The following is a 51,079-nucleotide window of genomic DNA, read 5'->3' as shown; positions in this document are numbered from 1 at the left end:
CGATCCTCAACCGGATCGTGTCCAACGCCGAACTGGTCCAACTCGCCGGCCCGAACATGCGTCGCCACACCAAACTCGACGCCGCCGACTGAACACCACCGCGGGCGGGATCGCCGCTACCCGGTCGTCCCGCCCGCGCTACCGGTTCGCCACACACACGCTACCGAAAGACGCTGCTAAACAATGCAGGAAGAATCTACTGGACTCTAGGAGGCGGGTGAACTCCGCCGCCTTCTCGAAACGGCGAGTTTCCCCGGGCAGCGCCGCCCTCCATGGAAGGACTCCGTCATGACACCCGATATCGCCGGTCACCACGGCAGCTCGAGCATCTACGCTGAGCGCACCATCCACGCCACCCCGCAGGAGGTCTTCGCTCTCCTCGCCGACCCCGCCCGCCACCACCTGACCGAGCCCCGCGATTGGGTGCGCGGCAGCTTGGAGGAGCAGCCCGCACCGATCACCGAGGTGGGCCAGGTGTTCGGGATGGAGATGTTCAACACCCACCGGGGCGGCCGCTACGAGATGCACAACCGCGTCACCGTCCTCGAACCCGACCGCGCCATCGCATGGGCGCCCGGCCAGCGCACGGCCGACGGCGAGATCGCCGCCGGCGGCTGGTTCTGGCGCTACGACCTCGAGCCGGCGACGGACGGGACCCGCGTGCGCCTCACCTACGACTGGGCCGAGACCCCGCAGGAGACGATCGAGAAGATCGGCGGCATGCCCGCCGTCAGCGAGCGGTACCTCGGCAAGTCCCTCGCAGCCCTTGCCGCTGCCGTGGAGCCCGGCGAGAGCTGATCGCGGTCCCGGACGGGCCGCCAACCGAAGTCGGCACTCACTCCTTCGGGCGGGGCCCCTTCACCCATTCGACCCCGTCGAAGTGCGCCAGCCCCATGTCCTCGAAGGTGCGCAGCCAGCCGTGCATGGGCCAGAACGCCCAGCGGCGGTAGAAGGTGTGGGCGTTGACGAGGATCGCGTCGAGGTGCTCGATCGGCGGGGTGGAGACCGGGTGCCACTGGTGGTAGGCGTGCGCCCCGCCGACCCACACGAGCGGCACGTCGCAGGCCCGTAGATTCATCCCGAAGTCGGTGTCCTCGCCGCCGTAGTCGACGTAGTCCTCGCAGAACCCGCCGAACCGCTGCCGCAGCGCCCGCCACGTCCTCGCGGTGACGGCGAAGGATAGCGACCAGAACAGCTCGTACTCCTCGTCCGTCGCCCGCTGCAGCTCATCCTCCGGCGGGTTGGGCCGCGCGCCGTGCGGGCGCGTCCACTTCGCCAGCCGGTCGAGGTCGTAGGGCCGGTCGTCCGCCGCGAGGTAGGTCACCGGCCCGGCGAGCACGGCCTCCGGCAGCTGCTCCGCCGCCCGCGCGTATCCCGAGCATAATTCCGCCCCGGGCATGCAGTCCGCGTCGAGGAACACGACGAGCTCCGCCCCGTCGGCAACAGCGGCGTCGCCGGCGACGTTCCGGGCGCGCGCCAGGTTCACCGGGCCCGGCCCGGTGCGATCGATGACTTGGGAGCCGGGCACGGTGAACGGCTCTTCGCCGATGAGCACCGTATGGTGCGCGGCGCCGGGCATCCAGCGTCCCACCGCCTCGAGCTGGCGCAGCACGTGCCCCCGCCGCCCGGCCGAGGCCAGGGTCACCACATGGATCGCGTTCATCGTCCGACCTCCTCGATGATCCGGGCCGCACGCTGCGCCGCACCCGTACTGCCCCACTGCTCCCAGCGCGGCTCCAGCTCCCGCGCGCGCTCGATGAGTCCGGCCCACTCCTCGACGGCGGGCACCGACTCCGGCACCACCGCCAGGCCGGCTTCGCACAGCACCCGGGCGGTGGCCTCCTGCTCCCCGAACGGCCGGTCCTGGGGCACGACCACGGCGCGCGCGCCGAGCACGGCGAGGTCCGCGATCGAGTTCTGACCGGCGGCGGTGACGACCACCTCGGCGGCGGACAGCAGAGCGAAGGGGTCGTCGACCCACGCACCCGGCCCGATCACCGTGACCGGCACCGGGAGCGATTCCGCCACGGCATCCCAATACGCGGCCGGCTGATCCATCCCGCCGCCGCCGTGGACGATGACGACGCCGGTGCGCTCTCTATCCCCGGCGGGAGCGGGCACCCGGCCGGCGAACCGACTGATGCCGCCCACGGCGTGCACGCGCTCGGTCACCGGCTCCAGGTGCTCGGGCAGCTCCACCCAGTCGGGCCAGGCGGCGATGATCGCATCGGCTGCCCGGTACCCCACAGCGTGCGGGGCGTCGTCACGGATGCCGGGCATCGCCTGCACCGTCACCGGCACACCCATGGCGCGCACGAGCACCGCGACCTCGACGGAGACGTCGACGTGGAACCCCCGGGGCCGGTTATCCGCCACCCATCCGGCGATCATCGCCATCCGCTCGGCGAGCCCCGCGTGATGCGCCGGCGCCCAGTGGAAGGTCCCATGGGCGTTCAGCGCGGCGCCGCTCACCCCGGGGGCCGGGGCGTCCATCGGCAGCACGAGATCCGCACCCGGCGCCGAGGACAGGATCGTCGTGTCGTCGTCGAGCGCCGCGGCGATCTCCCGGCACCGTGTCAGGTGCCCGGTGCCGTGGTGGTGGGCGTAGAAGCCGATCATCGGACGGACTTCCGCGCGGAGCGCTGCTGAGCGGTGATGCGATCGATGCGGGAGCGGTGCGCGAGCCGCGGGTACTCGACGGCCGGGCGCGGTCCGGAAAGCGCCGGCCCGCCGTCGGCCAGGCGCGCAAACACCTCGAGGTAGCGCTCGATCATGATCCGCAGGTCGAACCGCTCGACGGCGATCTGCCGAGCCTCCGCACGCGACTGCCGGAGCGCTGCCCGCACCGCGCGGGCGAGGTCGTCCGGGTCGGACGGGCGGGAGATGTGGTCGGGGGTGTCGGCGAGCACCTCGGGCACTCCGCCGCGGCCGAATGCCGCCACCGGGGTGCCGCACGCCAGCGCCTCGATCGTCACCAGGCCGAACGGCTCGTCCCACTCCGGGGTGACGAGCGCGACGTCCGCCTGGCCCACCTCGCGGGCGAGCTCGTCCGGCGACAGGGTGCCGAGCCAGCGGATGTCGTCGCCGAGGCGCGGCCGGATCTCCTCCTCGACATAGGACGGCTGGGCGGCGCGGCCGATGAGGGTGAGCGGCAGGCCCAGGCGCCGGCACGTGTCGATCGCGTGGTGCGGGCCCTTCTCCCGGGTCAGCCGCCCGAACCAGACCGCGCCGCGCCCACCGGGGCCGAGCGGCCACCGGCCGGTGTCGACGCCGTTGTGGATCACCGGGGCCGGGGCGGGAAGCCGCCACTGGCCGGCGGTGAACGCGCTCACCGCGCTGAACGCCCCGGCATCCGGGCCCACCCGGTCGATCGCGGACTGGATGGACCGCTGCGGGGGCACGTGGAGGGTGGTGAGCATCGGCGCGCGCCGGCCGGGGTCGGCGAAGAGCAGCGCCGGGTGCGTGCTGTTGTTGTGGATGACGTCGTAGTCCGCGGTCTCCAGGTGAGCTCTCAGCTGGGCGAACGCATGCGCCTCGGACTCCCGGGCGCCCGGCGGGTACTCGTCGTCGCGCGCGTGCTGCTCGAACCCGGTCCAATCGACGCCGGGGAACTCGAGGGCAGTGCTGTGCCCGTTCGAGCCGCGTGCGGCGAACAGATCGACCTCGACCCCGGCGGCCGCCAGGCCTACGACGAGCCGGTCGACGAACACCTCGAGACCACCCCCGAACGGCGGGGCGATCGGCAGGCGCGACGGCCCCACGACCGCGACCCTCACGGCGTCGCCGTCCGGGGAGCGGGCACGCGCGCTGCCGCGGTCGCTGCAGTGCCGGGCGCCGGGGATCCCGGGCCGGCGGTCGGCACGGGCGCGGGCGTCGCTGCGCTGTCGGCAGGTTCCGAGGGTGCTGCGCCGGCGGGCACCTCGGCGGCGGGACGGCCGGTGTAGATCCGGTGGTGCGCGCGGACGATCTCCACGTACTCGCGCTCGCGGTCCCCGCCGTAGGGCAGCAGGCCGCCGGCGAGCGTGGTGAGAGCCGCCGCCGCCGCCGAGGCGCCCGCCCCGGTGGCATAGGACACGACCCCGCCCGGCCGGTCGGCCTGGTCCGCGTAGTAGCCGCAGTCGGGGGCGACGACGGTGACGGCGAGGTCGCGGCACATCTCGAGCCAGCCGGAGTGGGAGCCGCGGATGTAGGGCAGGACGACGGCGTCGTACTCCGCGACCGCGGCGAAGAGCGCGGCGTCGTCCATGCGTGGGTGGACGTGCAGGCCTTCGCCCCACGTCGTCGCGAGCGCGGTGACGAGCGGGTGCTGCGCGGCGTCCTCGTGGACGTGGACGTGGAGCTCGGCCCCGCCCGCCGCGAGGCCGCCGGCCAGCGCGCGGTGGTACTCCGGATCCGTGGCGGTGTTGTGGCGCATGCTCTTGAGGAACAGGCCCACCCGGTTCCCGGTCCGGCGCGCTGCGGCGGCCGCGACGACCCGGCGGGCGGTGCCCGGGTCGACGATGAACGGGTGGGGGATCACCTCGGCGGCGACACCCAGCCGGGCGGCGATGCGGGCGGCGGCAGCAGGAGTGAGCGTGATGACCGATTCCGCGGCGCGGATGAGGTCGGTGAGCCGCGCGTGGTGGTCGGCCTGCTCGGTGAGGTGCGGATTGTCGAGGTCGTGGACGGTGACGACGAGCCGGGTCGCGGTGGCCGCGCACTCGTCGACGAACTCGCGGATCCGCTCCGGCGAGCAGTGCTCGAAGCCGAAGTGGATGTGGACGAGGTCGACCGCCTCCGCATGCGCCCGCAACCACCCGGGTTCGAGCGCGGGGTGCGGGAACCAGGCCCCGGCGCGGGTGCCGGGAGGAGGTTCCGGGGCGAAGGCCGCGACGTCGGACCAGCGGGAGGCGGGGAGGACCGCGGCGACGTACGGGTGATCGGCGGGGATCGCCGCGACGGTGACGCGAGCCGCGCCGGCCTGCAGGGCGGGTGCAGCGGGTGACGTGCGCATGGTCCTCTCCTTCCGGTGAATCGGTGGTTCAAGGTCGCTCGATGATGCGCCCACTCCCTCGTTTCAAGGTCGATTGTCGCACCTCGGCCGCCCGGCGAACTCGGGACGACGAAGCGGCGCGGATAGGATGCAGGCGTGAGCATTTCCGGACGCACCCGCCACTACGCCGACTTCTACAGCCTCAACGCCGCTCTGACCAGGAGCGATGATCGACCGTTCGGCATCGTGGTGGGCAACTGCCAGGCGGAGTCGATCCGCGTGCTCCTGACAAGCACCCTTGCTATTGACACCATACGCGTTCCCCCGGCCTTCGAGTGGACCGCGGACGATATCCGACACGTCACGGAACTCCTGCCGCGCCTCGACGTGCTCGTCGTCCAGCCCATCCGCGACGACTACCGCGGTCTGCCCGCCGGCACCCGACAGCTCGAGGCGCAGCTCGCTCGCTCCGCGGTGAGCGTGCGGGTGCCCGCCCTGCGCTATGCCGGCCTGCACCCGTACCAGGTCATCGCCCGCGACCCGGTCGACCCCTCGCTCGACCCGCCCCTCGTGCCCTACCACGACCTCCGCACCATCGTCGCCGCCGCACAGGGGCTCGAGGTGCCCGTCGACCATGCCCTCACCGAGCAGGCGCTGCGCGACTCCGAGGAGGAGTCGCTCGACCAGCTGCGCCACCGCGAGGACCACCACGACACCATCCGGATGTCGGACGTGCTCGCCGCCCACCCGCACTGGCACACGATCAACCACCCCGACAACGCCACCCTCACCGCGCTCGCCGCCCGGGTGTGCGAGCGGCTGGGGATCGATTCCCCGGTGGGGGATCCGGGCCGTGAGCTGCTCGGCGCGGTCGAGGCGCCGGTCGACCCGGAGCACGCGCGGGTGCTCGACGCGGTCCTGCGCCCGGATGCCTCCGCCGGTGAGTGGCGGCTGTCCGGCACCCCGCCGACCACGCTCACCGAGGCCGAGGTGGCCCGCGCCCACCTCGAGTTCTACGCCTCCCGGCCCGGCCTCGTGGACAACGCGCTCGTCCGCCACCGCGACCGGCTCGAGCTCCTCGGGTTCCGGCTGTGAGCACGGGTTCGGGCGAGGGCCCGGGTAGAGGCGCGAGCGGATCCACCGGGGGCGCGGCAGTCTCCGCGCGGCCCATCGTGTGCCATGTGATCGTCGGCCCGCCCCACCACGGGGTCACGCGGTACGGGCTCGCGCTCGTCGACGCCTGCACATCCTCGCCCGGCGGTTTCACCCACCGGCTCGTGCACCTCGGCGACCGGGAGGACCTGACGCCGCCTTCGTCGGTCGAGGCGGACATCATCCACGTGACCTTCACCGACCACCTGTTCGGGTCCGACCCCGAGGCCGCGGCGCGAGCCGTCGCCAGACTCGTCGCCGAGGCGCGGCGTCCGGGCCCTGTCGCAGGGCTGCTCTACGATCCGGCCGACGGCGGCGCCCCGGCAGGTGAGGCCGCGCAGGCTGTGAGCGGGACGGGTGAGGAGAGCCGCCGGGCCGGCGAGACCGAGGGGCGGATCGGTGAGGCGGGGGACCGGCCGCGGCTCACGGTCTCAGTCCACGACGTGCCCCAGCCCGCCGAGGGCGAGGAGCGGTACGCCCGCCGGGCACGCGGGTACGCCGCGCTCGCCGAGCAGGCCGATGCGGTCGTGGTGAACTCCGCGCACGAGGCCGCGTTCTTCGACAGCGACGCCTCCGTCATCCCCCTGCCGATCGAGGATCCGCGCCCGCAGCCGCCGGCCACGGCAGGCCGCGAGGACGGCACCAGGCAGGTCGATGGGGCGGGAGATTCGGCGGGAGACGCGGCGGTTCCGATGGTCGGGCTCCTCGGCTTCGTCTACCCGGGTAAGGGGTACGAGCGCGTCATCGAGGCGGCGCCCGCGGGCGTCCTCGTGCGGGCACTCGGCGCGGTCGCCACCGGGCACGACGACTACGCCGCGCAGCTGAGCGCGCTCGCTGCTGAGCGCGGGGTCGACTTCGAGGTCACCGGATATGTCCCGGACAGCGCCCTCGCGGCAGAGCTCGATGCGGTCACGGTGCCCGTGTGCCCACACCGGCACGTGTCCGCCTCGGGTTCGCTCAACACGTGGATCGCCCACAACCGGCGGGTCGTCGTCGCCGACGGCCCCTACATGCGCGAGGTCGCCGAGCGCTGGTCGGAGCGCGTGGTGCTCGCGGGAGAGCGTGGCCCCGGGCAGGGTGCTGCGGTTGTCCATGACGCCCCGGGGGGCGCCTCGGGTGGGGATGTTCCGGACCTTGCCACGGCGATCGAGTCCATGCTCGCCGATCCCGCAAGCGCTTGGTGCGCCGAGCCACCGCCGGCCTGGGGGTGGCCCGAACTCGCCGCCGCGTACACGCGGCTATGGAGCGAGCTGACATGAACGAGGATCTGCTGTGAGCGAGGCTCCGCTGTGAGCAAGGACCAGCCCCTGGTCTCGGTGGTCATCCCCTACTACGAGAACCCGAGTGGGCTCGCCCAGGTGCTCGACGGCATCGCCGCCCAGACCTATTCCGGGGAGATCGAGGTCATCGTCGCCGACGACGGATCTCAGACCCCGCCCGAGGTGCCCGCCCACGTCCGCGTGGTCCGTCAGGAAGACCGCGGATTCCGAGCGGCGGCGGCGCGGAACCTCGGGGCGGCCGAGGCCTCGGGAGTGGTGCTCGCCTTCCTCGACGGCGACACCATCCCCGAACCCGGCTACCTCGACGCCGTCGTCGCACGGCTCCGGGCCGAACCCAGGGTGCTCGTCGTCGGCAGCCGCCGGCACCTCGTCACCGGGGAGGACGGTGCGGTGCGCGACCTCGGGGAGCCCGCGTGGCTGCGGGACGCGTGGGGGTACACCGATGACCTGCGGGCGGTCGACGACACCGGGTTCCGGTTCGTCATCTCCGCCGTGCTGTCGTGCACCCGCGCGGTGTTCGAGCAGGTGGGCGGCTTCGACGGCTCGCTCGTGGGCTACGGCGGCGAGGACTGGGAATTCGGCTGGCAGGCGTGGCTGGCCGGGATCGACCTGAGGCACGAACCGGCGGCGCAGGCGGTGCACCTCGGCGCGGACTGGGGTGGCCGCGGCGAGGACCGAGCGGCGGCCATCGCGGAGAAGAACCGGGAGAGCATGGCACTCGCCTCCCGGATCACTCACCCGATCATGCGCCCGCCCGGGGTCGTCAACGCGGTGCCCGACATCCGGGTGCGCTGGGCGGGGGAGACCGACCCCGGTGTCGTCGTGCCCGTGGTGGCAGGGCTGCTGGCCGCGGGTGATGTCCACGTCGAGCTCGACGCGGTGCCCGCGGTGTTCGCCGCGGACCCGCGGGTGCGTCAGGCGGATGACCTGAACTCGGCCGGGAGCGGCAGGGTCCGGCCCCGGTTCGATGTCGAGCTGCTCCGCGCATGCCGGATCCCCGCCGACGGACTCCAGACGGTGTGCGAGGAGGTGTCGGACCTCGGCGGGTGCGCCGAGGTGCTCGGTACCGAGGGAGAAGCGCTGCTCCGCATCACTCCTCGGCGAGCACTCGCCCGAGGCGAGCATCAGGTGACGAGGCTCGACCGGGAATGGCCGGTGCTCACTACTCCGCTCCGCCTCGAGGACGAGTTCCGGGAGGCGGGTACTCGGTTCGCGGAGTGACGTGACTGTTGTCGGTGAACTCGATCAGACGTACAATTATCTGTACAGGGGGTTGCGATGAAGACGATGAGCTACACAGATTCACGGGCCAATTATGCGAAAGTGCTCGACGATGTCACCAATGATCGGGAGGCGGTCGTCATCACGCGCGCCGGCCATGAGCCGGTCGTCATTGTTTCCTTGGCGGATTACGAATCGCTTCGCGAAACCGCCTATCTCATGCGATCGCCGGCCAACGCCCGTCGACTGCTGGATGCAATGGAACGACTTGAAGCCGATCGCGGGCAGGCGCACGAACTCATCGAGACCGACTGAAGCATGCTTCTGGTGTGGGATGAAGGTGCATGGGAGGACTACCTGTGGTGGCAGGCACAGGACCGAAAGGTACTCAAACGCATCAATCGCCTGATCAAGGAGATCGAGCGCAACGGCAACGAGGGGATCGGTAAACCGGAACCCCTCAAACACGATTTCGCAGGATACTGGTCCCGGCGCATCACCGATGAGCATCGACTCGTCTACAAACTCGCTCGCGATGAGATCCGCATCGCAGCCTGTCGATATCACTACGGATAAGCGCGACGAACGCAATCGACCTGGCTGCCGCCGCTATCAACCGCAACGCGCCCGGCCGAACCCTACCGATTGATCGGCGGGCGCGGTGCCCAGCTGAAGTCGCGGTCGAACAGGTAGCGCGCCTCGGTGTCGGATTCGATGACGATGTCCACCCGGTCGCCGGTGAGCGCGATCCGGCCGTCGGGCCGCTCCTCCCACGTGAGGTCGAAACCCGCGACGTAGTCGTTGCGGCCCAGTGGCTGGCTGCCCTCGCGGATCCGGTCGAGCGAGAGCGTCACTGTGTCGCCGTCGAGGCGATACGTCCCGCCCTGGAAGTCGCCGTTCGCATAGCGGATGCCCACCCGGCCGCGGCCGTCGTGGTAGTCCCACTGGCCGAACGCCACCTGCTGCCAGCGGTCGTCCTCGGCGAGCTGCGCGGCCGGTTCCCGTGCGTCCTCGACCACCCGATACACCCCGGGCAGCGGGCCGTCGACCCGGGAGATCCCCTGCGCCGACCACACGAGCACCGCACCGGACCCAGCGACCGCGACGACGGCGACGATCGCGCCGAGCCAGCGGGTGAAACGGGCGAGGCGCGGCCACGGGATGGGCGTGGGGAGCAGCGCCGGCCCGGTCGCGCGCCCAGCGACGAAGCGCAGCAGCCGGGGCAGGAACGGCAGCAGGATGATGATCCCGACCACGCCCAAGACCCCGGCGAGCTGCTTGACCGGGACGTCGTAGGCCATGTTGAGGAGGAACACGACGGCCATGTCCGCGACCGCGAGCAGCGCCCCCAGCCACACGGTCCGCCGGAACAGGAGGAGGGCGGCGGCGAGCACCTCGGCGACCCCGGCCAGGCACTGGACCACCGGCGAGTACGCCATGAACCGCCACAGCAGGCCCATCGGGCTCATCTCGCCGAACTGGGTCAGCGCGTCCCCGTGGTCGGGGAGCCCCATCTGCATGAGCACGACCTTCGACCAGCCGTAGACCAGGAGCATCGCGGCGAGCCCCATGCGCAGCACCCAGTGGAGCATCCACGCGAGGGTGACGAGGATGTTCTGCCGGCGGGTCCGGCGCTGCGCGTCGAGCTTCTCGATCGGGTCGCGCAGCTCGGCGGTCGGTGGTTCGGACGCGGGGCCGTCCGTGCTCATCTCAGCTCCAGATGTCGTCGCCGCGGCTCACCGCGTCGAAGCCGCTGTCGACGAACACGACCTGGCCGGTCATGCGGGCGTTGCCGGGGGAGACGAGGAACGCGTGCACCTCGGCGATGTCCACGGCCTCGGCCGGACCGCCGTAGGGGCTGGGCATCGCGGCCTCGACCATCTTCCGACCCTCCTCGGTGGAGAGCAGCTCCGCGGTCATCGCGGTGCGGACCTGGCCGGGGCCCACGGCGTTGATCCCGATCCCGGCGCCGGCGTAGTCCGCCGTCGGGGCGACGCGGCGCACCCAGCGGGAGATCGCGCGCTTCGAGCTCGAGTAGTTCGCATAGCCCGCCTGGCTCTGCGCGGCGAGCGCCTTCCCGCGCTCCACCGCCGCATCACGGTCGCCGGCGAGCAGGAGGTCGACGAGCTCGGGGTCGTTGCCCTGCAGGGTCGCCGCCGAGCTCGTCACGGAGATCCGCGGGGCCTCGGACTTCGCGAGCAGCGGGCGCAGGCCCTCGATGAGCGCAACGGTGCCGAAGTAGTTGACGAGCAGCGAGAGCTCGTTGTTCGCCGACACCCCGGCGTTGGCGACGAGCCCGTCGAGGGTGCCGCCGGTGCGCTCGGTGATCTGCTCGACGACCTGCGCGATCGCGGCGTCGTCGGTGAGATCGGCGGTGATGTCCGCATCCCGGAGGTCGACGGTGATGACGGTGTCACCGCGGGAGGCGAGGAGTTCGGCGGTGGCCTTGCCGATGCCCGAGGCGGCTCCGGTGACGACGATGTTGCGGGACATGGGTCCTCCTGGTGAGCGTGGGAAGCGGCGGATCCGGGCGGGCCGACCGAGGGCCGGCCCGGGGTCGCCGGGCTGTCGGATCCACCGTAACCCTCCGGCCCGCTACGACCCGATAGGTGAATATCGTGATGTCGCTAGATGCGCGGATACTCCGGTGAGAAGGTGCCCGGGCCGCGCCCACCTCGCGGCCGGCCCCGGGTCAACCCGCCATCGGCCCGCGCCCACCTCGCCATCGGCCCGGGGTCAACCCGCCGCGGAGCCGGGCCGAGCCGCCCCGTCCCCTATAATGAGAACCGCACGTGCCGGTCCTCGCCGCTCACCGGCGAGGACGGCGACCGCGACGGAAGGCGAGACGATGAAGAGCCCGATCTCCGACTACCTCACCGAGATCATCACCGATGCCCGCTCCGCGACCGGCGGGGAGGTCGCCGACTACATCCCCGTGCTCTCCGAGGTCGACCGGGAGCTGCTCGGCGCAGCACTCTGCACGGCGTCCGGCGACCTCTACAGCGTGGGCGATGACGAGCACGCGTTCTCGATCCAGTCGATCTCCAAGCCCTTCGCCTACGCCGTCGCCCTCGAGGAGCGCGGGCCCGAGGTCGTCGACGCCCGGGTGGGGATGGAGCCCTCGGGCGAGGCGTTCAACGACATCTCGCTCGACGAGGAGACCGGCCGGCCGGACAACCCGATGATCAACGTCGGCGCGATCGCCGTCACCCAGCTCATCGGTGGACGGTCCGCGAGCGTCGACTCGCGGGTGGGCCTGCTCCTCGACCGGTTCTCCGCGCTCGCCGGGCGGCAGCTGAGCATCGACGAGCGGGTCGCGGAGTCCGAGCTCGCCCACTCCGATTACAGCATGGCGATGGCCTACATGCTCCGCGACACCGGCGTGGTGACCGACACCGCCGAGCACGCGGTGACGAGCTACATCCGCCAGTGCGCGGTGCTCGTCACCGTCCGTGATCTGGCCGTCATGGCCGCGACCCTGGCCAACGGCGGCATCCAGCCGATCACCGGACAGCGGGTGTTCTCACAGGCGGTGTGCCGGCAGGTGCAGGCGGTGATGGCCTCGGCGGGGATGTACAACGCCGCGGGCCGCTGGATGACGACCGTCGGGATCCCTGCCAAATCCGGTGTCGCCGGCGGCCTGCTCGGCACCCTGCCCGGCCGGCTGGGCCTGGCGACCTTCTCCCCGCCGCTCGACCCGCAGGGCAACAGCGTGCGCGGGGTGAAGATCTTCCAGCGCCTGTCCGAGGACATGGGGATGCACCTCATGGGCGCGGAGCCGACGGGCGACACCGCCGTGCGCGAGGTCGAGGTCACCGATGCCGCGACGACCATCGCCCTCCAGGGACCCCTCGATTTCAACGGCGGGGAGGCCTTCCTCCGCGCGGCGGTCGACTGCGCCGTGCCCTCCGGCACCGTCGTCGTCGACCTGGCACGGGTGGGGCGGGTGCACGATGTGGGCCGACGCATGATCCTCGAGGGGATGCGCCGGCTGCGCGGCGACGGGCACCGGGTGATGCTCCGCGATCCGGAGGGCCGGTTGCCGGGCCCCGACCTCGGCGACGGGACCCGGCCGGAGACCCCCGACCCGGTGGCCTGACCCGGCCGCGTGACCCGGCTGGGTGACCCGGTGGGCGCCTCGGGATCGGCCGGCTCGCGCGGTGCCCGGCCGGCTCGGTCACCGGCCCCTTCCGGGCAAGCCCCGTCGACCCGGCGGGCACCTCGGGAGCGCCCGCGTCCCACGATGTGCCCGGCTTTCCGCGTGACCCGCATCACTGCATACGATGGGGACGAATGCACTCGACGAGGAGGAACCCCGTGAAACAGATCAATGAAGTCGTCACGCTGAGCATCGAGGACGGGATCGCCGTCCTCACCCTGGATTCGCCCCCGGTCAACGCCCTGTCCGCCGCCGTGCGCGCCGGACTGCAGCAGGGATTCACCGCGGCCATCGACGACGACGCCGTGCAGGCGATCGTCCTCATCTGCGCCGGCCGGACATTCATCGCCGGCGCCGACATCTCCGAGTTCGGCGGCGACAAGACCGAGCAGACCGGTCCCGACGAGCGCGAGATCATGGACAACTCGCCCAAGCCGATCGTCGCCGCGATCCACGGCACCGCACTCGGCGGCGGCCTCGAGACCGCGCTCTGCGCCCACTACCGGGTCGCCGCGCAGTCCGCGAAGGTCGGCCTGCCCGAGGTGCACCTCGGCCTGCTGCCCGGAGCCGGCGGCACCCAGCGCCTGCCGCGCCTCACCGGCGCCGAGGTGGCTCTCGACTGGATGATCACCGGGCGTCACGTGCCCGTGGCCGAGGCCGCGGAGTACGGGGTCGTCGACGAGGTCGTCCCGGACGAGTCCCTGCGCGAGGACGCGATCGCGTTCGCCCGCCGGGTGGTGGCCGAGGGCGGCGAGCTGCGCCGCGTGCGCGACCGCGACGACAAGGTCGCCGCCGACCGCGACAAGCCGGAGCTGTTCGCCGACTTCCGGAAGAAGCACGCCCGGAAGTTCCGCGGCTTCAAGGCGCCCGAGGCGATCGTGCAGTGCGTCGAGGCGGCGGTGAACCTCCCCTACGACGAAGGCCGCGAGGTCGAGAAGAGGCTGTTCGCCGAACTCGTCAGCAGCCCGGAGTCCGCCGCCCAGCGCTACTACTTCTTCGCCGAGCGCGCCGCGGCCAAGGTGCCCGACGTCCCGCGCGACACCCCGCGCATCCCCGTCGAGTCCGTCGGCATCATCGGTGCGGGCACGATGGGCGGCGGCATCGCGATGAACTTCGCCAACGCCGGCATCCCGGTGACCATCGTCGAGCAGCAGCCCGAGGCGCTCGAGCGCGGGCTCGGTGTGATCCGCAAGAACTACGAGCGCACCGCCTCGAAGGGCCGCATCACCTCAGCCCAGGTCGAGGAGCGGATGGGACTCATCACCGGGTCGCTCACCAAGGACGACCTCGCCTCCGTCGACCTCGTCATCGAGGCGGTGTTCGAGCTCATGGACGTGAAGAAGAGCATCTTCACCGAGCTCGACGAGATCTGCAAGCCCGGCGCGATCCTGGCGACGAACACCTCCGGCCTCGACATCGACGAGATCGCCGCGGTGACCGAGCGCCCCGAGGCCGTCATCGGCATGCACTTCTTCTCCCCGGCCAACGTCATGAAGCTCCTCGAGGTCGTCCGCGCCGACCACACCTCGAAGGAGGTCATCGCCACGGTGATGGCGCTGGCGAAGAAGATCGGCAAGATCCCGGCACTCGTCGGCGTGTGCCCCGGGTTCGTCGGCAACCGGATCCTCTACGCGCGCCGCCGCGAGTCCGAGCGCCTGCTCATGGAGGGCGCGATGCCCTGGGACATCGACACCGCGGTCACGAACTTCGGACTGCCGATGGGGCCCTACCAGATGAGCGACCTCGCCGGCCTGGATATCGGCTGGCGCAAGGAAGAATCCGCCGGGCGCACCGTCCGCGAGGTGCTCTGCGAGATGGACCGGCGCGGGCAGAAGACCGGTGCCGGGTACTACGACTACGACGAGAACCGGAAGGCCACACCGTCCCCGGTGGCGGCGAAGATCATCGAGGACTTCCGGGCCAAGGAGGGTGTGGCGCCGCGCGAGATCTCCGAGGAGGAGATCTTCGAGCGCTGCACCCTGCCGATGATCAACGAGGGCCTGCACATCCTCGAGGAGGGCAAGGCGGTGCGCGCCTCCGACATCGACGTCATCTACGTCAACGGCTACGGCTGGCCGGTCTACCGGGGCGGCCCGATGTTCTACGCCGACCAGCTCGGTGCCGAGCACGTGCTCGAGCGGCTGCGCTTCTACGAGGAGAAGTACGGTTCCGACTTCACCCCCTCGCCGCTGCTCGAGAAGGTCGTCGCCGAGGGCGGACGCATCTCCGAGCTGTGAGGACCTCCGCGCGGTGAGCCGCATGCCGAGGAGCCGGCCGGCTCCGTCGTGAGCACCGGCCGGTTCCGCGGTGAGGTGCCGGTGATGTGCGAGGGCCCGGGGAAGGATCTCCTTCCCCGGGCCCTCGGCTATCCCTCGCTACCGGACTATCGGGTGGAGGCTAGATTCGTCGATATTGTCCTGAGCTCGGTTCCGGGCAGTGCAGTCGAGCCGGAGCCGGGACGTCGCGCGCTCTGTCATGGACCGAAGCGGTCGTCAGTGGTCGTGCCCCTCGTGGTCACCGTGGTCATGGTCGTCCTCGCTGTGCTCGTGGCCGTGGTCATGACCTTCGTGTCCGTGCCCCTCCTCGCCATGATCGTGCCCCTCGTGATCGCCGTGGTCATGAGCGTGGTCGGCAGCGGGGGCCTTCCCGGAGGCGCTGCCCACCTCATTGGGCACCTCGGGCAGCTCACTGCTCCGCGTCACCTCGCCGGCGCCGATGTCGACGACATGGAGCGTCTGCGTGCCGGGTTCGGTGACGAGCACCTCGTCACCGGCGACGTGGACGGTGGGGCGCGGCTCCTGCCACTCGACCGGCTCCTCCCACGGCTCGGTCACCTCGATCTCCCGGGTCACCTCGGCGGATGCGGGGTCGATGACCCGGAGCGTGCCGTCGGTGCCGAGGACGAGCGCCTCGCCCTCCGGTCCGCGGGCCAGCGAGCGGAAGGAGTACGAGGCGGGGAGATCGACGAGGCGCAGCTCGCCGGATCCGGTGTCGGTGAGGGTGACGCGGGTGGGTCGCTCGAGCTCGGCGTCCTCGTCGACCTTGTAGTCGCCGAGCACCACGGGGGAGCGCTCGCTGCCGAACTGGTTGCCGATCCGGCCGTAGTCGTCGGGGGAATCGACTTTGCGGATCTTCTCGCCGTCGATGATGAGGAGGCCGTCCTCGCACCCGACGGTGATGACCCCGCCCTCTGCGACCGCCTCCCCGTGGACGCCCGGGCAGCCGGTGCTCTCCGCGACCGTCTCGCCCGCCTCGTCGACGATCTTCACACCCGAACGGGACTCCTCGTTCCCGATCGTGACGACGGTGGAGTCGTCGGCGCGGGGCACGGCGACACCGTGGTGCGCCTCGTCCGTGGTGGTGACCGTGGTGTCGATCAGGGAGTCGGCGGAGAGGTTCGCGGGGTCGAACAGGTGCATCTCCCCCGTGCCGTCGAAGAACGCGAGGCTCCGCCCGTCGTGGTTCACGAGGTGGCCCGGGTGGCTGCCGGTGATGCGCTGCTCGGTGAGGAGCGGGTCGGTGGTGTAGGCGTGGGCGTGGTCGCCGTGCGGCTCGGACCATGTGCCGAGGTCGAGGAGCCGGAAGGAGTCGCCTCGGTGAGGAACAGGTGCCGGTTGTCGCCGGCCGGGTTGAGGCGGGTGAAGCCCTCGGCGGGGAAGGTGTCGAGGACCTCGAGGGACTCGCCGTCGAGCACCATGACCCCGCCGTCATAGGTCACGGCGAGGCGAGGCGCGGCGCCTGCGGCCTCGGTCGTCTCCCGGGAGGAGGGCTCCGCCGAGGCGCCCGCGGAGCTCTCATCACCGGCCGGACCGCCGGCCTGGCCGGGAGCGCCGCAGCCGGCGACGACGGTGAGTGCGAGGAGCGAGGCGGGCGCGGCGGCCCACCGGGACATGTGGTTGAACTTGATCTTCATGCCCGGAAGATTCGCACCGATACGAACCTATTGTCATAGCACTATATAAACGCATAGAAGCCGCGATCGATGCTCGTCGTATGAGAAGCTGACAGGAGCGACCATCCAGAGTCGGATGGGTCGACGTGGCGCCGGGCTGTGCGCTCGCCGCCTCTCCACCCGCCGCCTGGAACCCATGACGCCAAGGAGGGCGAGAGATGCAGTTCGCAGAAGAAGGCACGAAGGACCACGTCGAGGTCGGCACCACCGATCCCCAGGACGCGCTGAATGACCTGCGCATGTCCGAGGAGGCGCTGCCCCTGCTCAACCACGTCAAGCGGTTCATCAAGGACACCGTCGACCCGATGTACGAGGAGTTCGTCACGCTCGGCGAGGGCCACGCCGACCGCTGGAGCTTCGCTCCCGGACAGCTCGAGGTGCTGCAGAAGGCCAAGGACAAGGCGAAGGAGGAGGGCTTGTGGAACTTCTTCCTGCCCGACGCGGAGACCGGTGACGGCCTGTCGAACCTCGACTACGCCTACATCGCGATCGAGCTCGGCAAGAGCCCGCTGGCCTCGGAGACGATGAATTGCTCCGCACCGGACACCGGCAACATGGAGGTCCTCGAGCGGGTCGGCACGCCGGAGCAGAAGGAGCAGTGGTTGCAGCCACTGCTCGACGGCGAGATCCGGTCGGCCTACGCCATGACGGAGCCGGACGTCGCCACCTCGGACGCCAAGAACGTCGCGACCCGGGCGGTGCTGGAGAACGGCGAGTGGGTGATCAACGGCGAGAAGCACTACATCTCCGGTGCCGGAGACCCACGGTGCAAGATCATGATCGTCATGGTCAGGACCAACGACGACGGCCCGCGCGGTCAGAACCACTCGCAGATCCTCGTGCCGATGGACACCCCGGGGGTCGAGATCGTCGGCCCGATGCACGTCTTCGGAGAGGACCACGCCCCCCGCGGACACATGCACATCCGGTTCACCGACGTGCGCGTCCCGGAGTCCAACATGCTCCTCGGCGAGGGCCGCGGCTTCGAGATCTCCCAGCTCCGCCTGGGCCCCGGCCGCATCCACCACTGCATGCGCACCATCGGCAAGGCCGAGGTCGCGCTGGACTACATGGTCAAGCGCGGCAACTCGCGGACCGCATTCGGCCAGCCGCTGTCCAAGCTCGGCGGGAACATCGAGAAGATCTCCCGTGCGCGCATCGACATCGAATCGATGCGCCTGCTGGTGCTCAAGGCGGCGAAGGCCATGGACGTGCTGGGCAACAAGGAAGCCCGCGTCTGGGTCTCGATGGCCAAGGCGCACGTCCCGGAGAAGGCCTGCCAGATCATCGACCAGGCGATCCAGATCCACGGCGCCTACGGCATGTCGCAGTTCACGCCGCTGCCCGAGCTGTACGCGGACGTGCGGCACCTGCGCTTCGCCGACGGCCCGGACGAGGTGCACCACATGGTGGTCGGCCGCCACGAGCTGACGCAGCACTGATCTCCAGCACCTCTGCAGTCGACTTCGAGAGCGTGCGGGCAGCCACGGCGAACGCCCGTTGCCCGCGCGCTCGTCGTGTGCGCGGCCGGATGCACAGTCGATGGGGCGGGGGGTTCGGCTCTCTGGGCATCTATTGTGATGACGCTATAGATGTGTAGATCGACCGATCGATGGCGGGCCGAGCGAGTCTGCGCGCAGGTCACCCGGCCGTCGGTTCGGGCATAATCGAGGGAGCAGACCGAGAATCGGACCACCGGAAGGCCCGCCATGACCGTGCAGATCCCCCGTGTCGGACCGAGGCTCGCCGCCGCCGCCGGGGCGTTTCTCGTGCTCGTGCTGGTCGCCGGATGCTCCGGAGGAGCGGAGAGCGGGACGGCCCCGGCCCCCGAGGAATCGGCCTCCCCATCGCCGGAGCCGCCCGCGCTGTCCGAGCCGATCGATCCCGACTACAGCGGTCACGTCCTCACCGACGATGGGCGCGATCGTGCGCTGCTCGTCGACTGGTCGAACGGGCAGCTCCGCGCGATCGACAATCAGGGCACCGAGCTGTGGGCCGAGCGGGTGCAGCTCGACGACGAGATGATGTCCGCGCCCGTCGCCTACTCCTCCGGCGACATCGTCATCATCGACGACCTGTCCGGTGAGCTCGTCGCCCGCCAGTGGACCGACGGTGCGGAGGCGTGGCGATTCGCGCCCGCCGAGGCCGGAGCAGGGTGCCATGAGGACTGGGGCTTCGGCCCGTCGACCACCGCGACCGGCACGGTGCTGGAGGAAGGCGACGTCATCCTCCTCGAGTACTTCATGGCGATGAAGAAAGACAGCTGCACGACCGGCGCCGACGGCGATCCGCTCGTCATCGCACTCGACCCCGCGACCGGCGAGGAGGCGTGGCCGGCCCTCACCGTCGGTGCGGGCGGCCTGCCGTTCGGCGGGTCCACCTTGAGCATCTCCCCGGACCGCTCGTACGGGCTGCTTCCATGGGCTGACGACGGCAGCTCGATGCTCACCCGCGTCGACCTCGCGACCGGGGAGCACACGACGCTCGACCTCACCGAGCTCCGCACGGCCGACGACACCGGCGTCGAATGGTTCTCGGTGGTGCCCACGGGAGACCCGAGCACCGCGGTCTACGTGTACGGCGCGCAGGATCCGGATGATCCGTACAGCGGGCTCGTGCAGAGACAGGCGTTCCTGACAGTGCCGGAGGGTCTCCCGATGAGCGACGCCGGTGCGCTCACTCCACTCGATCCGGAGGAGCACGCCGAGGCGTACGCGGCCCTCGATCTCGAGGACACCTTCGATCCGGTGTGCACGGCACAGCCGGTCTTCACCCCGACCGGTGAGGGGGCATGCATCATGGTGCAGCTGTTCTCCTCGACCGTGGCGTACTGGGGCTCCGACCTCGCGGCGATCGCCTGGCAATCGGAGGAGCAGGCACCGGAGAGCGTCCTCGAGTACGCGACGCCCGAATCCGACATCGGGGGATCCCAGTACGCCGCGGTCGACGGGCCCGAGGGTCCGCTCGTCGTCGTCCCGACCGTCGACAGCTCCGTCACCGCGTTCGATGCCGCGAGCGGCGAGGTCGTGTGGGCCTCCGAGGCGCAGGGCGGATCCGACCCGTGGGGCGGGCAGGGCTACCTGCCGGACCTCGACTTCGTGCCGGTCGTCGACGACGGAGAGCTGACCTTCTACGATGCGGCCACGGGCGAGGCGCACGACTCCTTCGACGTCGCCGACTTCGCCTCCCTGAGCTCGACCACCCGCTTCCTTCTCGTCACCGAGGACCGGACCTCGCGGCTCTGGACCGTCACCGGAGGCTGACATGACCTTCCGCAGCGAGACCACCACGACCCGCCCGACTCTCGAAGGCACCTTCGGGATGACCGCGTCGACGCACTGGCTGGCGACCGGCTCCGCCCAGGCGGTGCTCGAGCTCGGCGGCGATGCCTTCGACGCGGCCGTCGTCGGGGCCTTCGTCCTCCACGTCGTCGAGCCGCACCTCAACGGGCCCGGCGGCGACATGACCGGGGTGTTCGTCACTGCTCAGGAGCCGGACCGTCCAGTCGTCCTCATGGGCCAGGGGCCCGCTCCGGCCGGGGCGACGATCGAGCACTTCCGGGCCGAAGGGCTCGACGCGGTGCCCGGTGCCGGGGCGCTGGCCGCCGCCGTGCCCGGTGCGGTCGACGCCTGGCTCCTGCTCCTCCAGGAGCACGGCACGTGGGAGCTCGCCGAGGTCCTCGCCTTCGCGATCGACTACGCCGAGCGGGGACATCCCGTGCTCGCCCGCGTCGCTGAGACGATCGACAGCGCGAGCGCGCTGTTCCGGACCGACTGGCCGAGCTCCGCGGACCTGTGGCTGGAGAACGGGCAGGCCCCCGAGCCCGGATCGCTCATCCGCAACCCGGAGTACGCGCAGGTGCTCCGAGAGCTCGTCGCGACCGGGGACGGAGAACCCACCCGAGAGGAGCGGATCGCCGCCGCCCGGCGGGAATGGCGCACCGGTCGGGTCGCGCGCAGCATCGCCGATTTCATCCGCACCCCGCATCGCCATTCCGACGGCGGCCTGCACGCCGGGGTCCTCACCGCGGCCGATATGGCCGACTGGACCGCCGGCTTCGAGGACGCGCTCACCCTGGATTTCCGCGGATACACGATCGCCAAGACCGGGCCGTGGGGCCAGGGTCCGGTGCTCCTCCAGGCGCTCGCGATCCTCGACGGCTTCGACGAAGCGCACCTCGATCCTGGCACCGAGCTCGGTGCGCACACCGTGCTCGAGGCGCTCAAGCTCGCCCTCGCCGACCGCGACACCTACTACGGGGACAGCGGGTCCGCGACCGCACTGACCCCGGAGGCGCTCGCCGTGCTGCTGCGCCCGGAGTACGCCGCCGAGCGCCGCGCGCTCATCGGCGAGAACGCCTCCCACGAGTTCCGGCCCGGCACCATCCCCGGTGTCGACCCCGTGTCGCCGCCCCTGCGAACCGAGGCGGAGTTCGGTGCCGCAGGAGGCCTCGGGATCGGGGAGCCGACGGTGCCGAAGCCCGCGGACCCCACGCCCGAGGAGCGCGCAGCTGTCCGCGGCGACACGTGCCACATCGACGTCGTCGACCGGTGGGGGAACATGGTGAGCGCGACGCCCTCGGGCGGGTGGCTCCAGTCCTCGCCCGCCGTGCCCGGCCTGGGGTTCTGCCTCGGCACGCGGCTGCAGATGATGTGGCTCGACCAGAACTCGCCGTCCCGCCTGGAACCGGGAACGCGGCCGCGCACCACGCTCTCGCCGACCCTCGTGCTCCGCGACGGGGAACCGGTGATGGCGCTCGGCACCCCGGGTGGTGACCAGCAGGACCAGTGGCAGCTGCTCCTGCTCCTCCGGCTGCTCGTCGGCGAGCTCGACCCGCAGGCCGCGATCGACGCCCCGGCGCTCCACACCACCGCGATGCCCGGCTCGTTCTACCCGCGCACCTGGGAGCCGGCGGGCGCGGTGGTCGAGGACCGGCTGGGCGAGGACGTCATCGCCGGGCTCGAGCGGCGCGGCCACCGCGTGACCCGGGCCGGCGACTGGGCGCTCGGCCGCCTGTCGTGCGTGATCCGCGATCCGGTCACCGGTGTGCTCCGGGCGGCTGCGAACCCGCGCGGCATGCAGGGGTACGCCGCCGGGAGGTGAGTCGGCGCGACCGAAGCCGGATGATCAGACTGTTGTCGGCGTGACCGGTGTCGTGTTCCTGCAGTCAGTGGTTCGCTGTCTGACGTCTGCTGCCGGCCGGCCGTCCGCTCAGACCCTCGAGCCGCCCGTCCGCTCAGCCGCGGCGCGGGTGAGGATCGCGTGGACGAGCCGGGCTGCGGTGCGGGCGGTGCGGCCGTCGACGTCGTAGCGCGGGTTGAGCTCGACGACGTCGAAGTGCCGCAGCTTCCCGCTCGCCGCCGCGGCACCGCACGCCGCGAGGATCACCGCAGTCGGCACCCCGAACCCGGCCGGCGCGCTCACGCCCGGCGCCACCGCCGCCGGCAGGACGTCGAGATCGATCGTGAGATAGAGGTCATCGACCCCGGCTGTGAACTCCTCGACCCAGCGGACCGCCCGCGCGACGTCCTGGGATTCGACGTCGCTCAGCCAGGTGACGCCGAGCTCCCGCGCGGTGTCGAACAGCGTGGTGGTGTTGTTCGCCTCGCTGATCCCGATCACCGTGTAGTCGAAGTCCGCCCCGCGCGCGGCGCGGTCCGCCGCGATCTGCCGGAACGGCGTGCCCGAGGTGGGCCTCTCCGCCTGCCGCAGGTCGAAGTGGGCATCGAGGTTGAGGATGCCCAGGCGCCGGTCCGCGCACTCCTCGGCGAGCCCCAGATAGCTTCCCCACGCGGTCTCGTGCCCGCCGCCGAGCACCCCGGTCAGCGCTCCGGACAGCTCGGGGGAGCGCCGCAGCTCGGCGATCTGCCGCGCGAGGTCCGCCTGCCCGGACTCGAGGTCCTCACCCGCGACGACGGCGTCCCCGGCATCGAGCACGCGCAGCGGGGAGTGGACGGCGAGGGAGCCGAGCGCCGCGCGGATCGCCTCGGGCCCGGCGGCGGCACCCTGGCGGCCATGGTTGCGGCGCACCCCCTCATCGCTCGCGAACCCGAGAATCACGGCATCGGCGGCGGGCGCATCGGCGGCGGGCCCACCGGGCCGGGTGGGATCGGTGCCGGCCCGGTTCCCCGGGGCGGCGGGCGCCTCGGCGGGTTCGACGATCTGCCAGAAGCGGCGATGCTCGTCTCCCGGACCGTCCGCGCGGCCGGTCCACGTGTGCGTGCGATTCATGCTCTGCTCCTCGGGGTTCTGCGGGGTCCCAACCAGGCTAGGAGAGCGAGCGCGTGCGCGGCACACCTCGGCGACGGCGTGCGTCCGAGATCTCGGACGGATTGGGAGGTTCGGGCCTGGTCGCGGGCCTCGCGCGCGCCAAGAATGGGGAGCATCAGCCGGTCCCGAGGACGCGCCGGCCCGGCCCCGCCCGTGGTGCCACTCCGGCGTCCACCTGACCACCCGCCCGATCCGGCCCGCCCCGAGGAGACGCCATGACGATCACCCCCAGCAGCCCCGACCAGAAGCCGGGCTTCACCCGCCACGACCCCAGCCGCACCATCCGCGCCCCCCGCGGCACCGACTTCACCGCGAAGTCGTGGCAGACCGAGGCCGCCAAGCGGATGCTCATGAACAACCTCGACCCCGAGGTCGCCGAGCGCCCCGAGGACCTCGTGGTCTACGGCGGCACCGGCCGCGCCGCCCGCTCCTGGGAGGCCTACGACGCGATCGTCCGCACCCTCGACGACCTCGAGGCCGACGAGACCCTCCTCGTCCAGTCCGGCAAGCCCGTCGGCGTGCTCCGCACCCACGAATGGGCCCCGCGCGTGCTCATCGCCAACTCCAACCTCGTGGGCGACTGGGCGAACTGGGAGCACTTCCGCGAGCTCGAGGCCGAGGGCCTCATGATGTACGGCCAGATGACCGCCGGCTCGTGGATCTACATCGCCACCCAGGGCATCCTCCAGGGCACCTACGAGACCTTCGCCGCGATCGCCCGGAAGAGCTTCGACGGCACCCTGGCCGGCACCCTCACCGTGACCGCCGGCTGCGGCGGCATGGGCGGCGCGCAGCCGCTGTCCGTCACCCTCAACGGCGGTGCCTGCCTCATCATCGACGTCGACCGCACCCGGCTCGAGCGCCGCAAGTCCAAGCGCTACCTCGACGAGGTCGTCACCGACCTCGACACCGCCCTCGCGCAGGTCATCGAGGCGAAGAGGAACCGGCAGGCGCTGTCCGTCGGGCTCGTCGGCAACGCCGCGGAGATCCTCCCGGCGCTCCTCGACCGTCCCGAGGCCGCCGAGGTCGACATCGTCACCGACCAGACCTCGGCCCACGACCCGCTGTCCTACCTGCCTCTGGGCGTGGCCCTCGAGGACTGGCAGACGGAGGCGGACGAGGACGCGGAGAAGTTCACCCTGCGCGCCGAGGAGTCGATGGCCAAGCACGTCGCTGCGATGGTCGGCTTCCAGGACCGCGGGGTCGAGGTGTTCGACTACGGCAACTCGATCCGCGACGAGGCCCGCAAGGCCGGCTACGAGCGCGCCTTCGAGTTCCCCGGCTTCGTCCCGGCCTACATCCGACCGCTGTTCTGCGAGGGCATGGGTCCGTTCCGCTGGGTCGCGCTGTCCGGCGACCCCAAGGACATCGAGGTCACCGACGCCGCGCTCAAGGAGCTGTTCCCGGAGAACGAGTCGCTCCGCACCTGGCTCGACGCGGCTGCCGAATTCGTCGAGTTCGAGGGCCTGCCGGCACGCATCTGCTGGCTCGGCTACAAGGAGCGCCACCAGGCCGGCCTCCTCTTCAACCGGCTCGTCGCCGAGGGCAAGGTGTCGGCACCCATCGTCATCGGCCGCGACCACCTGGACTCCGGCTCCGTCGCCAGCCCCTACCGGGAGACCGAGGGGATGCGCGACGGCACCGACGCGGTCGCCGACTGGCCGCTGCTCAACGCCCTCGTCAACACCTCCTCGGGTGCGACCTGGGTGTCGATCCACCATGGCGGAGGCGTGGGCATGGGCCGTTCGATCCACGCCGGCCAGGTGTCCGTGGCCGACGGCACCGAGCTCGCCGCGCAGAAGCTCGCGCGCCTGCTCACCAACGACCCCGGCATGGGCGTGCTGCGCCACGTCGACGCCGGCTACGAGCGCGCCGCCGAGGTCGCCGGTGAGCGCGGCATCCGCGTCCCCATGGTCGAGGAGCTCGACCGCCGCGACGAGGAGTCCGCCCAGGATTGAGGTCCTGAGGCCCTGAGGGGCTGAGGTCATGAGGGCCTGAGGCACTGAGGCACTGAGGTCATGAGGGCCTGAGACCGTGAGGTCATGAGGCCCGGTGCCCGCGAACTGCGCGGTATCCCGAACCGAGCGCATCATTGCGCGTCGATTTCGGGATACCGCGCAGTTCGATTCCCGGCTCCGCTCCGTGTGACTCCGCTCCGTGACGCCCTGCGACCGAATGTGACGCCGGATGACCGGTTTATGACGCTGGACGTCCCGGAGCCACGGCATCGCCGTCAGCCCGTGTGATGGTCTGCCCATGACAGCAGATTCCCGAGTCACCGCCACCGGTGCGTCGAGCGGCCCCGGCCGCGCCCCTGCCACGCCTGCCATCGACATCAAGAAGCAGCGGCGCTCGATGCTCGCGTCCGTCACCGGCCAGCTCCTCGAGTGGTACGAGTGGAGTGCGTACGCGGTGTTCGCCCCGTTCATCGCCGGCGCCCTGTTCAACCCGCAGAACCAGGTCTCCGCACTGCTCTCGACCTTCGGCGTGTTCGCGATCGGCTTCCTGTTCCGGCCGCTCGGCGGCGTCGTGTTCGGGAGGATCGCCGACAAGCGCGGCCGCCGCTTCGTCCTCGTCACCACCATGCTCATGATGGCCGGCGGCTCGGTGATGATCGGCCTGCTCCCGACCTTCGAATCGATCGGCATCCTCGCCTCCGCGCTCCTGCTGCTCGCCCGCGTGGTCCAGGGCTTCGCCCACGGAGGCGAGTCCGCGACCGCGAACTCCTACATCGCGGAGATCGCCCCGGCCCACCGCCGCGGGCTCTGGGGCTCGACGGTGTTCATGACGATCTTCGGCGGCGCGATCATCGCGTTCGTCATCGGCGGCATCATCACCGGCACCCTCTCCGAGCCCGACGTCCAGTCCTGGGGCTGGCGCATCCCGTTCCTGCTCGGCGCAGTGCTCGCGGTCGTCGCCCTGTGGCTGCGCGTCGGCATGGTCGAGTCGCAGGTGTTCCAGGCCGACGAGGCCACTCCCGTCATCGAGGACCCGGCCGCCGCCCGCACCGCCGCCGAGGCGCCCGCCGCCACCCCGCGCGAGGGCGCCTCGCCCCAGGGCACCCCGCGCGAGGGCGCCTCGCCCCAGGGCACCTCGGCGACGGCCGCTCCCGCGACCGACTCCGGCACCGGCTCCGGGACCGGCTCGCTCCACCGCGGCCTCGGCGTCGAGTCCTTCACGGAGAAGACCCTCGCCCCGCTCAGCCGGCCGCTGTCGATCGTGCTGATCTTCTTCCTCGTCTCCGGCGTCGCGGCGAGCAACTACACGTGGACCTCCTACGTCTCGACCTACGCGATCAGCCAGGAGGGCATGGACCCGTCCGGCGCCTACTGGTCGCTCGTCGCCGCACTCGTCGTCGGCCTGGCCGCCCTCCCGTTCTGGGGTGCGGTGTCCGACCGGGTGGGCCGCCGCCCGGTGCTGCTGATCTTCGCGATCGGCGTCATCGTCACGCAGTTCCCGCTCATGGCCTTCATCGACGACCGCCCGTGGACCCTGTTCGTCGCGACCTCGATCGGCCTGTTCGTGCTGTCCGCCGGTGCCAGCCTGCTCGCCTGCGTCATGGCCGAGACCTTCCCCACCCACGCGCGCACCGCGAGCATCGGCCTGGCCTACTCGCTCGCCACCGCGGTGTTCGGCGGCACCACGCCCTACGTCAACCAGCTCGCCGTGTCCCAGGGCGTGCCGTGGGCGGCCAACGCGTTCATCCTGTTCGCCGCCGCGCTCGCCCTGTGGGCGGTCACCCGCCTGCCCGAGCGCCGGGCCATCGACCTGACGATCGTCCGCTGAGCCGAGGGTCCACGGGATGGGAAAGACGATGGGAGAGACCGCGCCGAAGACTGGGGACAGCGCAGAACGTGTGGAAGGAGCAGAACGCGTGGCAGCAGCCGAGCAGTTGGATGTGAACCCGGTGGAAACCGCGGACGTGTCCGTGGCCGAACCGGGGGACGCGACCGGGAGGAGCGCCCGGGTCGAATCCGCGGGCCAGGTGTGGAACACCGAGCTCACCCCGCTGTCCTTCCTGCGCCGCTCCGCCGACGTCTTCCCGCACAAGCGCGCACTCGTCTACGGGTCGGAATCGCTGACCTACGCGGAGTTCGCCGCGGCCGTCGAGCAGCGGGCGCACGCCCTGCGCGCCGCCGGGGTCGAACCCAGTGACCGCGTCGCCTACCTCGTGCCGAATCTGCCGGAGATGCTCATCGCGCAGTTCGCGGTGCCGCTGGCCGGTGCCGTGCTCGTGTCGATCAACACCCGGCTCGCCGCCGAGGAGGTCCGCTACATCTGCGACCACAGCCAGGCGCGACTCCTCGTCGTCGACGCCGAGCTCTGGCCGACGGTCGCCCCGGTGGCCGACGCCCTCGACACCGTCGAGCGGATCGTCGTCGCCGAGGACCCGCTGCTCGCCGCCGGAACCGCCGCAGATGCGAGCGAGGAGGACACGGCAGGCGAGGCGGCGGATGACGCGGCCCGCACCTCGGGCACGGATGCCGGGCCGGCGGGCACCTCGGGCACGGATGACGCGGCCGAGGCGCTCGCCCACCCGGCGACCACCTCCCTGGCCGAGTTCCTCGCCGGGGCGGACGCACACACCGCGGACCTGCCGTGGACGGTAGCCGACGAGAACGCGACGCTGTCGATCAACTACACCTCCGGCACCACGGGCCAGCCCAAGGGTGTGATGTACACCCACCGCGGTGCCTACCTCAACGCGATGAGCGAGATCATCCACTCCCGCCACGACCACGCGAGCGTCTACCTGTGGACGCTGCCGATGTTCCACTGCAACGGCTGGTGCACGGGCTGGGCGGTGGCGGCCGCCGGCGGCACCCAGGTGTGCCTGCGCGAGGTCCGCGCCGAGGTGATCTGGGGGCTCATCGACCGCGAGGGCGTCACCCACCTCAACGGGGCGCCGACGGTGATGACGACGCTCGTCAACGCCCCCGAGGCGCACCCGCTCGACCGCACGATCGTCGCCACGGTGGCCGGCGCGCCCCCGAGCCCGACGATCATCTGGCAGCTCGAGGAGCTCGGCTTCCGGATCGTCCACGTGTACGGCCTGACCGAGACCTACGGCCCGCACACCGTGTGCGAATGGCAGGACGAGTGGGACGGCTACGATCGGCGGTCCCGGGCGCGCGTGCAGTCGCGGCAGGGCGTGGGGATGCTCCACACCGACCCGATCCGCGTGGTCGCCGTGGGCGGCGGGGACGAGCTCACCGACGTGCCGGCCGACGGGCGGACGATCGGTGAGATCGTCATGCGCGGCAACAACGTCATGAAGGGCTACTTCCGCAACCCGGAGGCGACCGCGAAGGCGTTCGCCGGCGGCTGGTTCCACTCCGGGGACCTCGGGGTCATGCACCCGGACGGGTACATCGAGCTGCGCGACCGGGCGAAGGACATCATCGTGTCCGGCGGGGAGAACATCTCCACCGTCGAGGTCGAGCAGGCGATCGTCGCGCACGAGTCCGTGCTCGAGGCCGCGGTCATCGGGGTGCCCGACGAGAAGTGGGGCGAGCGGCCCAAGGCATACGTCGTGCTGCGTGCGGGTGAGGAGCTCGGGGCCGAGGAGCTGCTCGACCACGTGCGCTCTCTGCTCGCACGGTACAAGACGCCGCGGGAGGTCGAGTTCGTCGACGCGCTCGCGAAGTCCTCGACCGGCAAGATCCAGAAGTTCGAGCTCCGCGAGGCCGCCTGGGCCGGCCACGCCAGCCGCATCCAGGGCTGAGGCCAGTCGTCCCCGTCCGAAGTGCAATTTCTGAAGGTTCCTGAGAGCGGATCCGCGAATATTCGCAAGGTGTGACCGGTGTGTGGTGCACTGCGGCTGCCGGGTGCGGTCGCATACTGCGCGGTATCCGAAGAGCGACGCACAATTGCGCGCTCGGTTCGGGATACCGCGCAGTCGGGCGCCGGGGGTGCCGGGCGCCGGGTGCCGGGTGCCGGGTGCCGAGTCGTCAACCGGCACCCGGTGCGCCGCTGTTCAGGCCTCGCGGAGCCCGAGGGGGCGTGCCGGGTCGTCGGCGAACAGGCGCCAGCGGTCGATGAAGGGATGCGTGTCCGTGCGCGAGGTGTAGTCGAAGACCCGCACCGGGTGGGAGTCGTCCCAGGCCGGCCAGCCCGGGTCGCCGCTCGCGGCGAAGCGCACCCACGCCTGCCGCATCTCCGCGCCGAGGTGCCGGTCGCCGTCGTGCGGACGCGGATGGGTGACGGCGGCGAAGCTGCCGTCGAAGTTCCCGAACAGCGGCGCGATGTCCGCGGCGTGCGCCGCTCCGATCCCGCCGTCGGGCCGTGCGGCGAACACGTAGACGAAGGTCCGACCGCCGGAGTCCGTATGGGCCTGGGCGGTATCGAGGGTCGGCACGGTGAACATGCGGTCGGTCTGCACCGCCTCGAACAGGGTGTCCGGGGACGGGCCCTCCGCCGCAGGCACGCCCGGTTCGGCGCTCGCGTCCGCAGGCGGTTCGGCAGCCGCACCCTCACCCGCACCCGCACCTGAACCCGCCCCCGGACCCGCACCGACACCCGCACCTGCGCCGGATTCCGCTCCTGCCCCGCCCAGCAGCGCGGTGTATTCCTCGCCCCGACCCGCCGGTCCGACGAGCGCGACCCGCTGGGCGGCGCGCGCCTCGGACGCGGGGGCGGAGCCCGCGGTGAAGAATCGGAACTCCTCGGCGGTCTGCCCGATGAGAACCTCGATCCCGGCGGCCGCGCCGGCGCGCAGCGCCTCCCACGGATCCGTGGGCACCACCTCACCGTCGACGACCGGGCACAGCGGCGGTGCGAAGGTCACCGCGAGCCCCCAGCGTGCGGCGTGGCGGGTCTGCCTCCGCACGAACCGAGCCATGAGGTCGGTGCACTCCGCCGGTGATAGCGCGGCGAATCCGGCAGCCGTCGGCTCCACCCCGGCGAACCCGGCGAACTCCGCGGTCACCTCGGTGGCGAGGCCGGTGTCGAGGACCATGGCCGGCGGGCTCTGGAGCACCGCGCGGGCGAACAGGCCGCGCGCGGCGGGCATGGTGAGGAGCATGTGGATCGACCCGGCGCCCGCGGACTCGCCGAACACCGTGACGCGCGCCGGATCCCCGCCGAACGCCGCGATGTTCTCCCGCACCCATTCGAGTGCCGCGACCTGGTCGAGCAGGCCGCGGTTCGCCGGGGCGTCGGGGAAGTGCGCGAACCCCTCGATCCCCAGCCGGTAGTTGAGGGTGACGACGACCGCGCCGGCCCGGGCGAGACGCGAGCCCTCGTAGGCGGGGTGGGCGGAGGAGCCGTCGACATAGGCGCCGCCGTGGATCCACACGAGCACCGGCAGGCCGGGACCCGCATTGGCGCCCGCGGCTCCCGTCGCCGAGGCACCCGCCGCTCTCGACACCGAGGCGCCCGCCGCTCTCGACACCGAGGCACCCGCGGCTTCCGTCGCCGAAGCACCCGCTCTGCCTGACGCGGTGCCCTCCGCCCTGGCCTCCGAGGCGACCGCGCCCGCCACCTCTGCATCCGGGGTCGCCTCTGCCGCCGACTCCGCTCCCGGCAGCTCCGGCGTCCAGATGTTCAGGGTCAGCCAGTCCTCACCGTCCCGGTGCGGTGCGACCGCGGCGGGCCCCAGTGTGCTGAAGCGCGGCGGCGGCGGGCCGAACTCCGAGGTGTCGAGCACCCCGTCCCACCGGGGCACGGACTGCGGCGCGGCGAACCGCAGGTCCCCGACCGGCGGAAGCGCGTAGGGGATGCCGAGGAACTGCGAGCACCCTGATGCGGCGCGGCCGCGGACGGGGCCCGCAGGCGGTGTGACGAGCGGTGCAGAGGTGCGGGACGCATCGGCGGGTTCGATCATGCTCGCACGCTACCAGGAGAAACATTCGCGGCTGAGACCGGGATCACATCGATCCATAACAGTTCAGACCATAATGATCAGAACTGGCAATCGGTAGGAGCCGATGAGTAGTGTGCATGTACACTCCTTGTGTATATCCGGGGAATCAGCAGTCTTCCCCCAACCGTCCTCCGCGTCCACGCGCGGTGAGCGCCCCGGGTCGTTTCGCGCACCAGAGGAAGGGACTCCGATGTCCTCCATGTCCAACCGTCGTCCTCGCCGCTCGCTCCGTCGCGGAGCCGCCGGCATCTCACTCGCACTGGCGGTCGCGCTGGCCCCCGGCGCCGTGCCCACCATCCTCATGGCCCCCGCGTCCGCCGCCGTCAGCGCCGACGGGCAGACCCAGATCGGTGTGCCGGAGTACCGTGCGGCCGGCAACGATATGGTCGACAAGCTCTATGCCGGCGCCGACGCCGGAGTCCCGCGCCCCGGGAACATGGACATCTGGCCCACCGACGACATCAACCAGAGCCTCAACATCCAGACCCAGTCGAACCAGCAGTCCTGCGCCGTGACGATGATGGGCCAGTCCCAGGGCTTCCCCATGCGGGCCGACGGCGTCTACGCCGATGTTTACCGCAATTTCGCGCAGACGACTCCGCTGGTCACGCGCAACTTCTACGATCAGCGTCCGCACTTCGACAACGGCTACATGCTCACCCGCCCCGCCACGGATGCCGATTCGGAGGACAGCCTCACCACCTCCGGTCGCGTGCAGGTCACCAGCGCCGATGCCGGTTACCTCACCCTCGCCATGGACGGCTGGGGCAACAAGATCGGCGTCTCCTCGCCGAACAACATCATGCAGCACTCCCGCCTGCGCCTGGCGACCAAGGAGCCGATCGAGAACTTCCGACTCGTCCTCCGGATGGACAAGCACGCGAAGGTCGACACGCGCATCACCACCATGGGCAACTGGAACGGCTGGTGGGCGCCGGGCTACACGCAGGCTCCCTCCAGCAACTTCACCATCACCTACGAGACCGATGCGGACGGCCTCACCTACGCCGTCATCGAAGCCGACGAGGTGCCGGCCGAGTCGTGGGCCACCGTCACCTTCCGCGGCGAGGTCCTCGCAGATGACTTCGCCGAGGGCGGCCAGCTCTACTCGTGGTCGGCCGCGACTGCGGACTTCTCCACCCTCCAGTGCGAGGCGCCGCTGCCCCAGTGGGACAAGCAGACCGTGCGCCCGGGCGACTCGGTGACCGTCGAGAACACCGGGGACGCCATCCCGCAGGGCACTCAGCCGGATGCGACCACCGCCGTCGCGACCCCGCCCGAAGGCTGGGGCGAGATCGCGATCGACGCCGAGACCGGAGTGCTCACCGCCGAGGTCCCCGGCGACGCGGCCCCCGGCGACTACACCTTCCCCGTCGAGATGACCTACGGCGACGGCACCACGAAGACCGTCGAGGTCACCATCACCGTGCTCCCGATGCCGACCTACGAGGACACCACCGTCCAGCAGGGCGAGGAGAAGACCGTCCCCGTACCCGTCGACCAGAGCGGTGAGCCGCTGCCCGAGGGCACGGAGTTCGCCCCCGGTGAGGGCGGCCCGGACTGGGCGACCGTGAACGAGGACGGCACCATCACTGTCAATCCCGGATACGACGTCCCCGAGGGCGAGTACACCGTGCCCGTCGTCGTCACCCGCCCCGACGGCTCGACCGAGAACGTCGAGGCGAAGGTCACCGTGGAGAACCCGAACGATCCGGCCTACGAGACCGAGACGGTCGATCAGGGTGAGACGGTCACCGTCCCCGCGCCGACGAACCCGGACGGCTCGTCACTGCCGGAGGGCTCGGAGTTCGCTCCGGGTGACGACGTGCCGGACTGGGTGACGGTGAATGAGGACGGCACGCTGACCGTGTCCCCGGGCACGGAGGTGACCCCGGGCGGGCACACCTTCCCGGTGGTTGTGACCTACCCGGACGGCTCGGAGGAGACGATCCAGGTCACGGTGGTCGTCAACAACCCGAACGATCCGGCCTACGAGACCGGCATCGTCGATCAGGGTGAGACGATCACCATCCCGACCCCGGAGAACCCGGACGGCTCCGCGCTGCCCGAGGGCACCGAGTTCGCCCCCGGCGAGGACGTGCCGGACTGGGTGACGGTGAACGAGGACGGCACGCTGACCGTGTCCCCGGGCGCGAATGTGACCCCGGGCGGGCACACCTTCCCGGTGGTTGTGACCTACCCGGACGGAACCTCCGAGACGATCGACGTCACGGTGGTCGTCAACAACCCGAACGATCCGGCTTTCGAGACCGGCATCGTCGATCAGGGCGAGACGATCACGATCCCGGCCCCGACCAACCCGGACGGATCCGCGCTGCCCGAGGGCTCCGAGTTCGCCCCGGGTGACGACACGCCGGACTGGGTGACGGTGAATGAGGACGGCACGTTGACCGTGTCCCCGGGTGCCGATGTGACCCCGGGCGGGCACACCTTCCCGATCGTCGTGACCTACCCGGACGGCTCGGAGGAGACGATCCAGGTCACCGTGGTCGTCAACAACCCGAACGATCCGGCCTACGAGACCGGCATCGTCGATCAGGGCGAGACGATCACCATCCCGACCCCGACCAACCCGGACGGATCCGCGCTGCCCGGAGGCTCTGAGTACGCCCCGGGTGACGACACGCCGGACTGGGTGACGGTGAATGAGGACGGCACGCTGACTGTGTCCCCGGGCGCCGATGTGACCCCGGGCGGGCACACCTTCCCCGTCGTGGTGACCTACCCGGACGGAACCTCCGAGACGATCCAGGTCACCGTGGTCGTCAACAACCCGAACACTCCGATCTACGAGGACGGCGAGGTCGACCAGGGTGAGACGATCACCATCCCGACCCCGGAGAACCCGGACGGCTCACCGCTGCCCGAGGGCACCGAGTTCGCCCCCGGCGACGACACGCCGGACTGGGTCACGGTGAACGAGGACGGCACGATCACGGTGTCCCCGGATGAGTCGGTGACCCCGGGTGACCACACCTTCCCGGTCGTGGTGACCTACCCGGACGGCTCCGAGGAGACGGTCGACGTCACTGTCACCGTGAACAACCCGAACGATCCGGTCTACGAGAACGGTGAGGTCGAGCAGGGTGAGACGATCACCATCCCGACCCCGACCAACCCGGACGGCTCACCGCTGCCCGAGGGCACCGAGTTCGCCCCCGGCGACGACACGCCGGACTGGGTCACGGTGAACGAGGACGGCACGCTGACCGTGTCCCCGGGCACCGACGTGGAGCCCGGCGAACACACCTTCCCGGTCGTCGTGACCTACCCGGACGGCTCCTCCGAGACCATCGAGGTCACCGTCACGGTCACCGAACCCGGCGACAACGGCACCGGACCCGGTGACGACGACAACGGCTCCGACGACTCGAACCCGGGCGACGGCCCCTCGGACGAGCCCGGCCCCAAGCCCGGTGACGACGGCGACGACGCGCCGAACCAGGACCCGGGTGACCGGGACCAGGGTGACCGGGACGACAGTCCGCTGCCGCGCACCGGAGTCGACGTCGCTGCGACGATCGCCGCCGCGGTGCTCCTGCTCGGACTCGGCGCGGGCCTGATCCTGCGCGCCCGCCGCCGCAGCTGACACCCGGCTCGCCGGAAACCCGGCGGACCCGACACCGCGCCCGCGCCGACACCACGTCGGCGCGGGCGCGGTCCGTTGCGGCCGCCGGGCCCGGTGGACCCTGTGAACCGCGCGCCGGGCACCCAGCGCCCGGATCCCTCCCGCCTCCGCCGGACGAAGTCCGAGATCTCGGACATTCCGTTCTGCGGGGGCGCTGTCGTCCGCACGCGGGTGCGCGACACTGAGGTGTGCGGGTCGAGGAGGATCCGCACCCGTCGACCCGACAGGAGGCGCCCGTGACCCTGCTCATCACCGCGATCCCGGAACTCGTGACGAACGATCCCGAGGCGCCCGACCTCCTCGGCGTCATCGAAGACGCGGCCCTGCTCGTCGAGGACGGCACCGTCGCCTGGGTCGGCCCCGAATCCGAGCTCCCCGCCGAGGTGCGCGCCCGGGCGCAGGAGACCGTGGAGGCCCGCGGCGCCGTGATCCCCGGCTTCGTCGACAGCCACAACCACCTCGTGTTCGCCGGCGACCGCTCCGCGGAGTTCGCCGCCCGGATGGCCGGCGAGTCCTACTCCGCCGGCGGCATCCGCACCACCGTCGCCGCCACCCGCGCCGCCTCCGAGGCCGAGCTCGAGGCCAACCTCGTCCACCTCGTGGAGCAGGCCGAGCGCTCCGGCACCACGACCTTCGAGATCAAGACCGGCTACGGCCTCACCACCGCCGACGAGATCCGCGGCCTCGAGATCATCCGCCGCCACACCGACGAGGCGACCCTGCTCGCCGCCCACGTCGTCCCGCCCGAGTTCGCCGACGACCCCGACGGCTACGTCGACCTCGTGATCGAGGAGATCATCCCCGCCGCGGCCGGCCTCGCGAAGTGGATCGACGTGTTCTGCGAGGAGGGCGCCTTCACCGAGGAGCAGACCGCACGCATCCTCGACGCCGGCGTCGCCCACGGGATGCACCCGCGGCTCCACGCCAACCAGCTCACCGCCGGCGGGGCGCTGCAGCTCGCCGCCGCCCATCGGTGCGCCTCGGCCGACCACGCGACCTTCGCCTCGGACGAGGACCTCGCGGCGCTGGCCGCCGCGGGCACCGTCGTCACCCTGCTGCCCGGCGTCGAGTTCTCCACCCGCCAGCCCTACCCGGACGCCCGCCGGTACCTCGCCGCCGGGGTCACGCTCGCGATCGCGAGCGACTGCAACCCCGGCTCGTGCTTCACGAGCAGCATCCCGTTCTGCATCGCACTCGCCGTGCGCGACATGCACTTCACCGTCGAGCAGGCCGTCTGGGCCGCCACCGCCGGAGGTGCGGCCGCCCTCGAACGCACCGACGTCGGCCGCCTCACCCCCGGGTCCCGGGCCGACCTGAGCATCCTCGACGCCCCGTCCTACCGCCACCTCGCCTACCGGCCCGGCGTGCAGCTCATCGCCGAGGTGCACCGCGCCGGTGAGCGGATCGCCGGCTCCCCGGTGAAGAACTCAGTTGAAAGGGCCACCCGATGACGCAGAATCCCGTCGACCTCGACCCGGACGGCCTGACCTTCGCGCAGGTCGTCGCCGTCGCCCGCCATGACGCGCCGGTCCGCGTGCCCGAGCAGGTGCGCGCGGCCGTCGCGGAGTCCCGCCGCGCGATCGAGGCGCTCGCCGACGCCCCGCGCCCCGTCTACGGGGTGTCCACCGGATTCGGCGCGCTCGCCCAGCGCCACATCCCCGCCGCCCTGCGCACCCAGCTCCAGAAATCCCTCATCCGCTCCCACGCGGCAGGCGTGGGCGACCCGGTGGAGCGCGAGGTCGTCCGAGCGCTCATGCTCCTGCGCGCCCGCACGCTCGCCACCGGGCGCACCGGGGTGCGCACCGAGGTGCTCGACACCTACGTCGCGATCCTCAACGCCGGCATCACCCCCGTCGTCCACGAGTACGGCTCGCTCGGCTGCTCGGGCGACCTCGCGCCGCTGTCGGCGTGTGCACTCGCCGCGATGGGCGAGGGCCCGGTGACGGTGCGGGACGCCGACGGCACGGAGCGCCGGACCACCGCCGCCGAGGCGCTCGCCGCCGCCGGCATCACCCCCGTCGTGCTCGCGGAGAAGGAGGGCCTCGCCCTCGTCAACGGCACCGACGGCATGCTCGGGATGCTCATCCTCGCGCTGTTCGACCTCGAGAACCTCCTCACCGCCGCCGACCTCACCGCCGCGATGAGCGTCGAGGCCCAGTACGGCACCGACCGGGTGTTCATGCCCGACCTCCACACCCCGCTGCGCCCGCACGAGGGGCAGGCGGCGAGCGCGGCGAACATGCTCACCGCGCTCGCGGACTCCGGGATCGTCGCCGGCCACAAGGACTCCACCCACCTCGTGCAGGACGCGTACTCGCTGCGCTGCTCCCCGCAGGTCACCGGGGCCGCCCGCGACACCGCAGCCTTCGCCGCGCAGACCGCCGCCCGCGAGCTCCGCGCCGCGATCGACAACCCCGTGGTGCTGCCCGACGGCGCCGTGTCCTCCAACGGCAACTTCCACGGCGCTCCGCTCGCCCACGCGCTCGACTTCCTCGCGATCGTCGCCGCCGACGTCGCATCGATCGCCGAGCGCCGCACCGACCGGTTCATGGACGTCGCCCGCAACCAGGGCCTGCCGCCGTTCCTCGCCGGGGACGCCGGGGTGGACTCCGGGCTGATGATCGCCCACTACACGCAGGCGGCGATCGTCAGCGAGATGAAGCGGCAGGCGACCCCGGCCTCCGTCGACTCGATCCCGTCCTCGGCGATGCAGGAGGACCACGTGTCGATGGGGTGGACGGCCGCCCGCAAGCTCCGCACCTCGGTGGTCAACCTCGCCCGAGTGCTCGGCATCGAGTACTACACCGCCGCCCGCGCGATCGACCTCCGCGCCGAGGCGCCCGGCCCGGTCACCGGCGCCCTCCTCGCCGAGCTGCGCCACGAGGTGCCCGGCCCCGGACCGGACCGCTTCCTGTCCCCGGAGCTCGCCGAGGCGATCGAGCGGGTGGCCGACGGGCGCGCCGTCGCGGCCGCGGAGACCGCGACCTCGCTCACGCATACGCTGGTGGACATCGACGGGACGGTGCTCGACGGCCGGACCGTCCCGACGGACTGAACCGAGCCGCCCGGCCGACGGGGGCCGGTGACCGGTCCGGCCTGCCGGTGGGATGATCGGCGGGCCGCACCGACGACGAGACGAGGAGCCCCATGCCCGAGGTGCCGGCCCTGCGACGATCCGTCGCGATCCTCCGCCACCTGGCCGGGTCCAACCGGCCGGTGAGCGCCGGGGCGCTCGTGCGCGCCCTCGAACTGCCGCGCTCGAGCGTCTACGAGCTGCTCGCCGTGCTCGAGGAGCTCGGCCTCGTCACGAAGTCCTCCACCGGCTACCTGCTCGGCGCCGGAGTGTCCGAGCTCGGCAGCGCCTACATGCGGACCAACCCGCTGCAGCGGATGGCGCAGCCGATCGTCCGCGAGCTCGCGGAGCAGACCGGCGCGACAGCCCAGCTCGCGGTGCTCCGGGGCTGGGAGACGGTGTACCTCGTCAAGGAGCAGGCGGTGCGCTCCGCGGCGGTCATCACCGCGACCGGGGTGCGCATGCCCGCCTACCTCACCGCCACCGGCCGGGCGATCATGTCCGCGCTGTCCGGACGCGAGGTCCTCGCCCTCCTCAGCGGCGAGGACGCGTTCGTCAACCGCACCGGGCGCGGGCCCACCTCGCTGCGGCAGCTCAACGAGCTCCTGCGCCGCACCCGGGAGCTCGGATACGCGGTGGAGCGCGGCGAGATCAGCACGGAGATCACCACCGTCGCCGCCCCGGTGTTCGACGTCCTCGACCGGCCGATCGCCGCCGTCGGTCTGTCGGTGCGCGCGGAGGAACCCGGAAGGCCGGGGGATACCGGAGGAGCGGGAGACACCGGAGAACCGCGGCGCACCGGGGGAGCGGACGGCCCGGCCGGGTCCGGTGGCGCGCGCACCGACGGCCGGGGCGCCTCGGTCGCGGAGATCGACATCGCCGGCGACATCGCCCCGCACGTCGTCCACGCAGCCGGCCGGCTCACTGCCAAGTTGCGCTGAGGCCGCCAAGCTGCGCTGAAGCCGACGGGCTGCGCTCAGTTCGCCAAGCTGCGCTGAGGCCGGCGGGCGGCGCTGAAAAGCCGGCGGGCCGTGCGGTGAGAACTCGGCCGCCGCGGCCCTGAGACCGACCTGAGCCCGCGCCTCGTCTTCGATAGGGTGGCGGGACCCTGACGAGGAGGAGCTCCCGGTGACAGACCCCCCCAACGCCCCCGCCGCATCCGCCGCCGCGGCACCCACGATCCACGCGAACCCGGAGGCCCGATCCTGGCGCACCGAGCACGCGCCGGAGGTCATCGACTTCCACCGCTCGATCCCCGGCTACGCCCCCACCCGGCTGATCGAGGTGCCCGCGCTCGCCACCGAGCTCGGCATCGCGCGCGTGCTCGTCAAGGAGGAGTCCGCCCGCTTCGGACTGCCCGCGTTCAAGATCCTCGGCGCCTCCTACGCCGCCTGCCGTGCGCTGTCCGCCCACCTCGGCTCACCCGAGGCCGCTCTGCCGATGGACGAGCTCCGCACCCGGCTCGCCGAGCGGGCGCCCATCGAGCTCGTCGCCGCCACCGACGGCAACCACGGCCGCGCCGTCGCCCACACCGCCCGGCTGCTCGGGCTGCCCGCGCATATCTTCCTCCCGGCCGACATCACCGCCGAGGCGAAGGCCGGGATCCGAGAGGAGGGTGCGGACGTCGACGAGCTCAGCGCCCCCTATGACGCGATCGTCGCCGCCGCGGCCGAGTACACCGACGCCGGGGAGGCCGCCGGTGAGGAGCGGCTGCTCATCCAGGACACCTCGTGGGAGGGCTACGAGGAGATCCCCCAGTGGATCGTCGACGGCTATTCGACGCTCCTGGTCGAGGCCGAGCAGCAGCTCGCCGAACAGGGGATCGAACGGGTCGACCTCGTGGCGATGCCGGTGGGCGTGGGCTCCTTCGCCGAGGCCGTCGTCCGCCGCTGCCGGACCGCCGACGGTGGGCTGCTCTCAGGCGGGACCGCTGCCGACACCCGTCGAGAGGTCAGTTCCCTTCGGAATCCCGCGGAGAACCGCAGCGAAGTGACCACTCGAGCGGAGGAGGCGCCTGTGCCGAGCGTGCTCAGCGTGGAGCCGACCGCCGCGCCGGGCCTCATCGCCTCGCTCGCGGCCGGTGAGCTCACCGCCGTGCCGACCGGGGCGACGATCATGGCCGGCCTCAACTGCGGCACCCCGTCCGCCGCGGCCTGGCCGGTGCTCCGCGCCGGGGTCGACGCCGCGGTCACCGTCGACGACGCCCAGGCTGCTCAGGCCGTCCGCGACCTCGAGGCGCACGGCGTCGACTCCGGGCCCTGCGGCGCCTCGACCCTGGCCGGGGTGCGCGCCTGGGCTGCCGAGCATCCGCTGCCCGCCGATGCCACCGTGCTGCTGCTGAGCACCGAGAGCCGCCGCGCGAATCCGCTCCCGGCAGGGATGGGAGGAGCGGTGCCGTGCCGCCACTGACCGGTGACCCACAGCCGGCCGGCGGCCCTCAACCCGGCGTCAGCCCGCAGCTGACCGGCACCGTGGAGCGGGTGCGCACCGGGGCCGTCACCGTCCAGCACTGGTCGGGCCGCGAGATCTCCACCGGTGCCCGCAAGACCCCGCACCCGGGTCCCGTGGTGCTCGGAGCGCTCGGCCTGAGAGGCGACGCGCAGGGCAACACGAAGGTCCACGGCGGTCCCGACAAAGCCGTGTGCTGCTACCCCGCGGAGCACTACCCGCGCTGGGCCGCCGATGGGATCGCGATCGGGGAGGACGGCTTCTTCGAGAACCTCACGGTGTCCGGTCTGCCGGAGGATGCGGTGCACCTCGGCGATGTCTTCGCCCTCGGCACCGCGCGCGTCCAGGTCACCCAGCCGCGCCGGCCCTGCACCACGGTGTCCGCACGCTGGGGCGATCGCGAGCTGCCGCGCCTCATGCAGTCCACCGGCCGCTGCGGCTACTACCTGCGGGTCCTCGAACCCGGTGCGGTGGGTCCCGGGGATGCGATGGTGCTGGAGGAGCGGCTGCCGGATTCGGTGTCCGTCGCCGAGGTCAACCGTGTGATGAACGTCGACCGGACCGACCGGAAGGGCATCGAAGGTCTCCTCGCCTCGCGCGAGCTCCCGGAGAAGTGGCGCACCCAGCTCACCCGGCGGCTGCACACCGGCACGGCCGAGGACGACTCCACCCGCCTCGGCGACTGACCCCCCGCCCACTCCGGGCCGCCCGTCTCGGCGACTGACCCCCCGCCCACTCCGGGGCCGTCCCTGCCGCCCGACGGCGGCCGTCTCCACCGCCCTGCCCCAGATGCAAGTGTTTCTCGAGATGACAACTGAACATCGCTCGTGCGTGGGCACTGGAGGTGGGATTCGATCGTGTCCTGCAGAAACACTCGTATCCGCGATCCGCGTGCGCGTTGCCGCCCGGCAGGGTGCAAGACGCCCTGCCGCGTAGAGTGGGGGCATGGCTCGGCAGTATTGGACGGAGGCCGCGCATCGCGGCGCATGGCGCGAGGTGCCCGAACCCCACGTGCCCGACCCCGCCGGCACTGCTGCCGCCGACCCCGCCTCCACCGATGCTTCCGCCGCCTGGCTGCGGGTGCGGACCACCGCCTCGGCGATCTCGAAGGGCACGGAGACCCTCGTCCACACCGGCTCCGTTCCGGACGCAGTCGCCGCGCTCATGCGTGCTCCGCACCAGCTCGGCGACTTCCCGTTCCCCGTGTCCTACGGCTACCTCGCCGTCGGAGTCGTCGACGAGGGTCCCGCGGAGTGGCTCGGCGCGCGCGTGTTCGGACTGCTGCCCCACCACAGCCACCATCTCGTCACCGCCGAGGACGTCCACCGGATCCCCGACGGCGTGAGCGACCGGCGTGCGCTGCTCGCCGGAGCGGCGGAGACCGGCATCAACATCCTGTGGCAGGAGCCGCCGCGCCTCGCGGACCGGGTCGCGGTCGTCGGCGCCGGGATGATCGGCGCCGCCACCGCGCTGCTCGCCGCGCAGATGCCGCTCGCCCGGCTCGAGGTCGTCGAGACCAACCCCGAGCGTCGCCGCCTGCTCACCGGGCTCGGCCTCACCGCCGTCCACTCCGACGAGGCGAGCGGCGACTGCGACATCGTCATCCACACCTCCGGCTCCGAGGCGGGACTCGCCCGGGCGCTCGCGCTCACCGGCGACGACGGCACGGTGGTCGAGGCCTCGTGGTACGGCACCCGCAGCCCGGCCGTGCCGCTCGGCGCGGACTTCCATGCCCGCCGGCTGTCGATCGTCGCGAGCCAGGTCGGGCAGGTCGCCGCCGGCCGCCGGCTGCGCCGCACCCGGGTGGAGCGGATGCGCGCCGCGCTCGCCGCCCTGGCCGACGAGCGGTTCGACGCACTCCTCACCGGCACCTCGCCGTGGCACGCGCTGCCGCAGGTGATGGAGGAGATCAGCGGGGACACCGCGCTCGCCGCCGCGACCCTCTGTCACGTCATCGACCACACCGCCCCGGAGCCGGAGGCGCCGACGGAGTCCGGCACCGCCCCGCACCCCGGCACCCCCCCCGGAGGCCGACACTGCCCCGCAGCCCGGCACCGACCCGGGAGCCCGCGACCGCCACTGATCCGGACCCACTGACCCCCGCACCCACTGAACCCCGCAGAGAGGACACCGGATGTTCAGCCTCACCGTGAACGACCACGTGATGATCGCCCACAGCCTGCCCGACGAGTTCTTCGGCCCCGCCCAGGGCGTCCACGGGGCGACCCTCACCGTGGACGCGACTTTCACCCGCGCCGAGCTCGACGCCCACTCCGTCGTCCTCGACATCGGGTATGCCTCACAGCTCCTCGACGAGGCGCTCGCCCCGCTGCGCTACGCGAACCTCGACACCCATCCCGACTTCGCCGGCCGCCTCTCCACCACCGAGGTCGTCGCCCGCTACATCGGCGACCGGCTGGCCGCGGGGCTGGCCGAGCAGCCCGACATCGGCATCACCGTGAGCATCGTCGAGAACCCCCGGGCGAGCGTGTCCTACACCGTGCCCGGCCGCACGTGACCGTTCACCTCCTCGAACCTGCGCTCGGCCGCGTGAGCGGCGGCCTGCGCTACAACGCGGCCATCGCCGAGGCGGCCGCGCCGCAGATCCTCCGGCACACCGTGCCCGGCGCCTGGCCCGAGCCCACCCCGGGGGACACCGCCGTGCTCGCCGGGATCGTCCGCGGGCTCGACGGGCCGGTGATCCTCGACGGCCTCATCGGCTGCAGCCTGCCGACGCCGCTCTCCGGCCCGATCGTGCAGCTCGTCCACGCCCCGCTCGGCAGGGCCGCCCCCACCGCGGGTCCCACGTCCGACTCCACCGCTGGCCCCGGCATCGCCCCCACCGCCGGCCCCACGGCCGACTCCACCGCCGCCGGCCCCGGCACCGACCCCAGTGGCGACCCCAGCCACGTCCCCACGGCACGCGACCGCGAGCGCGCCGCGCTCGAATCCGCCGCGGCCGTGGTCACGACGAGCCGCTTCGCCGCCCGTGAGCTGGCCGAGCTCTACGGGGTGCGGGCGCACGCGATCCCGCCGGGCGCCGCACCTCGGCCGGTCTCCGCCGGAGGCGACGGCGGAGATCTCATCTGCGTCGCCTCGATCGAGGAGAACAAGAACCAGCTCCTCCTCGCCGAGGCACTTGCCGCCCTCGCCGCGTCCGGCACCACCGCCTGGCACGCGACCTTCGCCGGGCCTATCACCGACCCCGCCTACGGCGCCCGACTGCGCGCCGCCCTCGCCGCACTGCCTGCCGGCAGCGTCGAGCTGCCCGGCGAGCTCGACGAGCCCGCCCTCGCGGACCTCTACCATGCGTCCGACCTGCTCCTCCTGCCCTCGCGCCGCGAGGCCTTCGGGATGGTCGTGAGCGAGGCGGCCGCTGCCGGGATCCCCGCGTTCGTCACCGCCGGCACTGGCTCCGAGGAGGCACTCGCCGCCGGCCGCGCGCTCCCTCCCGAACCGGCCGCCTGGGCCGACGCGCTGCGCGACTGGCTCACCGACCCCGCCCACCGTGCGGCCCTCCGCCAGGAGGCGCTGCAGCGCCGCGCAGGCCTGCCGACCTGGGACGATGCCGCCGCTGAGCTCCTCGACCTGGTGCAGGGCCTGCGATGAGCACGTCGCCCTCACCCACCACCATGACCCCGAGCGAAGGACGCCGATGACCGCCGCCGACCACGACTGGCTCGACCTGCGAGCCCCCTTCGACGACGCCGCCCGCGAGCACTCGCTCGCCCTCCTCGACCAGGCCGTCGAGGCGCTCGCCGGCACCGCGGAGGCGGAGCCGCTCACCGTCATCGACATCGGCGCCGGCACCGGGAACTCCGCCCGCTGGTTCGACCGCGCCCTGCGCCCCCGGCTGCCCGGGCGGGAGCTGCGCTGGATCCTCCTCGACGCGGACGCCGCATCGCTCCGGGTCGCCTCCCGCTCGATGCCCGACGCGACCACGGCGACCGCCCCGATCACCGAACTGCCCGCCATCGCCGCCGAGCACCTGCCCGGGGCCACCGCCGCCCATGAGTCCGACGGCGCCGCCGCTGAGCACGCGCCGGGTCCGCCGGCCCCCGCCCGCCTGCTCATCACCTGCAGCGCGGTGCTCGACGTCCTCGCCCCGGCCGATGTCGAGGCGGTCGTCGACACGCTCACCCGGTTCTCCGGCCTCGGGCTGTTCCTGCTGAGCATCACCGAGCACTGGCCCCTCGATCCGCCGGACCGGCGCGACGCGCTCATCGAGCACGCCTTCTCCGAGCACCAGGCGCGCGAGGGCCGGCTCGGCGATGCCGGCGGGGCCGTGCTCGCAGCCGCCGCGCGCCGCGCCGGAGCCCGCGTGATGACGGGCGACAGCCCCTGGGACCTGCAGGGACCGCGCGATCGCGAGTTCCTCACCCGTTTCCTCTCCGAACGCATCGACGCGGTCATCGAAGAGGATCCGGAGCTGCGCCCGATCGCCGCGGCCTGGCTCGCCGACAGGCTCGAGCAGGCCGGGACGGATCTCCGCGTCGCCGTCGAGCACCTCGACGTCCTCGTCGACGCCCGCGGCTGAGAAGCCGGTGTGCGCAGCGACCCCGAGGTGCCCAGCGGGTCCGAGGTTCCCGCCGGACCCGGGGTGCGCAGTGAACCCGAGGCGCTCAACGGATCCCGTGTGCCCAGCAGGACTTCCTGGCTGCGGCGGGTGCTCATGCTCGCCGTCACCGCAGTTCTCCTCGTGCTCACCGCGCGGCTCGTCGGCACCGAGGCGCTCCTCGCCGGCTGGGACGTCCTCACCCCGACGACCATCGCCGCGGCGCTCGGCTGCGGGCTCCTCGTCACGCTCGCACAGGCACTGCGCTGGACGCTGCTCGCCCGGGAGAAGGGCATCCCCATGCGGTATGCGCGGGCCGTGGCGGACTGCTGGTCCTCGAGCCTGGGGAACATGGTGCTGCCCGGCGGCATCGCCGGTGACGCGGCGCGGGTGGCGGTCTACCGCGGTGCCGGCGACCGGCGCTGGTGGTCGCCGGCGGCCGCGCTCGGAGCGGAGCGGCTGACCTCGACGACCCTGCTCCTCTCCCTCTCCGCCGTGATCCTCGCCGGCATCTCAGCTCGGTTGGCGGTGATCGCCGGAGCGGTCGCGGTCCTCGCGCTGGCCGCCGCGCTCGCCTGCATGCGCGGGATGGCCGCACGCACCGCGGTGCTCGTGTGGGGTGCGGCCGCGGTGGGCGTCGGCGCGCTGCTGGGCCTCTATCTCATCGGGATGGCGGTGCTCGGCGGACCGGTGGCGCCGAGCGCGGCAGCGGTGGGGCTCGCCTCGATGAGCGTGCCGCTGGGAGTCGGCGGTTGGGGAGTGCGGGAGATCAGCGTCGGCGTCCTCGCCGGCGAGCTCGCGGTGACGGCTGAGTGGGCGGTCACCGCGGCGACCGCCTTCGGGCTGCTCGCGACGACCTCCACCCTCCCGGGCGCGGTGGCCCTCCTGCCCGCAGCCCTCAGGCGCCGTCGGACGGGCGCGCCGGCCGTTCGGCCGAGTGTGCCTGCGCCGCATCGCTGAGGACGAACTCGGTGCACACGTCCTCGCCGAAGGTGTAGCGGCGGAACGGGGTGCGCATCGCCTGGGCCATGACGGGCGAACCGTGGAACCGGATCCCGGGCACCCCGTCGCCGATCAGCACCGGGGCGGAGGTGAGGAAGATCCGGTCGAGGACCCCGGCGGCGAGGAAGTCCGAGACGGTGCGGCCCCCGCCTTCGACGAGGATCGAACCGGCCACCCGCTTCCGGACGAGCGCGATCACCGCCGCCGGGTCGACGGGCTCGCCGTCCGCGGAGTGCGGGAGGCGCGCGACCTCGACGTGATCTCCGATCCCGGCGGGCACCTCGACGTCGGGGCCGACGAGCCACAGGGTCGGGGCGTCGGGGGAGCGGAGCACGGCGCTCCCGGCGGGGATGCGCGCGTGCGGGTCGAGGAGCACCCGCAGCGGGTTCGTCCCGGCGACAGCGCGGACGGTGAGCTGCGGGTCGTCGGCGACGACGGTGCCGGCCCCGACGACGACGGCGTCGACGGCCGCCCGCAGCCGGTGGAGGTGGGCGCGGTCGGCCTCGCCGGACACGAACTCCGCGTCCCCGCCGCGTGCGGCGATGAACCCGTCGGCGCTCTGCGCGAGCTGCGCGACGACCTCGCTGTGCGCGGCGAGCGTGGCGTAGACCGGCAGGTTCTCCGCGTCGTCGCCCACCGGCTGCCCGGACAGGGAGTCGTGGCGCATGCGGCTGCGCTTGGTCTGCAGATAGCGGACGTTCTCCGGCCGGTCGGGCACCTGGAGAGCCAGGCGCTCCGGCACCTCGACGCCGAGCCGGGCGAGCGCCTCGGCCTTGGTCGGGTTCGAGGACAGGAGCCGGATCCGCGGGCATCCGAGCTCGTGGAGGATCGCAGCCGCCGCCCGGTAGTCGCGGGCGTCATCGGGCAGGCCGAGCGCGCGGTTGGCGTCGACGGTGTCGAGCCCGTCGTCCTGGAGCGCATAGGCGCGGAGTTTCGCGGCGAGCCCGATGCCGCGGCCCTCGTGGCCGCGCAGGTAGAGGAGGATCCCGGTGCCGGCGGCGGCGATCGCCTGGAGAGCGGCCTCGAGCTGGTCGCCGCAGTCGCAGCGGTGCGAGCCGAGCGCGTCGCCGGTCAGGCACTCGCTGTGGAGGCGGACGAGCGGCGCCTCGACGGTACCCGGGTCGCCGCGGTACATCGCCACGTGCGTGACGCCCTCACTCGTGTAGGCGCGGGTGGTGAACACACCGTGGGCGGTGGGCAGGGATGTCTCCGCTTCGAGGACGAGCGCGGGCAGGTCGTTCCGCGTCGCGCTCGGGCTCGCGTTCGGCCCGTCGTCGGGCAGGGGCAGTGAGGACATGATCACAGTCTACGGGGGTCTCGCGGCTCGGGTGCCGACAAGGTGCCTGGGCTTTCTGCGCCGTGCCGCTCGAGCCACATGATGTCCCGGCCGAACGACCAGCCGAGAGCCGTCAGCGCCGCCCCCGCGCACAGCACGCCGAGGATCGGGAACGCGAGCGCGGGTGGGGAGCCGGCCGCGAGCAGGAGGACACCCTGGGACGCGGCGACGACCTTGCGGGCGCGAGACGGTGGGAGCGGTCGCCGCCACGCCGGGCGGAGCAGGGTGACCCCGCGGAACCCGTAGAACAGGAGACCGGGGAGCGCGCACCACCAGCCCCACAGCGGGACGAGGCCGAGTGCCAGGACGAGGACGACGAGGGCGTCGACGGACTCGTCGTAGGCGGCACCGGCGTCGGTGCAGCCGGGATCGCTCGAGCGGGCGTTCCGGGCCACCTTCCCGTCGACCGCATCGAGGACGAGCCCGAGCGCGGCGATCGTGACCGCCGCCCACCCGAATCCGGTGCCGCCCACGATCAGGGCGGTGAAGACGAGGAGGAGGCCGAGGCGGACGGTGGTGATGTCGTCGGCCCGGCCCCACGGCTCGCTGCGGGCGAGGCTGCATCCGGCACCGATCGCGGCGAGGAGCACCGCGAGCCCGACCACGAGCGGGGTGGGACGGAGGACGGCCGCGGTGACGAGCGCGAGGGTGAGAATGCCGAGCGGGAGCATGCGCGTGCGGGTCCGGGTCCGGGCAGCGCCGACCGGGGGCTGCGCGTGACCGACCGGGAATCGCCCGGCACGGGCAGAGCCGCTCACCACGCGTCGTCGCCGCCCTCGAGCTCGGCGGCCATGGAGGTGAGGAACTCGATGACGACCGCGCGCTGCTCGGGGGTGAGGCGGGCGGCGGCGTCGAACCGGCGGGCCTGCTGCCGGCCCACGGTCTCCACCGCGGTGTGCCGGGTCTCCGGGGCGATGCGGATGGCGAGCGCACGGCGGTCGCTCGGATGCGGGGAGCGGGTGATGTGCCCGGCCCGTTCGAGGCGGTCGAGGAGCTTCGTCGTCGAGGCGCTCGACACGTGGAGGTGCGCGGCGATGGCTCCCGGGGTGGCGACGGTGTCGCGGTTCTCGCACACGATGAGGAAGTGGAGGGCGCGCATGTCGTTGCGGCCAAGCTTCATGTAGTCGAGCGAGGCCTCCATGAGCCGGTTCTCCGCATCACGCAGGTTCCCCATGGCCTGCATCACCGCGCTGATCTGGGCGAGGTCGTCCTCGGACACGCGACTGCGGTCGACGAGCCGGCTGTCCGGGTCGTTCGAGGCGATGTCGTAGACGTGCGCCGAACGCGTCTCCGGACGCGCTGATCCGGCCTCGGCGAGCGAGGCGGCAGCGGGGCGATCCGGCGCGGTCATCCCGTCATGATATCCCCGTTGATCTCATGCTAGGTTTATTGTTTGCCAGGCTAGGTAAATTATCCGGAAGGTCTCCCCACATGGCGACTCGCGTGCCTCGTTGGCTGCGCATCATGCTCCCTGCCGTCCTCATCGTCCTGTGGGTGGCCGGTGCTGGCCTCGGCGGGCCGTACTTCGGCAAGGTCGAGGAGGTGTCGTCGAACGACCAGACGACCTTCCTCCCCGAATCCTCGGACGCCACCCAGGTGCAGGAGCGGCTGAGCGAGTTCACCGGCAGCGACGCGATCCCCGCGGTCGTCGTGTTCGTCGGGGACTCCGAGCTCTCCGACTCCCAGCTCGAGTCGATCCAGGACGCCGTCGACGGTGCGACCTCCGTCACCGGGGTGGCCGACGATGTGTCTCCGGCGATCCCCTCCGACGACGGGCTCGCCGCCCAGGCCTTCGTGCCGATCGACGAGAGCGCGGACGTCGGCGAGGTGATCCCCGAGCTCGGGGATGAACTCCGCGCCGAGGTGGGCGACGGCATCACCGTCTACGTCACCGGGCCGGCCGGATTCACCGCAGATCTCTCCGCCGGCTTCGCCGGGATCGACGGCCTGCTGCTCGCGGTGGCGCTCATCGCGGTGTTCGTCATCCTCGTCATCGTCTACCGGTCGCTCCTGCTGCCGATCATCGTGCTCTCGACGTCGATGTTCGCGCTCTGCGTCGCGCTCCTCACCGTGTGGTGGCTCGCGTACTACGACGTCATCCTGCTCAGCGGACAGACGCAGGGCATCCTCTTCATCCTCGTCATCGGCGCGGCCACGGACTACTCGCTGCTCTACGTCGCGCGATTCCGCGAGGCGCTGCGCGCGGAGCGGAGCACGTGGGCGGCGACGTGGACGGCGATCCGCGGGTCGATCGAGCCGATCCTCGCCTCGGGGAGCACCGTCATCGCCGGCCTCCTGTGCCTGCTGCTGAGCGATCTCAAATCCAACAGCACACTCGGCCCGGTCGCCGCGATCGGCATCGTGTTCGCGATGCTGTCCGCGCTGACCTTCCTGCCCGCGATGCTCTACGCCTGCGGTCGCGCGGCGTTCTGGCCCAAGCGGCCCCACTACGACCCCTCCGCGGTCGAGGCCGAGCACGGGATGCCGCGGAAGGGAATCTGGGCGCACGCTGCCCGCACCGTGGCCAAGCGGCCGCGCGCCATCTGGATCGCGACGACGATCGTGCTCGCGATCGGCGCGGCCTTCGTCCCGCAGCTCAAGGCCGACGGCGTGCCGCAGTCCGACCTCGTCCTCGGGGAGTCGGAGGCGCGCAACGGGCAGAACGCGCTCGGCGAGCACTTCCCGGGCGGCTCCGGTTCGCCGGTCTACGTCATCGTCCCCGAGGACGAGATGCCCGACGCGGCACGCATCCTCAGCGACAACGAGGACATCGACGGGGTCAGCGTGACCGCCGCCGATTCCCCGGCAGGCACCGTGCCCCTCAATGCGGACGGAGAGATCGAGCTGCCCCAGGGTGCCGGGCCCCCTCCGGGTGTCGCCGACGGCGCTGCGGCTCCGGAAGGGTCGGGTGCTCCCGGCGGTGCGGGTGCTTCGGAAGGTGCCGGCGGCGGCCAGGGCGGTGCGCCGGAGGGAGCTCCCGAAGGTGCCGGGGCTCCGGAAGGTGCTGGCGATGGCCAGGGCGGAGCGCCGGAAGGTGCGGGTGCTCCGGAGGGCGCTCCCGAAGGTGCGGGTGCACCGGGCGGGGCCGGCGCCTCGGCTGTGGACCCGGCGGACTTCGAGCCGACCGTGCTCGAGGGCCAGGTGCTCCTCCAGGCGACGCTGACGCAGGCGGCGGACTCCGCGGCGGCCTCCGACACCGTGCGCGAGCTGCGCGACGAGCTCCACGAGCTGCCGGGCGAGGTGCTCGTCGGAGGCGTGACCGCGACGTCGATCGATACGAACGACGCCGCGATCCACGACCGGAACCTCATCATCCCGATCGTGCTCGTCGTCATCATGTTCATCCTCATGCTGCTGCTGCGCTCGATCCTCGCTCCGGTGCTGCTCATCATCACCACGGTGCTGTCCTTCGGCACGGCGATGGGCGTGTCCGCGCTCGTGTTCAACGGGATCTTCGACTTCCCGGGCGCAGACCCCGCCGTCCCGCTCTACGGATTCGTGTTCCTCGTGGCGCTCGGCATCGACTACAACATCTTCCTCATGACCCGGGTGCGGGAGGAGTCGCTCGTCCACGGCACACACGCCGGTGTGCTGCGCGGATTGGCGGTCACCGGCGGCGTCATCACCTCGGCGGGAGTGGTGCTCGCCGCGACCTTCGCAGCCCTCGCAGTCATCCCGATCCTGTTCCTCGTCCAGCTCGCGTTCATCGTCGCGTTCGGCGTGCTCCTCGACACCTTCGTCGTCCGCACTCTCCTCGTGCCTGCGCTCACCTACGACATCGGCAAGAAGGTCTGGTGGCCCTCGAAGCTCGGGAGGTTCGACGGTCCGAAGGGCGCGGCCGAGGCCGCGATCCGCGGGGAGTCCGACGGCACGGATGGTGGCTCACCGGGCTCGGGAGGTTACGGCTCGGGCGGGACGGGCTCGGGTTCCGGTGGCTCAGGCTCAGGTGGCTCGAGCGCCTCGGACCGGGATTCCTCCGGTTCGGGCAGCTACCGCCAGGGGAAGAAGACCTACCTTCTCACGAGCGGGGACTAGCTCCACGGGGCGGGGACGACTCCCGGCCCGCACCCCTTCGAGTGGTGGTGTTGGGGGGGAAGCAGGGGCGCGATTGGCCGGAGCACAAGACGACGCCGGCGGGACGTTGCA

The 51,079-nt window shown here is 72.1% G+C and carries 39 protein-coding genes; 26 read left to right on the top strand and 13 right to left on the bottom strand.

The genetic code is table 11. From position 1 onward, the window contains the following. The first annotated feature begins 288 nt into the window (after positions 1–288). Entirely contained in the window at positions 289–798 is a 510-nt protein-coding gene (locus AB0I45_RS12085; RefSeq protein ID WP_345031423.1) for an SRPBCC family protein, read from the top strand. 37 nt (positions 799–835) lie between these two features. Here the strand turns inward: AB0I45_RS12085 and AB0I45_RS12080 are convergent, their stop codons facing one another. From AB0I45_RS12080 to AB0I45_RS12065, 4 genes are read right to left on the bottom strand one after another with little or no spacing between them, the layout of a single operon-like run. Beyond that, complete coding sequence (locus AB0I45_RS12080; protein WP_345031425.1) at positions 836–1,663, bottom strand: glycosyltransferase family 2 protein; 828 nt, start codon at positions 1,661–1,663, stop codon at positions 836–838. Further along, positions 1,660–2,619, bottom strand: a complete 960-nt coding sequence (locus AB0I45_RS12075) for a glycosyltransferase (RefSeq protein WP_345031427.1) — start codon at positions 2,617–2,619, stop codon at positions 1,660–1,662. Before AB0I45_RS12075 ends, AB0I45_RS12080 begins: the two co-directional genes overlap by 4 nt. After that, the gene (locus AB0I45_RS12070) at positions 2,616–3,761 is read right to left on the bottom strand and encodes a glycosyltransferase (RefSeq protein ID WP_360318467.1); all 1,146 of its coding nucleotides are present in this window, start codon (positions 3,759–3,761) and stop codon (positions 2,616–2,618) included. Before AB0I45_RS12070 ends, AB0I45_RS12075 begins: the two co-directional genes overlap by 4 nt. An 11-nt stretch (positions 3,762–3,772) precedes the next feature. After that, a complete protein-coding gene (locus tag AB0I45_RS12065) occupies positions 3,773–4,993 on the bottom strand; it encodes a hypothetical protein (RefSeq protein WP_345031431.1) in 1,221 nt (406 codons plus the stop codon). A 135-nt stretch (positions 4,994–5,128) separates the two neighbouring features. Between AB0I45_RS12065 and AB0I45_RS12060 the strand changes: the two genes are divergently transcribed. The 5 genes from AB0I45_RS12060 to AB0I45_RS12040 all read left to right on the top strand — a co-directional run bounded on the left by AB0I45_RS12060 (position 5,129) and on the right by AB0I45_RS12040 (position 9,201). Further along, positions 5,129–6,067 (top strand): WcbI family polysaccharide biosynthesis putative acetyltransferase, encoded by a 939-nt coding sequence (locus AB0I45_RS12060; RefSeq protein ID WP_345031433.1) that lies wholly within the window; start codon positions 5,129–5,131, stop codon positions 6,065–6,067. A gap of 86 nt (positions 6,068–6,153) precedes the next feature. After that, positions 6,154–7,383 carry a hypothetical protein gene (locus tag AB0I45_RS12055; protein ID WP_345031435.1) on the top strand — a complete coding sequence of 410 codons (1,230 nt, stop codon included), beginning with the start codon at positions 6,154–6,156 and terminating at the stop codon, positions 7,381–7,383. 30 nt (positions 7,384–7,413) lie between these two features. Continuing rightward, positions 7,414–8,625, top strand: a complete 1,212-nt coding sequence (locus AB0I45_RS12050) for a glycosyltransferase (protein ID WP_345031437.1) — start codon at positions 7,414–7,416, stop codon at positions 8,623–8,625. Positions 8,626–8,682: 57 nt separating this feature from the next. After that, positions 8,683–8,940, top strand: coding sequence for a type II toxin-antitoxin system prevent-host-death family antitoxin (locus AB0I45_RS12045; RefSeq protein WP_137318439.1), 258 nt, complete (start codon positions 8,683–8,685; stop codon positions 8,938–8,940). Positions 8,941–8,943: 3 nt separating this feature from the next. Beyond that, positions 8,944–9,201: a Txe/YoeB family addiction module toxin gene (locus AB0I45_RS12040; RefSeq protein WP_101652830.1), complete on the top strand. Its 258-nt coding sequence runs from the start codon at positions 8,944–8,946 to the stop codon at positions 9,199–9,201. Positions 9,202–9,263: 62 nt separating this feature from the next. Here AB0I45_RS12040 and AB0I45_RS12035 read toward each other — a convergent pair whose 3' ends face one another. Both AB0I45_RS12035 and AB0I45_RS12030 read right to left on the bottom strand, forming a co-directional pair. After that, positions 9,264–10,334, bottom strand: a complete 1,071-nt coding sequence (locus tag AB0I45_RS12035; protein WP_345031440.1) for a DoxX family protein — start codon at positions 10,332–10,334, stop codon at positions 9,264–9,266. 1 nt (position 10,335) lies between these two features. Next, positions 10,336–11,118, bottom strand: coding sequence for an SDR family oxidoreductase (locus AB0I45_RS12030; RefSeq protein WP_345031442.1), 783 nt, complete (start codon positions 11,116–11,118; stop codon positions 10,336–10,338). 355 nt (positions 11,119–11,473) lie between these two features. Between AB0I45_RS12030 and AB0I45_RS12025 the strand changes: the two genes are divergently transcribed. Both AB0I45_RS12025 and AB0I45_RS12020 read left to right on the top strand, forming a co-directional pair. Beyond that, complete coding sequence (locus tag AB0I45_RS12025; protein WP_137318436.1) at positions 11,474–12,724, top strand: glutaminase; 1,251 nt, start codon at positions 11,474–11,476, stop codon at positions 12,722–12,724. A 218-nt stretch (positions 12,725–12,942) separates the two neighbouring features. Next, the gene (locus tag AB0I45_RS12020) at positions 12,943–15,021 is read left to right on the top strand and encodes a 3-hydroxyacyl-CoA dehydrogenase NAD-binding domain-containing protein (protein WP_345031444.1); all 2,079 of its coding nucleotides are present in this window, start codon (positions 12,943–12,945) and stop codon (positions 15,019–15,021) included. Positions 15,022–15,276: 255 nt separating this feature from the next. Here AB0I45_RS12020 and AB0I45_RS12015 read toward each other — a convergent pair whose 3' ends face one another. Then, positions 15,277–16,251, bottom strand: coding sequence for a hypothetical protein (locus tag AB0I45_RS12015; protein ID WP_345031446.1), 975 nt, complete (start codon positions 16,249–16,251; stop codon positions 15,277–15,279). Further along, positions 16,248–16,697, bottom strand: coding sequence for a hypothetical protein (locus tag AB0I45_RS12010; RefSeq protein ID WP_345031448.1), 450 nt, complete (start codon positions 16,695–16,697; stop codon positions 16,248–16,250). Before AB0I45_RS12010 ends, AB0I45_RS12015 begins: the two co-directional genes overlap by 4 nt. A gap of 197 nt (positions 16,698–16,894) precedes the next feature. On the opposite strand from AB0I45_RS12010, the gene AB0I45_RS12005 reads away from it, so the two are divergent. The 3 genes from AB0I45_RS12005 (at position 16,895) to AB0I45_RS11995 (ending at position 21,839) form a co-directional block, all read left to right on the top strand. Next, positions 16,895–18,178, top strand: coding sequence for an acyl-CoA dehydrogenase family protein (locus AB0I45_RS12005; protein WP_345031450.1), 1,284 nt, complete (start codon positions 16,895–16,897; stop codon positions 18,176–18,178). A gap of 267 nt (positions 18,179–18,445) precedes the next feature. Beyond that, positions 18,446–19,999 carry a PQQ-binding-like beta-propeller repeat protein gene (locus AB0I45_RS12000; RefSeq protein WP_345031452.1) on the top strand — a complete coding sequence of 518 codons (1,554 nt, stop codon included), beginning with the start codon at positions 18,446–18,448 and terminating at the stop codon, positions 19,997–19,999. Position 20,000: 1 nt separating this feature from the next. Next, positions 20,001–21,839 carry a gamma-glutamyltransferase gene (locus AB0I45_RS11995; protein WP_345031454.1) on the top strand — a complete coding sequence of 613 codons (1,839 nt, stop codon included), beginning with the start codon at positions 20,001–20,003 and terminating at the stop codon, positions 21,837–21,839. A 108-nt stretch (positions 21,840–21,947) separates the two neighbouring features. On the opposite strand, the gene hutG is transcribed toward AB0I45_RS11995, so the two are convergent. Next, the gene (gene hutG / locus AB0I45_RS11990; protein WP_345031457.1) at positions 21,948–22,967 is read right to left on the bottom strand and encodes a formimidoylglutamase; all 1,020 of its coding nucleotides are present in this window, start codon (positions 22,965–22,967) and stop codon (positions 21,948–21,950) included. A 254-nt stretch (positions 22,968–23,221) separates the two neighbouring features. On the opposite strand from hutG, the gene hutU reads away from it, so the two are divergent. From hutU to AB0I45_RS11975, 3 genes are all read left to right on the top strand, one after another. Continuing rightward, positions 23,222–24,964: a urocanate hydratase gene (gene hutU, locus AB0I45_RS11985; RefSeq protein ID WP_345031460.1), complete on the top strand. Its 1,743-nt coding sequence runs from the start codon at positions 23,222–23,224 to the stop codon at positions 24,962–24,964. A 298-nt stretch (positions 24,965–25,262) separates the two neighbouring features. Next, positions 25,263–26,792 carry an MFS transporter gene (locus AB0I45_RS11980; protein WP_345031462.1) on the top strand — a complete coding sequence of 510 codons (1,530 nt, stop codon included), beginning with the start codon at positions 25,263–25,265 and terminating at the stop codon, positions 26,790–26,792. Positions 26,793–26,880: 88 nt separating this feature from the next. Then, the gene (locus AB0I45_RS11975; RefSeq protein WP_345031465.1) at positions 26,881–28,731 is read left to right on the top strand and encodes a long-chain-fatty-acid--CoA ligase; all 1,851 of its coding nucleotides are present in this window, start codon (positions 26,881–26,883) and stop codon (positions 28,729–28,731) included. A gap of 252 nt (positions 28,732–28,983) precedes the next feature. Here AB0I45_RS11975 and AB0I45_RS11970 read toward each other — a convergent pair whose 3' ends face one another. After that, a complete protein-coding gene (locus tag AB0I45_RS11970; protein ID WP_345031467.1) occupies positions 28,984–30,831 on the bottom strand; it encodes a carboxylesterase family protein in 1,848 nt (615 codons plus the stop codon). 229 nt (positions 30,832–31,060) lie between these two features. Between AB0I45_RS11970 and AB0I45_RS11965 the strand changes: the two genes are divergently transcribed. From AB0I45_RS11965 to AB0I45_RS11915, 11 genes are all read left to right on the top strand, one after another. After that, positions 31,061–34,480, top strand: coding sequence for a Rib/alpha-like domain-containing protein (locus tag AB0I45_RS11965; protein ID WP_345031469.1), 3,420 nt, complete (start codon positions 31,061–31,063; stop codon positions 34,478–34,480). A gap of 275 nt (positions 34,481–34,755) precedes the next feature. Next, positions 34,756–35,970, top strand: a complete 1,215-nt coding sequence (gene hutI / locus AB0I45_RS11960) for an imidazolonepropionase (RefSeq protein ID WP_345031471.1) — start codon at positions 34,756–34,758, stop codon at positions 35,968–35,970. Continuing rightward, positions 35,967–37,574: a histidine ammonia-lyase gene (gene hutH, locus AB0I45_RS11955; protein ID WP_345031473.1), complete on the top strand. Its 1,608-nt coding sequence runs from the start codon at positions 35,967–35,969 to the stop codon at positions 37,572–37,574. Before hutI ends, hutH begins: the two co-directional genes overlap by 4 nt. Before the next feature lie 92 nt (positions 37,575–37,666). Next, on the top strand, positions 37,667–38,533 hold the full coding sequence (locus AB0I45_RS11950) for an IclR family transcriptional regulator (protein ID WP_295690621.1): 867 nt from the start codon (positions 37,667–37,669) through the stop codon (positions 38,531–38,533). Between the two features lie 187 nt (positions 38,534–38,720). After that, positions 38,721–40,001 (top strand): pyridoxal-phosphate dependent enzyme, encoded by a 1,281-nt coding sequence (locus AB0I45_RS11945; RefSeq protein ID WP_345031477.1) that lies wholly within the window; start codon positions 38,721–38,723, stop codon positions 39,999–40,001. Next, the gene (locus AB0I45_RS11940) at positions 39,989–40,726 is read left to right on the top strand and encodes an MOSC domain-containing protein (protein ID WP_345031478.1); all 738 of its coding nucleotides are present in this window, start codon (positions 39,989–39,991) and stop codon (positions 40,724–40,726) included. Before AB0I45_RS11945 ends, AB0I45_RS11940 begins: the two co-directional genes overlap by 13 nt. A gap of 259 nt (positions 40,727–40,985) precedes the next feature. After that, positions 40,986–42,137, top strand: coding sequence for a zinc-binding alcohol dehydrogenase (locus AB0I45_RS11935; RefSeq protein ID WP_345031481.1), 1,152 nt, complete (start codon positions 40,986–40,988; stop codon positions 42,135–42,137). A 37-nt stretch (positions 42,138–42,174) separates the two neighbouring features. Continuing rightward, positions 42,175–42,558 carry a 6-carboxytetrahydropterin synthase gene (locus AB0I45_RS11930; protein ID WP_247618539.1) on the top strand — a complete coding sequence of 128 codons (384 nt, stop codon included), beginning with the start codon at positions 42,175–42,177 and terminating at the stop codon, positions 42,556–42,558. Then, complete coding sequence (locus AB0I45_RS11925) at positions 42,555–43,649, top strand: glycosyltransferase family 4 protein (protein WP_345031484.1); 1,095 nt, start codon at positions 42,555–42,557, stop codon at positions 43,647–43,649. The genes AB0I45_RS11930 and AB0I45_RS11925 overlap by 4 nt, the downstream gene beginning before the upstream one ends. A 46-nt stretch (positions 43,650–43,695) precedes the next feature. Further along, entirely contained in the window at positions 43,696–44,577 is an 882-nt protein-coding gene (locus AB0I45_RS11920) for a hypothetical protein (protein ID WP_247618537.1), read from the top strand. Between the two features lie 99 nt (positions 44,578–44,676). Then, positions 44,677–45,555, top strand: a complete 879-nt coding sequence (locus AB0I45_RS11915; RefSeq protein ID WP_345031488.1) for a lysylphosphatidylglycerol synthase domain-containing protein — start codon at positions 44,677–44,679, stop codon at positions 45,553–45,555. On the opposite strand, the gene ribA is transcribed toward AB0I45_RS11915, so the two are convergent. The 3 genes from ribA to AB0I45_RS11900 form a co-directional block, all read right to left on the bottom strand. After that, positions 45,494–46,894, bottom strand: coding sequence for a GTP cyclohydrolase II RibA (gene ribA, locus AB0I45_RS11910; RefSeq protein ID WP_345031491.1), 1,401 nt, complete (start codon positions 46,892–46,894; stop codon positions 45,494–45,496). The genes AB0I45_RS11915 and ribA overlap by 62 nt on opposite strands. Positions 46,895–46,896: 2 nt before the next feature. Next, positions 46,897–47,604 carry a CDP-alcohol phosphatidyltransferase family protein gene (locus AB0I45_RS11905; protein ID WP_345031494.1) on the bottom strand — a complete coding sequence of 236 codons (708 nt, stop codon included), beginning with the start codon at positions 47,602–47,604 and terminating at the stop codon, positions 46,897–46,899. A gap of 83 nt (positions 47,605–47,687) precedes the next feature. Beyond that, on the bottom strand, positions 47,688–48,284 hold the full coding sequence (locus AB0I45_RS11900; protein WP_345031497.1) for a MarR family transcriptional regulator: 597 nt from the start codon (positions 48,282–48,284) through the stop codon (positions 47,688–47,690). Between the two features lie 113 nt (positions 48,285–48,397). Between AB0I45_RS11900 and AB0I45_RS11895 the strand changes: the two genes are divergently transcribed. After that, positions 48,398–50,968 carry an MMPL family transporter gene (locus AB0I45_RS11895; RefSeq protein ID WP_345031500.1) on the top strand — a complete coding sequence of 857 codons (2,571 nt, stop codon included), beginning with the start codon at positions 48,398–48,400 and terminating at the stop codon, positions 50,966–50,968. Positions 50,969–51,079 lie beyond the last annotated feature (111 nt).

This window comes from Brevibacterium sp. NPDC049920 (assembly GCF_040656435.1).
In the GTDB taxonomy this organism is placed as follows: Bacteria; Actinomycetota; Actinomycetes; order Actinomycetales; family Brevibacteriaceae; genus Brevibacterium; species Brevibacterium pityocampae.
The sequence above is the reverse complement of the archived record's forward strand: the minus strand, read 5'-3'. Positions and strand labels throughout refer to the sequence as shown.

Excerpts from the sequence above, each read along its gene's own strand:
- AB0I45_RS12085 (WP_345031423.1), top strand. The coding sequence starts at position 289 with ATGACACCCGATATCGCCGGTCACCACGGCAGCTCGAGCATCTACGCT.
- AB0I45_RS12080 (WP_345031425.1), bottom strand. The coding sequence starts at position 1,663 with ATGAACGCGATCCATGTGGTGACCCTGGCCTCGGCCGGGCGGCGGGGG.
- AB0I45_RS12075 (WP_345031427.1), bottom strand. The coding sequence starts at position 2,619 with ATGATCGGCTTCTACGCCCACCACCACGGCACCGGGCACCTGACACGG.
- AB0I45_RS12065 (WP_345031431.1), bottom strand. The coding sequence starts at position 4,993 with ATGCGCACGTCACCCGCTGCACCCGCCCTGCAGGCCGGCGCGGCTCGC.
- AB0I45_RS12045 (WP_137318439.1), top strand. The coding sequence starts at position 8,683 with ATGAAGACGATGAGCTACACAGATTCACGGGCCAATTATGCGAAAGTG.
- AB0I45_RS12040 (WP_101652830.1), top strand. The coding sequence starts at position 8,944 with ATGCTTCTGGTGTGGGATGAAGGTGCATGGGAGGACTACCTGTGGTGG.
- AB0I45_RS12035 (WP_345031440.1), bottom strand. The coding sequence starts at position 10,334 with ATGAGCACGGACGGCCCCGCGTCCGAACCACCGACCGCCGAGCTGCGC.
- AB0I45_RS12030 (WP_345031442.1), bottom strand. The coding sequence starts at position 11,118 with ATGTCCCGCAACATCGTCGTCACCGGAGCCGCCTCGGGCATCGGCAAG.
- AB0I45_RS12025 (WP_137318436.1), top strand. The coding sequence starts at position 11,474 with ATGAAGAGCCCGATCTCCGACTACCTCACCGAGATCATCACCGATGCC.
- AB0I45_RS12010 (WP_345031448.1), bottom strand. The coding sequence starts at position 16,697 with ATGAAGATCAAGTTCAACCACATGTCCCGGTGGGCCGCCGCGCCCGCC.
- AB0I45_RS12005 (WP_345031450.1), top strand. The coding sequence starts at position 16,895 with ATGCAGTTCGCAGAAGAAGGCACGAAGGACCACGTCGAGGTCGGCACC.
- AB0I45_RS12000 (WP_345031452.1), top strand. The coding sequence starts at position 18,446 with ATGACCGTGCAGATCCCCCGTGTCGGACCGAGGCTCGCCGCCGCCGCC.
- AB0I45_RS11995 (WP_345031454.1), top strand. The coding sequence starts at position 20,001 with ATGACCTTCCGCAGCGAGACCACCACGACCCGCCCGACTCTCGAAGGC.
- hutG (WP_345031457.1), bottom strand. The coding sequence starts at position 22,967 with ATGAATCGCACGCACACGTGGACCGGCCGCGCGGACGGTCCGGGAGAC.
- hutU (WP_345031460.1), top strand. The coding sequence starts at position 23,222 with ATGACGATCACCCCCAGCAGCCCCGACCAGAAGCCGGGCTTCACCCGC.
- AB0I45_RS11980 (WP_345031462.1), top strand. The coding sequence starts at position 25,263 with ATGACAGCAGATTCCCGAGTCACCGCCACCGGTGCGTCGAGCGGCCCC.
- AB0I45_RS11970 (WP_345031467.1), bottom strand. The coding sequence starts at position 30,831 with ATGATCGAACCCGCCGATGCGTCCCGCACCTCTGCACCGCTCGTCACA.
- AB0I45_RS11965 (WP_345031469.1), top strand. The coding sequence starts at position 31,061 with ATGTCCTCCATGTCCAACCGTCGTCCTCGCCGCTCGCTCCGTCGCGGA.
- hutH (WP_345031473.1), top strand. The coding sequence starts at position 35,967 with ATGACGCAGAATCCCGTCGACCTCGACCCGGACGGCCTGACCTTCGCG.
- AB0I45_RS11950 (WP_295690621.1), top strand. The coding sequence starts at position 37,667 with ATGCCCGAGGTGCCGGCCCTGCGACGATCCGTCGCGATCCTCCGCCAC.
- AB0I45_RS11935 (WP_345031481.1), top strand. The coding sequence starts at position 40,986 with ATGGCTCGGCAGTATTGGACGGAGGCCGCGCATCGCGGCGCATGGCGC.
- AB0I45_RS11930 (WP_247618539.1), top strand. The coding sequence starts at position 42,175 with ATGTTCAGCCTCACCGTGAACGACCACGTGATGATCGCCCACAGCCTG.
- AB0I45_RS11920 (WP_247618537.1), top strand. The coding sequence starts at position 43,696 with ATGACCGCCGCCGACCACGACTGGCTCGACCTGCGAGCCCCCTTCGAC.
- ribA (WP_345031491.1), bottom strand. The coding sequence starts at position 46,894 with ATGTCCTCACTGCCCCTGCCCGACGACGGGCCGAACGCGAGCCCGAGC.
- AB0I45_RS11905 (WP_345031494.1), bottom strand. The coding sequence starts at position 47,604 with ATGCTCCCGCTCGGCATTCTCACCCTCGCGCTCGTCACCGCGGCCGTC.
- AB0I45_RS11900 (WP_345031497.1), bottom strand. The coding sequence starts at position 48,284 with ATGACCGCGCCGGATCGCCCCGCTGCCGCCTCGCTCGCCGAGGCCGGA.
- AB0I45_RS11895 (WP_345031500.1), top strand. The coding sequence starts at position 48,398 with ATGCTCCCTGCCGTCCTCATCGTCCTGTGGGTGGCCGGTGCTGGCCTC.